The 56535-nt window shown below is 60.1% G+C and carries 54 protein-coding genes (1 of these 54 only partly in view); 31 read left to right on the top strand and 23 right to left on the bottom strand.

What is annotated here, in order from left to right; genetic code table 11:
* Positions 1-252 precede the first annotated feature (252 nt).
* The 4 genes from AAEZ05_RS06665 (at position 253) to AAEZ05_RS06680 (ending at position 5449) form a co-directional block, all read left to right on the top strand.
* Positions 253-1857, top strand: coding sequence for a response regulator (locus AAEZ05_RS06665; RefSeq protein ID WP_350646844.1), 1605 nt, complete (start codon positions 253-255; stop codon positions 1855-1857).
* Positions 1854-2546 (top strand): sensor histidine kinase, encoded by a 693-nt coding sequence (locus AAEZ05_RS06670; protein ID WP_350646845.1) that lies wholly within the window; start codon positions 1854-1856, stop codon positions 2544-2546. The genes AAEZ05_RS06665 and AAEZ05_RS06670 overlap by 4 nt, the downstream gene beginning before the upstream one ends.
* Positions 2547-2745: 199 nt before the next feature.
* Positions 2746-3987, top strand: a complete 1242-nt coding sequence (locus AAEZ05_RS06675) for a glutamine synthetase family protein (protein WP_350646894.1) — start codon at positions 2746-2748, stop codon at positions 3985-3987.
* A gap of 70 nt (positions 3988-4057) precedes the next feature.
* A complete protein-coding gene (locus tag AAEZ05_RS06680) occupies positions 4058-5449 on the top strand; it encodes an MFS transporter (RefSeq protein ID WP_045061811.1) in 1392 nt (463 codons plus the stop codon).
* A gap of 63 nt (positions 5450-5512) precedes the next feature.
* Here the strand turns inward: AAEZ05_RS06680 and AAEZ05_RS06685 are convergent, their stop codons facing one another.
* From AAEZ05_RS06685 to flgA, 4 genes are all read right to left on the bottom strand, one after another.
* Positions 5513-6259 (bottom strand): flagellar brake protein, encoded by a 747-nt coding sequence (locus AAEZ05_RS06685; RefSeq protein WP_045061810.1) that lies wholly within the window; start codon positions 6257-6259, stop codon positions 5513-5515.
* A gap of 92 nt (positions 6260-6351) precedes the next feature.
* Complete coding sequence (locus AAEZ05_RS06690) at positions 6352-6819, bottom strand: flagella synthesis protein FlgN (RefSeq protein ID WP_045061809.1); 468 nt, start codon at positions 6817-6819, stop codon at positions 6352-6354.
* A gap of 48 nt (positions 6820-6867) precedes the next feature.
* On the bottom strand, positions 6868-7194 hold the full coding sequence (gene flgM, locus AAEZ05_RS06695) for a flagellar biosynthesis anti-sigma factor FlgM (RefSeq protein WP_045061808.1): 327 nt from the start codon (positions 7192-7194) through the stop codon (positions 6868-6870).
* 177 nt (positions 7195-7371) lie between these two features.
* Positions 7372-8133 (bottom strand): flagellar basal body P-ring formation chaperone FlgA, encoded by a 762-nt coding sequence (flgA, locus tag AAEZ05_RS06700; RefSeq protein WP_045061807.1) that lies wholly within the window; start codon positions 8131-8133, stop codon positions 7372-7374.
* Positions 8134-8217: 84 nt separating this feature from the next.
* On the opposite strand from flgA, the gene AAEZ05_RS06705 reads away from it, so the two are divergent.
* The 7 genes from AAEZ05_RS06705 (at position 8218) to flgE (ending at position 13382) form a co-directional block, all read left to right on the top strand.
* Positions 8218-9150, top strand: a complete 933-nt coding sequence (locus AAEZ05_RS06705; RefSeq protein WP_045061806.1) for a chemotaxis protein CheV — start codon at positions 8218-8220, stop codon at positions 9148-9150.
* A gap of 46 nt (positions 9151-9196) precedes the next feature.
* A complete protein-coding gene (gene cheR, locus AAEZ05_RS06710) occupies positions 9197-10024 on the top strand; it encodes a protein-glutamate O-methyltransferase CheR (protein WP_045061805.1) in 828 nt (275 codons plus the stop codon).
* Positions 10025-10074: 50 nt separating this feature from the next.
* Complete coding sequence (locus AAEZ05_RS06715) at positions 10075-10263, top strand: hypothetical protein (protein WP_205893451.1); 189 nt, start codon at positions 10075-10077, stop codon at positions 10261-10263.
* A gap of 169 nt (positions 10264-10432) precedes the next feature.
* Entirely contained in the window at positions 10433-10840 is a 408-nt protein-coding gene (gene flgB, locus AAEZ05_RS06720; protein ID WP_045061804.1) for a flagellar basal body rod protein FlgB, read from the top strand.
* Between the two features lie 3 nt (positions 10841-10843).
* Positions 10844-11287, top strand: coding sequence for a flagellar basal body rod protein FlgC (gene flgC, locus AAEZ05_RS06725; protein ID WP_045061803.1), 444 nt, complete (start codon positions 10844-10846; stop codon positions 11285-11287).
* Between the two features lie 15 nt (positions 11288-11302).
* A complete protein-coding gene (gene flgD / locus AAEZ05_RS06730; RefSeq protein WP_045061802.1) occupies positions 11303-12028 on the top strand; it encodes a flagellar hook assembly protein FlgD in 726 nt (241 codons plus the stop codon).
* A gap of 31 nt (positions 12029-12059) precedes the next feature.
* On the top strand, positions 12060-13382 hold the full coding sequence (gene flgE, locus AAEZ05_RS06735; protein WP_045061801.1) for a flagellar hook protein FlgE: 1323 nt from the start codon (positions 12060-12062) through the stop codon (positions 13380-13382).
* A 265-nt stretch (positions 13383-13647) separates the two neighbouring features.
* On the opposite strand, the gene AAEZ05_RS06740 is transcribed toward flgE, so the two are convergent.
* Positions 13648-16542 carry a ribonucleoside-diphosphate reductase subunit alpha gene (locus tag AAEZ05_RS06740; RefSeq protein ID WP_205893452.1) on the bottom strand — a complete coding sequence of 965 codons (2895 nt, stop codon included), beginning with the start codon at positions 16540-16542 and terminating at the stop codon, positions 13648-13650.
* 142 nt (positions 16543-16684) lie between these two features.
* Here AAEZ05_RS06740 and AAEZ05_RS06745 point away from each other — a divergent pair, with 142 nt between their 5' ends.
* The 3 genes from AAEZ05_RS06745 (at position 16685) to AAEZ05_RS06755 (ending at position 19599) form a co-directional block, all read left to right on the top strand.
* On the top strand, positions 16685-16948 hold the full coding sequence (locus AAEZ05_RS06745) for a hypothetical protein (RefSeq protein WP_045061799.1): 264 nt from the start codon (positions 16685-16687) through the stop codon (positions 16946-16948).
* Positions 16949-17278: 330 nt separating this feature from the next.
* Positions 17279-17992, top strand: coding sequence for a response regulator (locus AAEZ05_RS06750; protein WP_045061798.1), 714 nt, complete (start codon positions 17279-17281; stop codon positions 17990-17992).
* The gene (locus AAEZ05_RS06755) at positions 17989-19599 is read left to right on the top strand and encodes an ATP-binding protein (protein WP_045061797.1); all 1611 of its coding nucleotides are present in this window, start codon (positions 17989-17991) and stop codon (positions 19597-19599) included. The genes AAEZ05_RS06750 and AAEZ05_RS06755 overlap by 4 nt, the downstream gene beginning before the upstream one ends.
* Positions 19600-19654: 55 nt before the next feature.
* Here the strand turns inward: AAEZ05_RS06755 and AAEZ05_RS06760 are convergent, their stop codons facing one another.
* Both AAEZ05_RS06760 and AAEZ05_RS06765 read right to left on the bottom strand, forming a co-directional pair.
* On the bottom strand, positions 19655-20380 hold the full coding sequence (locus tag AAEZ05_RS06760) for a 4'-phosphopantetheinyl transferase family protein (RefSeq protein WP_201777876.1): 726 nt from the start codon (positions 20378-20380) through the stop codon (positions 19655-19657).
* 108 nt (positions 20381-20488) lie between these two features.
* Positions 20489-21280, bottom strand: coding sequence for a dienelactone hydrolase family protein (locus AAEZ05_RS06765; protein WP_350646846.1), 792 nt, complete (start codon positions 21278-21280; stop codon positions 20489-20491).
* Between the two features lie 148 nt (positions 21281-21428).
* Between AAEZ05_RS06765 and AAEZ05_RS06770 the strand changes: the two genes are divergently transcribed.
* The 3 genes from AAEZ05_RS06770 to AAEZ05_RS06780 all read left to right on the top strand — a co-directional run bounded on the left by AAEZ05_RS06770 (position 21429) and on the right by AAEZ05_RS06780 (position 24169).
* Complete coding sequence (locus tag AAEZ05_RS06770; protein WP_045061794.1) at positions 21429-22025, top strand: membrane protein; 597 nt, start codon at positions 21429-21431, stop codon at positions 22023-22025.
* Positions 22026-22148: 123 nt separating this feature from the next.
* Entirely contained in the window at positions 22149-22826 is a 678-nt protein-coding gene (locus AAEZ05_RS06775) for a response regulator transcription factor (protein ID WP_045061793.1), read from the top strand.
* Positions 22823-24169 carry an ATP-binding protein gene (locus tag AAEZ05_RS06780; RefSeq protein WP_045061792.1) on the top strand — a complete coding sequence of 449 codons (1347 nt, stop codon included), beginning with the start codon at positions 22823-22825 and terminating at the stop codon, positions 24167-24169. The genes AAEZ05_RS06775 and AAEZ05_RS06780 overlap by 4 nt, the downstream gene beginning before the upstream one ends.
* 5 nt (positions 24170-24174) lie before the next feature.
* On the opposite strand, the gene AAEZ05_RS06785 is transcribed toward AAEZ05_RS06780, so the two are convergent.
* Positions 24175-25173 (bottom strand): AraC family transcriptional regulator, encoded by a 999-nt coding sequence (locus tag AAEZ05_RS06785; protein ID WP_045061791.1) that lies wholly within the window; start codon positions 25171-25173, stop codon positions 24175-24177.
* A 339-nt stretch (positions 25174-25512) separates the two neighbouring features.
* Here AAEZ05_RS06785 and AAEZ05_RS06790 point away from each other — a divergent pair, with 339 nt between their 5' ends.
* On the top strand, positions 25513-26847 hold the full coding sequence (locus tag AAEZ05_RS06790; RefSeq protein WP_045061790.1) for a dicarboxylate/amino acid:cation symporter: 1335 nt from the start codon (positions 25513-25515) through the stop codon (positions 26845-26847).
* A gap of 142 nt (positions 26848-26989) precedes the next feature.
* Complete coding sequence (locus tag AAEZ05_RS06795) at positions 26990-28171, top strand: CaiB/BaiF CoA transferase family protein (RefSeq protein WP_045061789.1); 1182 nt, start codon at positions 26990-26992, stop codon at positions 28169-28171.
* Between the two features lie 175 nt (positions 28172-28346).
* Here AAEZ05_RS06795 and AAEZ05_RS06800 read toward each other — a convergent pair whose 3' ends face one another.
* Both AAEZ05_RS06800 and AAEZ05_RS06805 read right to left on the bottom strand, forming a co-directional pair.
* Positions 28347-28841, bottom strand: coding sequence for a SprT family zinc-dependent metalloprotease (locus AAEZ05_RS06800; protein ID WP_045061788.1), 495 nt, complete (start codon positions 28839-28841; stop codon positions 28347-28349).
* A 149-nt stretch (positions 28842-28990) separates the two neighbouring features.
* Positions 28991-29593, bottom strand: a complete 603-nt coding sequence (locus AAEZ05_RS06805) for a Yip1 family protein (RefSeq protein ID WP_045061787.1) — start codon at positions 29591-29593, stop codon at positions 28991-28993.
* Positions 29594-29863: 270 nt separating this feature from the next.
* Between AAEZ05_RS06805 and ttcA the strand changes: the two genes are divergently transcribed.
* Both ttcA and AAEZ05_RS06815 read left to right on the top strand, forming a co-directional pair.
* Positions 29864-30688 carry a tRNA 2-thiocytidine(32) synthetase TtcA gene (gene ttcA, locus AAEZ05_RS06810; RefSeq protein ID WP_045061786.1) on the top strand — a complete coding sequence of 275 codons (825 nt, stop codon included), beginning with the start codon at positions 29864-29866 and terminating at the stop codon, positions 30686-30688.
* Positions 30689-30729: 41 nt separating this feature from the next.
* Positions 30730-31404 carry a DNA-3-methyladenine glycosylase I gene (locus AAEZ05_RS06815; protein WP_045061785.1) on the top strand — a complete coding sequence of 225 codons (675 nt, stop codon included), beginning with the start codon at positions 30730-30732 and terminating at the stop codon, positions 31402-31404.
* 99 nt (positions 31405-31503) lie between these two features.
* Here the strand turns inward: AAEZ05_RS06815 and AAEZ05_RS06820 are convergent, their stop codons facing one another.
* Genes AAEZ05_RS06820 through arsC form a run of 3 tightly spaced genes read right to left on the bottom strand, consistent with a single transcriptional unit; the run spans position 31504 to position 32877 of the window.
* Positions 31504-31929: a DUF2069 domain-containing protein gene (locus tag AAEZ05_RS06820; RefSeq protein WP_045061784.1), complete on the bottom strand. Its 426-nt coding sequence runs from the start codon at positions 31927-31929 to the stop codon at positions 31504-31506.
* Position 31930: 1 nt separating this feature from the next.
* A complete protein-coding gene (wrbA, locus tag AAEZ05_RS06825; protein WP_045061783.1) occupies positions 31931-32527 on the bottom strand; it encodes an NAD(P)H:quinone oxidoreductase in 597 nt (198 codons plus the stop codon).
* A complete protein-coding gene (arsC, locus tag AAEZ05_RS06830; RefSeq protein WP_045061782.1) occupies positions 32524-32877 on the bottom strand; it encodes an arsenate reductase (glutaredoxin) in 354 nt (117 codons plus the stop codon). The genes wrbA and arsC overlap by 4 nt, the downstream gene beginning before the upstream one ends.
* A 114-nt stretch (positions 32878-32991) precedes the next feature.
* Here arsC and AAEZ05_RS06835 point away from each other — a divergent pair, with 114 nt between their 5' ends.
* Positions 32992-33459: a TlpA disulfide reductase family protein gene (locus AAEZ05_RS06835; protein ID WP_045061781.1), complete on the top strand. Its 468-nt coding sequence runs from the start codon at positions 32992-32994 to the stop codon at positions 33457-33459.
* 80 nt (positions 33460-33539) lie between these two features.
* On the opposite strand, the gene AAEZ05_RS06840 is transcribed toward AAEZ05_RS06835, so the two are convergent.
* The 4 genes from AAEZ05_RS06840 to AAEZ05_RS06855 form a co-directional block, all read right to left on the bottom strand.
* Positions 33540-33944 carry an META domain-containing protein gene (locus tag AAEZ05_RS06840; RefSeq protein ID WP_350646847.1) on the bottom strand — a complete coding sequence of 135 codons (405 nt, stop codon included), beginning with the start codon at positions 33942-33944 and terminating at the stop codon, positions 33540-33542.
* Positions 33944-34378, bottom strand: coding sequence for a hypothetical protein (locus AAEZ05_RS06845; RefSeq protein ID WP_045061779.1), 435 nt, complete (start codon positions 34376-34378; stop codon positions 33944-33946). The genes AAEZ05_RS06840 and AAEZ05_RS06845 overlap by 1 nt, the downstream gene beginning before the upstream one ends.
* Positions 34379-34455: 77 nt before the next feature.
* Positions 34456-35448, bottom strand: a complete 993-nt coding sequence (locus tag AAEZ05_RS06850; protein ID WP_045061778.1) for a 2-hydroxyacid dehydrogenase — start codon at positions 35446-35448, stop codon at positions 34456-34458.
* Between the two features lie 27 nt (positions 35449-35475).
* Positions 35476-38229, bottom strand: coding sequence for a response regulator (locus AAEZ05_RS06855; RefSeq protein WP_045061777.1), 2754 nt, complete (start codon positions 38227-38229; stop codon positions 35476-35478).
* 216 nt (positions 38230-38445) lie between these two features.
* Between AAEZ05_RS06855 and AAEZ05_RS06860 the strand changes: the two genes are divergently transcribed.
* The 8 genes from AAEZ05_RS06860 (at position 38446) to AAEZ05_RS06895 (ending at position 48081) form a co-directional block, all read left to right on the top strand.
* Positions 38446-39168, top strand: coding sequence for a response regulator transcription factor (locus tag AAEZ05_RS06860; RefSeq protein ID WP_205893462.1), 723 nt, complete (start codon positions 38446-38448; stop codon positions 39166-39168).
* Positions 39155-40591, top strand: a complete 1437-nt coding sequence (locus AAEZ05_RS06865) for a sensor histidine kinase (protein ID WP_045061775.1) — start codon at positions 39155-39157, stop codon at positions 40589-40591. The genes AAEZ05_RS06860 and AAEZ05_RS06865 overlap by 14 nt, the downstream gene beginning before the upstream one ends.
* Positions 40592-40781: 190 nt before the next feature.
* Positions 40782-41804, top strand: a complete 1023-nt coding sequence (locus tag AAEZ05_RS06870; protein WP_045061774.1) for a PDDEXK nuclease domain-containing protein — start codon at positions 40782-40784, stop codon at positions 41802-41804.
* Positions 41805-41912: 108 nt separating this feature from the next.
* Positions 41913-42815, top strand: coding sequence for a cysteine synthase CysM (cysM, locus tag AAEZ05_RS06875; protein ID WP_045061773.1), 903 nt, complete (start codon positions 41913-41915; stop codon positions 42813-42815).
* Positions 42815-44215 (top strand): 23S rRNA (uracil(1939)-C(5))-methyltransferase RlmD, encoded by a 1401-nt coding sequence (gene rlmD / locus AAEZ05_RS06880; RefSeq protein WP_350600232.1) that lies wholly within the window; start codon positions 42815-42817, stop codon positions 44213-44215. Before cysM ends, rlmD begins: the two co-directional genes overlap by 1 nt.
* A gap of 74 nt (positions 44216-44289) precedes the next feature.
* Positions 44290-46533 carry a GTP diphosphokinase gene (gene relA / locus AAEZ05_RS06885; RefSeq protein WP_045061771.1) on the top strand — a complete coding sequence of 748 codons (2244 nt, stop codon included), beginning with the start codon at positions 44290-44292 and terminating at the stop codon, positions 46531-46533.
* A gap of 143 nt (positions 46534-46676) precedes the next feature.
* Entirely contained in the window at positions 46677-47510 is an 834-nt protein-coding gene (gene mazG / locus AAEZ05_RS06890) for a nucleoside triphosphate pyrophosphohydrolase (protein WP_045061770.1), read from the top strand.
* Between the two features lie 28 nt (positions 47511-47538).
* Positions 47539-48081: a DUF2058 domain-containing protein gene (locus AAEZ05_RS06895; protein WP_045061769.1), complete on the top strand. Its 543-nt coding sequence runs from the start codon at positions 47539-47541 to the stop codon at positions 48079-48081.
* An 83-nt stretch (positions 48082-48164) separates the two neighbouring features.
* Here the strand turns inward: AAEZ05_RS06895 and AAEZ05_RS06900 are convergent, their stop codons facing one another.
* From AAEZ05_RS06900 to AAEZ05_RS06925, 6 genes are all read right to left on the bottom strand, one after another.
* A complete protein-coding gene (locus tag AAEZ05_RS06900) occupies positions 48165-48353 on the bottom strand; it encodes a hypothetical protein (RefSeq protein ID WP_045061768.1) in 189 nt (62 codons plus the stop codon).
* A 374-nt stretch (positions 48354-48727) separates the two neighbouring features.
* The gene (fabB, locus tag AAEZ05_RS06905) at positions 48728-49948 is read right to left on the bottom strand and encodes a beta-ketoacyl-ACP synthase I (RefSeq protein ID WP_045061767.1); all 1221 of its coding nucleotides are present in this window, start codon (positions 49946-49948) and stop codon (positions 48728-48730) included.
* A gap of 11 nt (positions 49949-49959) precedes the next feature.
* Positions 49960-50475, bottom strand: coding sequence for a 3-hydroxyacyl-[acyl-carrier-protein] dehydratase FabA (gene fabA / locus AAEZ05_RS06910; protein ID WP_010211704.1), 516 nt, complete (start codon positions 50473-50475; stop codon positions 49960-49962).
* A 248-nt stretch (positions 50476-50723) separates the two neighbouring features.
* On the bottom strand, positions 50724-52625 hold the full coding sequence (locus AAEZ05_RS06915) for an ATP-binding protein (RefSeq protein ID WP_350646848.1): 1902 nt from the start codon (positions 52623-52625) through the stop codon (positions 50724-50726).
* Positions 52622-53554, bottom strand: a complete 933-nt coding sequence (locus AAEZ05_RS06920; RefSeq protein WP_350646849.1) for an ABC transporter substrate-binding protein — start codon at positions 53552-53554, stop codon at positions 52622-52624. The genes AAEZ05_RS06915 and AAEZ05_RS06920 overlap by 4 nt, the downstream gene beginning before the upstream one ends.
* A 1-nt stretch (position 53555) precedes the next feature.
* Complete coding sequence (locus AAEZ05_RS06925) at positions 53556-55679, bottom strand: TonB-dependent receptor plug domain-containing protein (RefSeq protein ID WP_350646850.1); 2124 nt, start codon at positions 55677-55679, stop codon at positions 53556-53558.
* A gap of 195 nt (positions 55680-55874) precedes the next feature.
* Here AAEZ05_RS06925 and AAEZ05_RS06930 point away from each other — a divergent pair, with 195 nt between their 5' ends.
* Positions 55875-56535: the 5' portion of an NAD(P)H-dependent glycerol-3-phosphate dehydrogenase gene (locus tag AAEZ05_RS06930; RefSeq protein ID WP_045061763.1), read on the top strand. The gene runs 365 nt beyond the window's last position; only the first 661 of its 1026 coding nucleotides appear in the window; the start codon lies at positions 55875-55877; its stop codon lies off the right edge, out of view.

Here is a 56535-nt window from a genome sequence, read left to right on the forward strand (position 1 = left end):
TGAGAGTAGGTCATCGTCAAGATTAAATTCCGAAACCCCTATCTGCGTATGCAGGTAGGGGTTTTGTTTTTGTCCGCAGGAAAATACCCTCAGCTATTGGCCCGACGACCGACATTGGCGGGTCATTCGGGGGTGGATTGCACTGCTTGTTTTTTACCTCTCGCTACGCATCCCTGCGCTCAAGAGATGATGACTTCTGGCCGATAACCCAGACGGCCAATGTCATTTTCTAAAACTGCCTGGAAATCCTCGATGCTGTCGTATCACCAAAAGCGGTTCCTGATCGTCGATGATTTCTCGGACTTTCGCAGTGCTGTCAGGTCGATGCTCCGGGAGTTGGGGATCAAGGACGTGGATACCGCGGATACCGGCGAGCAAGCGTTGCGCATGTGTTCGCAGAAGTCCTACGATTTCATCCTGCAGGACTTCCACCTGGGTGACGGCAAGAAGAATGGGCAACAGGTGCTCGAAGACTTGATGGTCGAGAAGTTGATCAGTCATGAGAGTGTGTTCGTGATGGTCACTGCCGAGACCAGCCAGGCGATGGTGTTGAGTGCCCTGGAGCACGAGCCTGATGCGTACCTGACCAAGCCGTTCAACCGGTCCGGCCTGGCCCAGCGCCTGGAGCGCCTGGTGCAACGCAAAACCCTGCTCAAGCCGATCCTGCAGGCCCTTGATCGCGGCAAGCCGCTGGAGGTGCTCAATGCCTGTATTGCCCTGTGCAAGCAGGACATTCGCTACTCTCCCCTGTGCCTGCGCTACAGAGCCGATGCACTGCGCGACCTGAACCAGAACGAGGCGCTGGAGCGTCTGTACGACAGCATCATTGCCGACCGACCGTTGCCCTGGGCGTTCGCCGGTCTGGGCAAGCTGTTGTTCAAGCGCGGCCAGATCACCCAGGCCAAGGGCGTGTACGAGAAGGCCCTGAAAGTGTTTCCAATGATGCCCGCGCTCTACGACGGCATGGCCGATGTGCTGGCGGCCGAAGGAGACACTCGCGGCGCCCAGCGGGTGCTGGAAGATGCGATCCGCCTCTCGCCCCTGGCGGTTCGCAGGCAGGCGCAGTTGGGCAAACTGGCGATGACCAACGAGGATTTCGAGACGGCTTCCAAGGCCTATCGCCAGGCGGTGGCGCAAGGTGCCCAGTCTCGCTTCAAGGACGCCGAGAGCAATCTCGGCCTGGCCCATGCCTTGATCAGCAAGGGTAGCGAGAAAGGCCTGGATACCCGCACCCGCCTGGAAATCAACACCACGCTGAGTGCCGTGGCGAAGGACAACCCGTCCGACCCCGGCTTGCAGATCCGTGCGCGCCTGATGAAGGCCACCAGCTTGTTGCTCAACGATGCCGAGACGGCCGAGAAGCTCACCGAGCAGGCGATGCAGCGGCTCGATGGCATGGAGCAGTTCATGAGCGCCGAGGCGGCGCTGCTGGTGGCCAAGCAGTTGCAGATGCTCGGACAGCCCGATGCAGGCGCCAGCATGTTGAAGAACTGTGCGGAAATCTACGGCGACGATCCGGCGGTGATGAAGGGCATCGCCAAATTGACCGATGACCCGGCCATTCTCAATTCCGGCAACCTGGCCGCCGACCTCAACCGTCAGGGCGTGCGGGTGTACAAGACCGGCAACCTGGTGGAAGCCCGTGCGGTGTTCCGCAAAGCCCTGGGGCTGCAGCCGAAGAACATCAGTATCGCACTGAATATGGCGCAGTCACTGCTGCATGGCACCGATACCAGCCTGCCTTCGGCCGAACTCACCGAGTGCCGGACCTGCCTGAAAATGGTTGGCCTGATGCCCGATTCCGATCCGCGCTTCCCGCGCTACCAGAAACTGAAAACCAAGGCGTTCGGCGCATGAACCACAACGACCCGGCACTGGACTTTTCCACGGTAATCGCTTCCACCGTGCACGACATGAAGAACTCCCTGGCGATGCTGATGCAGGCGCACAGCCAATGGCTGGGGCGCTTGCCGGCCCCCGCGCGGCAGGCGCCGGAGCAGGGTGTGATCGAATTCGAGTTCGCCCACCTCAATAGCATGCTGGTGCAACTGTTGGGGCTTTACAAAATAGGCATCAACCAGCTGCCGTTGCAGCCGGCCTATCATGAGCTGGACGATTTCATTGAGGCGCAACTGGCCTTTCATCAGGAGGTGTTCGCCAGTCGCGGCATCATGGCCACCTTTGAAGTGGACCCGTTGAGCCCCCTGGGTTTCTTCGACCGCGAACTGATCGCCTCGGTACTGGGAAACTGCATCAACAATGCCATCCGTTACGCTCGCCAGGCGGTGCTGATCAGTGTGAGTGATACGGCTGGGCAACTGGTGATCACGGTCAATGACGATGGCGAGGGGTACTCGCCGCAGATGATTGAACACCAGGCCAATTATGTTCAGGGCATCAACCACACCACCGGCAGTACCGGCCTGGGCCTGTATTTTGCCGCGCGGATTGCTGCACTGCACCAGCGTAATGGCGTGGAAGGGCGCACCGAGATCGGCAACGGCGGCCCGTTGGGCGGCGGTTTGTTCAGCCTCTATCTGCCCTGAGGTAATTTTTGCCTGGCGCTGCTTGATATTCCGAACACGCGGAGCCTATTTTGTACGGGTTGCCCTTCGTGGCTCGCACAACAACAAGGATTGCGTCATGACAACCGATGGCCAGCGCTCACTCGCACAGCGACTGACGGGCATTGATGAAATCGAATGTGTCACGCCGGATTTGAACGGCGTTCCCCGTGGCAAGGTGATGACCGCAGAGGGATTCCTCGAAGGTCGACGCCTGCAGCTGGCGCGGGGGGTGATGCTGCAATGCATCATGGGCGGTTATCCGCCGGCGCGTTTCTACGGCAGTGATGACGGCGACCTGGCGCTGGTGCCGGATCCGGCACAGATCCATCGCCTGCCTTGGAGCAAGCATCCGCGAGCGCTGGCCATTTGTGATGCCGATGAACTCAGTGGCGAAAGCTCGAGCCTGTCGACCCGGGGCCAGCTCAAGGCGGTCATCGCTCGTTATGCCGCCTTGGGCCTGGCGCCGGTGGTGGCAACCGAGCTGGAATTTTTCGTGTTCGCGCCCAACCCTGATCCGACGCTGGGGTTTGAGCCACCGGCCGGCCTGGACGGACGTCGCGAGGACGGACAGTGTGCGTTCAGCATCAGCTCCAACAACGGCCTGCGCCCGTTCTTCAGCGAGGTCTACGAATGCATGGCCGCGCTTGGCCTGCCGCGCGATACATTCATGCACGAGATGGGTGTGAGCCAGTTCGAGATCAATCTGCTGCATGGCGATCCTTTGCTGCTGGCCGACCAGACGTTCCTGTTCAAGCACCTGCTCAAGGAAGTCGCGCTCAAGCATGGCCTGATCGTGGTGTGCATGGCCAAGCCGCTGGCGCACACCCCTGGCAGTTCGATGCATATTCATCAAAGCATCGTCGAGATCGGCAGTGGCAAAAATGTGTTCAGTGACGAGGCGGGCGAGCCGACGGCGATGTTCCGTCATTTCATTGCGGGGCAGCAGGCGGGCATGGCGGATTTCACGGCGTTGTTTGCGCCTAATGTGAATTCCTACCAGCGCTTGTGCCATCCGTTTGCGTCGCCGAACAATGCCTGCTGGTCCCATGACAATCGCTCGGCAGGCTTGCGCATTCCCGCCAGTTCACCGGTCGCCCGTCGGGTCGAGAATCGCTTGCCGGGGGCGGATGCCAACCCGTACCTGGCCATCGCCGCGAGCCTGGCCGCCGGGCTGCATGGCATTGAAAACCAGCTGGAACCGAGCGAGCCGATCCAGGGTGAATTCCAGGTGCCGGATAATCTTTCGTTGCCCTGTACCTTACATGCCGCTCTCGAGCGTCTGAAACGTAGTCAATTGGCGAAGGAACTGTTTGGCACTGAGTTCATCGAAGGCTACGTCGCTTCGAAGACCCTTGAGTTGACCAGCTTCTTCGACGAAATTACGCCCTGGGAGCGTCGTGTCCTGGCCGCCCAGGCCTGACGAATCAGCGCCATCGGGCTATCTTTTCGGATAGCCCGACACTTACTGCAAGGAGCCGCTCGGAACGCCGATGCGCCAAATCTGGAAATCCTTTCGAGCGCTTTATTTCGCCTCGCTGATGATGTTGATCGGCTCAGGCTTGTTGAGTACTTATCTGGGCCTGCGCCTGGCCGCCGACAATGTCGACAGCCTGTGGGTGGGTGCCTTGATGGCGGCCAACTATTTCGGCCTGGTGCTGGGTGGCAAGATCGGCCACCGGCTGATCGCCCGGGTCGGGCATATCAGGGCCTATGCGACCTGTGCCGGTATCGTCGGTGCTGCGGTGCTCGGTCATGGATTGATCGACTGGCTGCCCGCCTGGCTGTTCCTGCGGGTGATTGTCGGCCTGGGCATGATGTGCCAGTACATGGTCATCGAAAGCTGGCTCAATGAGCAGGCCGAAGCCAAGCAGCGTGGCCTGGTGTTCAGCGGCTACATGATTGCCTCGTACCTGGGATTGGTGCTGGGTCAGTTGATTCTGGTCATGCACCCGGCGCTGGGCCTGGAGTTGTTGATGCTGGTCGCCCTGTGCTTCGCCCTGTGCCTGGTGCCGGTGGCCCTGACCCGGCGGATTCACCCCGCCCCCCTGCATCCGGCGCCCATGGAGCCGCGATTCTTTATCAAGCGGGTGCCGCAGTCACTCAGCACGGTGCTGGGCGCGGGCCTGATCGTCGGTTCGTTCTACGGCCTGGCGCCGCTGTATGCCTCGCAGCAAGGGCTGTCCACCGAGCAGGTCGGTCTGTTCATGGGTAGCTGCATTTTTGCCGGCCTGCTGGTGCAGTGGCCGCTGGGCTGGCTGTCCGATCGCTATGACCGGGCGCTGTTGATCCGCTGCTTTGCGTTCAGCCTGGCGGTGGCCGCGTTGCCGTTGGCGATCCTCAAGCAAGTGCCGCTGGAGGTGCTGTTCATCGCCGGGTTCTTCTGCTCGCTGGTGCAGTTCTGCCTGTATCCATTGGCCGTGGCCTTCTCCAATGACCACGTCGAAGGTGATCGCCGGGTCTCCCTGACCGCGATGCTGCTGGTGACCTATGGCGTGGGTGCGAGTATCGGGCCTTTGGTGGCAGGGGTCTTGATGAAGCTGTTCGGCAGCCAGATGCTGTATGCGTTCTTCAGCTTCTTCGCGCTGGTGCTGGTGTGGCGAATCCGCCCGAAAGCGGTGACCAACCTGCACCAGGTCGACGACGCGCCGCTGCATCACGTGGCGATGCCGGACAGCATGTCGAGTTCGCCATTGGTAGCGGCGCTCGATCCGCGGGTGGATGAGCAGGTGGTGCAGGATCAGATGCAGAATCCGGTTGCGCCTGAGCCTGAGCCTGAGGTGGGACCAGAGCTGGAACCAGAGCCGAAATCTGAAACGGATGAACCCTCGGGCGACGACCCGGATGAGGGGCGTGAACAGAGCTTTACCGAAGCGCGTCCTTAAGTTCGGCGCATAAAAAAACGGGCAGTCACCGCAAGGGACTGCCCGTTTTTATTGGCGCCTGTATCAGAGGTCGTCTTTATCGAATCGGCGGGCTTCGCGCTGCAGCTGATAGACAAAGCGCTCGACCTGGCGCTGCACCAGGCCGCTCATGTTGTGAAAGCGCACGCCGGCGAAGGTGGTGGAAATTTTCTCTTCGAAATGCAGGTAACGCAGTTCAACCGGGGCAGTCATTTTGCCGAACGGCAGGGCAGCCATGAAACGGTCGTAGACCTGGCCCAGTTGCAGGTTGCCGCCGATGTCGCCGTCGAAACGCAATTTGCAGCCGGTGGCGGAGATGTCGAGCAACTTGCCCTTGATCGGCGCCTTGAGTTTTTCACCGTCCAGGTCCACGTCCACCAGTTGCGCCAGCTTCAATGCCGCGCGGAAGGCGTTGCGGCGCTGGTGGTATACCACTTCGTCCGGCAGGGGGCCGTGATAGCAGCGGCTGCCACTGGTTTCGTCGATGGTCAGCGCGCCGTTGCTTTCCCAGGCGATTCGCACGCCGTCGTGAAAGCCTTCGACCTTGAACGGCTCGCCTGCCAGCAGGAAACGTTCGCCGTCACGGGGGATCATTTCGTCCAGGGCCATGGTGCCGTTGTCACGGTCAATCCCCACCAGATAACTCTGGAAGCGTTGGGCGCGCTCGTGAAACGTGATGATCAGCGGGTCGTGGCTGTCTTGCAGCTGACGAAGGGTGCCGGAGATCTCAAGGGGCGTGGTGAGCACCTTGGGTGGCTGCGGAGCATCATCCGCGCTTGAGGCATTGAACACGGTTCATCAATCTCCAGACAAAATTTGACAGCTGCTTGCCGGCATTTTGCCAGCATGTTTCTCGTCTTGATAGTGCGGGCTCGATGTCAGGTTCAGGCCTGACTGAGGGGACCCCGTTTCGCCAGGGTGGAGGTTGAACCGCGCGCGTCGTAAAGCGCGGGTGTGTCGCCGCCATGAAGGATTTTCAGCTGGGTGGCCGTGGCGGCCTGTTGCATCATGATGGACCGGCCATTGTGCACGTTGGCGTCCTGGCACTGGGCCAGGAGATCGGTCAGCACATCACTTTGCGACAACAGGCGGTCGCCAACGCTTGACTGGCTGGCCAGTTGCTCCAGCCCCTGTCGATTGAGCGGCAGGTTGAGGCTGGCAAGGATTTCGCTGCGCTTGCGGCCATGCTGTTCCAGCAAAATGATCAGTGCCTGCTTGCGCGCCAGAATATCCTCGAGCAGACGCATGTCGCGACCATGCAAGGCGAGGGACTCGGTTTGCAGTAGCTCGAACAATTGTTGCGCTGGTGCAAAGTCGTCGATGATCAGTTGTAGTAATTGGGTATCGTGCATGGCTAGCCTTGGGTTTTAAGCGTCCAAAAGCCTGGCGCAGACCGGAGCCTAGCGCTGGTGTTCGAAGTTGATCAGTTTGCTGGCTACGCTTTTGCTGTCGACTTTATAGCTGCCATCGGCAATCGCTGCTTTCAACTCGGCCACGCGGGCTTTGTCGACTTCAGGCTGATCGCGCAGCTTGTCAGTGACCTTCTGCAACTGCTGGGCCTCATTACTGAAATGTACCGATTCTCCGCTTTTCACGGTAGTGGCTTCCGGTGCCGGGGTATTCAGCGGCGCAGCCTTGGCATTTTCAGCCGCTTCCTTGCTGGCACTGGTACGTGTACTGCCCTTTAGTGGCAGAGCGCTGTTCGATGAGTTGAAATCGATGACCATGATAAAAAACCTCTGGGTATTTGGACGCTTGCCATGTTTTCGGCCATACCCGAGAAAACTTTAGGCCCATTTATCAATGAGCTTGCGCGCGTCAGCGCTGGCCCCTGCACGCCCTAGTTTAGGGAACAGTCGCAGGGTGCGCCATCTCTTCAAGCGGCTGCTTGCCAGGCCCGGCCTCTACATGGCGACTTCCACCTGGCCGGGCGCGATCACTTGCGCCTTGATGACTCGCTGGGAATTGAGGTTTTTCACGCGGATCTGATCGCGCAACCCGCCATTGGACAGCGCCTCGCCGGGCATGCGTACGCTGAGCGTGCCGCTGCGGGCGGTGATCACCACCTGGTCACCCTTGCTGATGACTTCCGCCTGTTCGATGTTCACCAGGGTGACCAGCTGATCGGCGACCATTGGTCGGGTCAACTTCTGTCCGATCGCCTGGTCCAGGGACGTCAGGTAGCCCTGGCTGATCAGGCTGATGTCGCGCTCGCGCAACATGACGTCTTCAGGTTCGATCACCCCGAGGCGTCGCAGCGGCCGAGTGGCGGTGACGACTTCGCGAAACAGGCGGACCTGCGCCGGCACGAAAACCGTCCACGGAGAGGCGCCTTCGCAACGAACTTTGACCGTGACACGCCCCAAGGGCCTGGCCGGGCTTTCAAGGCTGGCTGTCAATTCCCTGTCGCACATCGGCATGCGAAGGCGCGGGTCGAGTTGGTTGACTTCGATTTCATATCGACCCTCGGTCTGACTGGTCGCCAAATAGTCTTCTACGGTGAATTCAAGAAAACCCTGGGTCACGCCGATAAGCATGTCAGGCAAGGTAACCGAGTCGGCAAGGGCAGGGCTGCCAGCGTTAAACAGGCAGGCAGCCGCCGTCGCGCACAGCAATGTGTGCAAATGTGCGGTCAGGCGTCGGAAAAATGTCGGTTCTGTGCTCATAAGAGTTAAAAAGCAAGCGCCGTGCCGTTTAGCAATGAATGTGCGTCGCAACACACTTAAGCGTTGGTGTTAGGGGGTCTGGGCATGGCTGGTGTAATGGATTCGGTAAACCAGCGCACGCAACTGGTAGGGCAGAATCGCCTGGAGCTGTTGTTGTTCCGTCTCGACGGCCAGCAGCTCTATGGGATCAACGTATTCAAGGTTCGTGAGGTGCTGCAATGCCCCAAGCTGACCGTGATGCCCAAATCCAATCCTGTCGTGTGCGGTGTAGCGAGTATTCGGGGGGCAACCATTCCGATTCTCGATTTGGCGATGGCGACCGGTGCCGGTCGGTTGCTGGATCAAAGCAATCCCTTCGTGATCATCACGGAGTACAACACCAAGACCCAGGGGTTCCTGGTGCGCTCGGTGGAGCGAATCGTCAACATGAACTGGGAGGAGATCCATCCGCCACCCAAGGGCACCGGCCGCGATCATTACCTGACGGCTGTGACCCGGGTCGACAATCAGTTGGTCGAAATCATCGACGTGGAGAAAGTGCTGGCGGAAGTGGCACCCACGCCGGAAGCGATTTCCGTTGGTGTGGTGGACGTCGAGACCCAGCACAAGGCCCTGTCTTTGCGGGTGCTGACGGTTGATGACTCGTCCGTGGCACGCAAGCAGGTATCGCGTTGTCTACAGACGGTCGGTGTGGAAGTCGTGGCGTTGAACGACGGTCGGCAGGCCCTGGATTACCTGCGCAAGCTGGTGGACGAAGGGAAGAAGCCGGAAGAAGAGTTTCTGATGATGATTTCCGACATCGAGATGCCGGAAATGGACGGCTATACCCTGACCGCCGAGATCCGCAGCGACCCACGCATGCAAAAGCTTCATATCATCCTGCATACTTCGTTGTCGGGTGTGTTCAATCAGGCGATGGTCAAGAAAGTCGGTGCCGATGACTTCCTGGCCAAATTCCGTCCTGATGACCTGGCATCCCGGGTAGTCGACCGGATCAAAGCAGCAGATATCAGCTAGGGGCCTTTTGCTCCAGGCGATCAATACGAGTTAAGAGGCGGCACCATTGTCTACGGGTAATTTGGATTTCGAACAGTTCCGGGTATTCCTGGAAAAAGCCTGTGGCATTTTGCTCGGTGAAAACAAGCAATACCTGGTGTCCAGCCGCCTCAACAAACTGATGGAGCAGCAAGGCATCAAGTCCCTGGGGGAGCTGGTCCAGCGCATCCAGACCCAACCGCGCAGTGGTCTGCGCGAGATGGTGGTCGATGCCATGACGACCAACGAAACCTTGTGGTTTCGTGACACTTATCCGTTTGAAGTGCTGAAGAACAAGGTGCTGCCGGAAGCGATCAAGGCCGCTCCTGGTCAGCGCCTGCGGATCTGGTCGGCTGCCTGTTCGTCGGGGCAGGAACCGTACTCGTTGTCGATGTCGATCGATGAGTTCGAGCGGGTCAACCTGGGTCAGTTGAAGATGGGGGTGCAGATCGTTGCCACCGACCTTTCCGGCACCATGCTGACCAACTGCAAGACGGGCGAATACGACAGCCTGGCCATCGGTCGCGGCCTGTCGCCGGAACGTTTGCAGCGCTATTTCGACCCGAAAGGGCCGGGGCGCTGGGCCATCAAGGCGCCGATCAAAAGCCGCGTGGAGTTTCGCTCGTTCAACCTGCTGGACAGCTACGCGGCGCTGGGCAAGTTCGACATCGTGTTCTGTCGCAATGTGCTGATCTACTTTTCCGCTGAGGTGAAGAAGGACATTCTGCTGCGGATCCACAGTACGTTGAAACCGGGTGGGTATTTGTTCCTGGGCGCTTCCGAGGCACTCAATGGTTTGCCGGATCACTACCAGATGGTTCAGTGCAGCCCGGGGATTATTTACCAGGCGAAGTGATGCAAAGCGGCAGGCATAAAAAAGGGAGTCCCCAAGGACTCCCTTTTTTTATGCCTGCCGCTTTGCATCACGTAGGAGCTGCCGAAGGCTGCGATCTTTTGATCCTGTTTTTAGAGCGAGATCAAAAGACCGCTTTGCATCCCGTAGGAGCTGCCGAAGGCTGCGATCTTTTGATCCTGTTTTTTCAGATCAAGATCAAAAGATCGCAGCCTTCGGCAGCTCCTACAGGAGATGTCTAACTGGAACAAGCGGCAGAAAAGCGGCAGGCAGCGGAAACCCGTTGCCGCTTTTCTGTCGTTGCCACAGGGGCCCGTGCCCGCAAAGCCCCGGTTTACGGGGTTTTTTCAATTGGCACGCAGCTTGCTATGTCCATCCTACGAAAATCCGGTCACCCGAAGGTTTCCCGACATGAGCATCAGCTTCGATAAAGCGCTCGGTATCCACGAACAGGCGTTGAACTTCCGCGCCCAGCGTGCCGAAGTCCTGGCCAACAACATCGCCAACGCCGACACCCCGAACTACAAGGCGCGGGACCTGGACTTCTCCAAAGTGCTCGCCGAGCAGAGCGAGAAAACCAAGGGCGGCGGATTTGCGCTGAACATGACCAACAGCCGGCATATCGAGGCCCAAGGCCTGGGCAGCGGCGACGAGTCGCTGTTGTACCGCACGCCGATGCAGCCATCGATTGACCAGAACACCGTGGACGCCCAGCTCGAACAGTCGAACTACGCGCAGAACTCGGTCAACTTCCAGGCCAGTTTCACCCTGCTCAATAGCAAATTCAAAGGGCTGATTTCAGCCTTGCGAGGAGAATAAATCATGTCCCTGTCCAGTGTTTTCAACATTGCCGGTAGCGGCATGAGTGCCCAGACCACTCGCCTGAACACCGTCGCCAGTAACATCGCCAACGCCGAGACCGTGTCGTCCAGCCTGGACCAGACCTACCGCGCACGGCACCCGGTATTCGCCACCATGTTCCAGGGTGCGCAGAGCGGCGGCAGCGATTCATTGTTCCAGAACCAGGACGGGGCCGGTCAGGGCGTGCAGGTGCTGGGCGTGGTCGAGGACCAGAGCAATCTGGAAGCCCGCTACGAACCCAACCATCCGTCTGCTGACGCCAAGGGCTACGTCTACTACCCGAACGTCAACGTGGTGGAGGAAATGGCCGACATGATTTCCGCGAGTCGTTCGTTCCAGACCAACGCCGAAATGATGAACACCGCCAAAACCATGATGCAGAAGGTCCTGACGCTCGGTCAGTGATAAGGGGCAACTCAGATGAGTGTTACCGATACGACAAGCAGCTTGAGCCTCAACGACATACTGGCCAACTCCTCCGTCAAGAACACCTCCACCACCAGTGATGGCCTGGCTTCGGCCACCGGCAGTGCCGCCGGCAAGAAGGCCCTGGGCAAAGATGCGTTCCTGCAATTGCTGGTCACCCAGCTGAAGAACCAGAACCCGCTCGAGCCTCAGGACAACGGCGAGTTCGTCGCTCAGTTGGCGCAGTTTAGCAGCCTGGAAGGCATCACTACGCTTAACGACACCGTGAGTGGCATTGCCGGCAACTACAACTCGTCCCAGGCGCTGCAGGCCTCGTCGCTGGTGGGTCGTTCGGTGATTGCCCCGGGCGACAAGGCCGTGGTTGATACCTCCAAGAGCATGACGGGCACCGTGGCCATTCCGACGTCCGTGCCGGCCGCCACGCTGAAGATTACCGATAAGGACGGCACGGTCGTGCGCACCATCGACATGGGCAGCCAGGTAGCCGGCAACGCGAGCTTCATCTGGGACGGCAAGGACAACGCCGGCAAGACGGTCGAATCGGGTACTTACACTTTTGCAGCATCAGCCACCATCGACAGTCAGGCGGTTTCCCTGGTCACCAACCTGCCGGCCACCGTCAACAGCGTGACCATCAGCCAGACCGGTGGCGAGTTGATGCTCAACCTGGCGGGCCTGGGCAGCATCGCCCTGTCCAAAGTACAAACTATTGGTATGTAAAGCCGACTAACCCGGCATAAAGGAGTGAACCATGTCTTTCAATATCGGCCTTAGCGGTCTCTTTGCAGCCAACAAACAACTGGACGTCACCGGCAACAACATCGCCAACGTCGCGACCACAGGTTTCAAGTCGTCCCGTGCGGAATTCGAAGATGTCTACTCGGCGAGCAAGCTGGGTTCCGGAAGCAAGACCGTAGGCAGCGGTGTACGCCTGGCCAACGTGTCGCAGCAATTCACCCAGGGTGATATCACCAACACCGGCAACGTGCTGGACATGGGCATCAACGGCTCCGGTTTCTTCGTGTTGAACGACAGCGGTTCGCTGTCCTACACCCGCGCCGGCACGTTCAAGGTCGACAGCGAAGGCTACGTTACCAACACCGACGGCACTGCGCGCCTGCAGGGCTATGGCGTGGATGCCAATGGCAAGATCCAGAACGGTATGTTGACTGATCTGCGCATCGACACGTCCAACCTGGCGCCGAAGACCACCGACGCGATCTCGTCCACGATCAACCTGAACTCCACGGACAAGGTGATCGACCAAACGATTGCCACGAACAAGTTCGACCCGACCAAGGCCGAAACCTACAGCAAGAAATTCAACACGCCGATTTACGACAGCCAGGGCAATTCCCACGTCATGGAGCAATTCATGGTCAAGACCGGTCCGAACACGTGGGACAACTACACCCTGATCGATGGCCGCAACATGGACGGCAGCCTGTCCACTCCGCAGCCCTCGACGCTGAGTTTCGACTCTGCCGGCAAGCTGACCCAAATCAGCACGCCCGTGACTCCGCCGACCACACCGCCAACCTCGACCCTCGGCAATGATCTGAAGGTGACCAACTGGGTGCCGGGCACCGTCACCGACGGCGTCTGGACGGCCAACGGCGCAGCCGCCAACCCTGATGGCATGACTATCGCCATGGGCAATACCACGCAGTACAACGCCGACACTGCGCGTTCAATTCCAGTGCAGAACGGTTATGCCACCGGCCAGATCACCAACCTGACCATCGACGGCAGCGGCGTATTGCTGGCCAACTTCAGCAACTACCAGACCAAGCCGATCGGTCAGATTTCTCTGGCGAGCTTCACCAACGAACAAGGCTTGCAAGCGGTAGGTGGCACCAGCTGGAAAGAGACCTACTCGTCGGGTATCGCGGGCTACGATTCGCCGGACACCGGCAGTCTGGGCACGATCCGCTCCAACTCGCTGGAAGAGTCCAACGTCAACGTGACCAACGAGCTGGTCGACCTGATCAAGGCGCAGAGCAACTATCAGGCGAACGCGAAGACCATCTCGACCCAGAGCACTTTGATGCAGACCATTATTCAGATGACTTGATGGTGCAGTGCTGGACAGGAGCCCCTCTCTATAGAGGGGCTTTTTTGTTGTGGGTGGCAGGTGTGGGTCAAGGGATCGCAGCCTCGTTGCACTCGACAGCTCCTACAGAGTTTCTGCGTGAATCGCATTTCAATGTAGGAGCTGCCGAGTGCAACGAGGCTGCGATCTTTTAAGCATTTACACGAGGCAAAAGAAAACCCCCGGCAATCCAGAGGACTGATCGGGGGTTCTCAGGTAAGCGCTTTTCAGCGCTTACGGGCTCAGCTTATTGGCAAGCTTCGCAATCCGGCTCGTCGATGGCGCAAGCCTTCGGCACTGGAGCAGGGCCGGCTGGCGCTGCCAGGACCGAATCGTCACCGTGGTTGCCGCCGCTGGAAACAGCGTTCAGCTTGCCGGTGTTGATGGTCGACTTCTCAGTGCTGGTGGCGGCCAGGGCACGGAGGTAGTAAGTGGTTTTCAGACCACGGTACCAGGCCATGCGGTAGGTGACGTCCAGCTTCTTGCCCGAAGCGCCGGCGATGTACAGGTTCAGCGACTGAGCCTGGTCGATCCACTTCTGACGACGGCTGGCGGCGTCAACGATCCACTTGGTGTCCACTTCGAAGGCAGTCGCATAGAGCTCTTTGAGTTCTTGCGGGATGCGCTCGATCTGCTGTACCGAACCGTCGTAGTACTTCAGGTCGTTGATCATGACCGCGTCCCACAGACCGCGAGCCTTCAGGTCCCGAACCAGGTACGGGTTGATCACGGTGAATTCGCCCGACAGGTTCGATTTCACGTAGAGGTTCTGGTAGGTCGGTTCGATCGACTGCGAAACGCCAGTGATGTTGGCGATGGTCGCGGTCGGTGCGATGGCCATGATGTTGGAGTTACGAATGCCTTTCTGTACACGGGCGCGAACCGGTGCCCAGTCCAGGGATTCGTTCAGGTCCACGTCGATGTACTTCTGGCCACGTTGCTCGATCAGGATCTGTTGCGAATCCAGCGGCAGGATGCCCTTGGACCACAGCGAACCCTGGAACGTCTCGTAGGCGCCGCGCTCGTCTGCCAGGTCGCAGGAAGCCTGGATCGCGTAGTAGCTGACCGCTTCCATCGACTTGTCGGCGAACTCGACGGCCGAGTCGGAACCGTAAGGAATGTGCTGCAGGTACAGCGCATCCTGGAAGCCCATGATGCCCAGGCCGACCGGACGGTGCTTGAAGTTGGAGTTCTTCGCTTGTGGCACCGAGTAGTAGTTGATGTCGATAACGTTATCGAGCATGCGTACGGCGGTGTTCACGGTACGTTCCAGCTTGGCGGTGTCCAGCTTGCCGTTGACGATGTGGTTCGGCAGGTTGATCGAGCCCAGGTTGCAAACGGCGATCTCGTCCTTGTTGGTGTTCAAGGTGATCTCGGTGCACAGGTTCGAGCTGTGGACCACGCCCACGTGCTGCTGCGGGCTGCGCAGGTTGCACGGGTCCTTGAAGGTCAGCCATGGGTGACCGGTTTCGAACAGCATGGACAGCATTTTGCGCCACAGGTCTTTGGCCTGGATGGTCTTGAACAGCTTGACCTTGCCTGGGTACTCGGTGAGGGCTTCGTAGTACTCGTAACGCTCTTCGAAGGCCTTGCCGGTCAGGTCGTGCAGGTCCGGCACTTCGGATGGCGAGAACAGGGTCCATTTGCCGTCATCGAAGACACGCTTCATGAACAGGTCAGGGATCCAGTTGGCAGTGTTCATGTCGTGGGTACGACGGCGATCATCACCGGTGTTCTTGCGCAGCTCGATGAACTCTTCGATGTCCATGTGCCAGGTTTCCAGGTAGGCACATACAGCGCCTTTGCGCTTGCCACCCTGGTTAACGGCAACGGCGGTATCGTTCACCACTTTCAGGAACGGCACAACGCCCTGGGACTTGCCGTTGGTGCCCTTGATGTACGAACCCAAGGCACGCACCGGGGTCCAGTCGTTGCCCAGGCCACCGGCAAATTTGGACAACATGGCGTTGTCGTGGATCGCGTGGTAGATGCCCGACAGGTCGTCCGGAACGGTGGTCAGGTAGCAGCTGGACAGCTGTGGACGCAGGGTACCGGCGTTGAACAGCGTCGGGGTCGACGACATGTAGTCGAAGGACGACAGCAGGTTGTAGAACTCGATCGCACGATCTTCCTTGTTCTTCTCTTCGATCGCCAGGCCCATGGCCACGCGCATGAAGAAGATCTGCGGCAGCTCGAAGCGGATACCGTCCTTGTGGATGAAGTAACGGTCGTACAGGGTCTGCAGGCCCAGGTACGTGAACTGCTGGTCGCGCTCGTGGTTGATCGCCTTGCCCAGCTTTTCCAGGTCGAAAGTGGCCAGGATCGGGTTCAGCAATTCAAATTCAATACCCTTGGTGATGTACGCAGGCAGGGCCTGCGCATACAGGTCGACCATTTCATGGTGGGTCGCGCTGTCGGCGACGCCCAGGAAGCCCAGGCCTTCGGCACGCAGGGTGTCCATCAGCAGGCGCGCGGTGACGAACGAGTAGTTTGGCTCACGCTCGACCAGAGTACGGGCGGTCATTACCAGGGCGGTGTTGACGTCGGTCAGGGCCACGCCGTCGTACAGGTTCTTCAGGGTTTCGCGCTGGATCAGGTCGCCGTCGACTTCTTCCAGGCCTTCGCACGCTTCGGTGACGATGGTGTTCAGGCGGCCCATGTCCAGAGGCGCAAAGGTGCCATCGGCGCGGGTGATGCGGATCGACGGGTGAGCGTTGACCGATTGTTCGGCAGGGGCGTGGGCAGCGCGCTCTTTCGAACGACCGTCGCGGTAGATCACGTAGTCGCGAGCCACTTTCTGCTCGCCGGCACGCATCAGGGCCAGTTCGACCTGGTCCTGGATTTCTTCGATGTGGATGGTGCCGCCCGATGGCATGCGACGCTTGAAGGTTGCAGTGACCTGTTCGGTCAGGCGCGCAACGGTGTCATGGATTCGCGACGAAGCGGCAGCGGTGCCGCCTTCAACTGCGAGAAACGCTTTGGTGATCGCGACGGTGATCTTGTCGTCGGTGTAAGGAACGACAGTGCCGTTACGCTTGATCACGCGCAGCTGGCCAGGCGCGGTCGCGGACAGATCCGAAGTCGAATCAGCGGCCTGCGGCAAGGAGCCCTGCGGGTTCTCGCGAGTTGTGTCGGTTTGCATGGGGGGTTGTCTCCACATTCTCTATGTTTGTTTGGGCACCATCACGGTGCCCACCGTTCTGTCCTGAAGCACTACAACCGGCGAGCCGCCGGGCATACAACTTCGGGACAGATCAGGAAGGGGCTATTGGGGCGCCGCTTCCATGCCGAAGTCTTGGGTCCAGGCCTTGAACCTGGATCCGCATTCCATTTGGGTGACAGTTGACGACTGCAACACCCGTACCGCTTTTGCCGATTTCGGCCCAAAAACAGTAGCCATCCGCTTGCACGGTCTGGTCTTTCATAAATACGTAAAAATCAACCAGACAGAGGCGATTAAAGCGCTTGAATTTGATATCCGGTTTGTGTTTGGTTTTTTCTGCAAAACCCTACATGTAGGGTTTTTTTTCTGTCGGGCTACAAGATAGTGCGTTTTGGAGGGTGTTGCAACGTACTACCTGTGGATAAACCTGTGCGTATATTGTGCGTGAAACCTGGAACGCGCCCGTAGCCCGCGACCCTGCTGGATCAGACCGTTTGTCACGGTTTTTTGCCGGTCGAAAACAGCCGGGTGGTTTTTTAAGGGCGCGAACCCTACCACAAAAAATGGTCATATCCGAACGCATTTGCCAGCTTGTGTTCTCGGTGGCCGCCGTTTATACAATCGGCCTGTACACACGCATTATTTTCCTCCCTATTCATTACAAAAAGACGGGGGGAGCCTTCCTTTATGAGCGTTTCGGCAAGCAGAGGTCACCGTGGAGCAAGAAGCCTGGCAGGTATTGATTGTGGAGGACGATCAGCGTCTGGCCGAACTGACCCGCGATTACCTGGAAGCCAACGGCCTGCGCGTTTCGATCGAGGGCGATGGCGCCCTGGCCGCAGCGCGGATCCTCAAGGAACAGCCTGACCTGGTGATTCTCGACTTGATGCTTCCCGGCGAGGACGGCTTGAGCATCTGTCGCAAGGTCCGCGACCGCTACGACGGGCCGATCCTGATGCTGACCGCCCGCACCGACGACACCGATCAGATTCTGGGCCTCGATCTGGGGGCTGATGACTATGTGTGCAAACCGGTCCGTCCGCGGCTGCTGTTGGCGCGTATCCAGGCGTTGTTGCGCCGCAGCGAAGGGCCGGAAGTGGCCCCGGAAAAACAACGCCGCCTGCAATTCGGTCCGCTGGTGGTGGACAACGCATTGCGCGAAGCCTGGCTGCGTGATGTCAGCATCGAACTGACCAGCGCCGAATTCGATCTGCTGTGGCTGCTGGTGGACAACGCCGGGCGCATTCTGTCCCGGGAAGAGATCTTCACCGCACTGCGCGGCATCGGCTATGACGGCCAGGACCGCTCCATCGACGTGCGCATCTCGCGTATCCGCCCGAAAATCGGCGACGACCCGGACCACCCGCGATTGATCAAAACCATCCGTAGCAAGGGTTATCTGTTCGTTCCGGAAGCCTGCACCCTGTGAACTCGATCTTCCTGCGAATCTACGGCGGGATGTGCGCAGCACTGATCCTGGTAGCGGTACTCGGCGTGCTCGCCCTGCACCTGCTTAACGAGGTGCGCAGCGAGCAATACCGTGAACGCCTGGCCCATGGCACATTCTCGCTGATGGCTGACAACCTGCAACCGATGAACCAGACCGAGCGCCACCGGGCGCTGCTGGTCTGGGAGCGGCTGCTGGGCATTCCACTCACGCTGAAGACGTTTGCCCAGACCGACCTCGATCTAACCCAGCGTACCCGCGTGCTCCGCGGCCAGGCGCTGGTGGAACAGACCGGGCCGCACGCAGCGAGGGTTTACAGGCTGGTCAGTGACAAGGAACAGTTGATGCTGACCGGGGAGGTGCAGCAGATCAGCGAGCAATTGGCCCGGGCGACCATTTACCTGCTGGCTGACGAACTGGTGCGCGTTCCGGTGGCCGAGCAGCCCAGGCGCCTGGCCGAGCTCAAGGAAGACAAGGGCTTTGGCTTCGACTTGCGTCTGGTCACTGTTGATCAGGCGGACATGGACGAAGACCAGAGTCGGCGGGTGTCCGAGGGCGACACGGTGATGGCGCTGGGCAAGGAGGGCGATTCGATCCGGGTGTTTGCCGGCATGGTCGGTACCCCGTGGGTGCTGGAGATCGGTCCGCTGTACCAGATGAACCCTTACCCTGCACAGTGGCTGGTCCTGATCGCGGCCCTCGGCTTGAGCCTGATCGGGCTGATTGTCTACCTGCTGGTGCGCCAGCTGGAGCGCCGCTTACGCGGGCTGGAAGCCGCCGCCACCCGCATCGCCAAGGGCAGCCTGGAAACCCGGGTGCCAGCCCGCGGTGCGGACTCGGTAGGGCGCCTGGCGTCGGCCTTCAATGGCATGGCCGAACACTTGCAGCAGTTGCTGGCGATTCAGCGTGAACTGGTGCGCGCGGTGTCCCACGAGTTACGCACGCCAGTGGCGCGCCTGCGCTTTGGCCTGGAGATGATCGGCTCGGCCACGACGCCTCAAGCGCTGCACAAGTATTGCGAGGGCATGGACCACGACATCGAGGACCTCGATAAGCTGGTGGACGAAATGCTTACCTACGCGCGCCTCGAGCAGGGTTCCCCGGCCTTGAATTTTCAGCGGATCGATCTGGATGCACTGGTCAGCCAGGTCATCGAGGAGCTGGCGCCACTGCGGGCCGGTGTCACGGTGCAACGAGGTCTGTGCCTGTCTGCCGCCGATTGTGATGACGCCTGGGTCGAGGCCGAACCGCGTTACCTGCACCGGGCGTTGCAGAACCTGGTGAGCAACGCCATGCGTCACGCAACGACCAGGGTGACTGTCAGCTATCAGGTGGGGCAACAGCGCTGCCGGATCGATGTCGAGGACGACGGGCCCGGCGTGCCAGAGGTGGCCTGGGAACGAATTTTCACCCCGTTTTTACGCCTGGACGACAGTCGCACCCGGGCCTCGGGTGGGCATGGGTTGGGGTTGTCGATCGTCCGGAGGATCATTCATTGGCACGATGGCCGTGCGCTGATCGGCAAGAGCAAGAGCCTGGGCGGCGCCTGTTTCAGTCTGAGCTGGCCGAGACATCAGGAAAAGCGTTGAGCCCCCTGTGGGAGCGGGCTGGCTTGCGATGGGGTCCTCTCGAGCACTGAAACCATCAGGCCTGGATACTGACCAGGCTCAACAACTGCCCGTCCATCACCGCAAACTGCGCTTGCAGCTCGGCCCCGTTACGCCATTCGCTGGACAGGTCCGTGAGTAATCGCAATTTCACCTCCCCGGCTTCGTCCCACTCGAGCACTTCGGCATGCTCGAAGTAAAAACGCTGCTGCACGATCGGATACAAGGCCTTGAACAGGCTTTCCTTTACCGAGAACGTCAGCGTCACCAGCATCGCCAGCTGCTCGCGCCGACCGGCCGCCATGCGCTTTAATTCAGGTGCCGTCAGTATTTCCCCGGCCAGCCGTTCGGCTCGCTCCGGGTTCAGGATATTTTCCAAGTCCATGCCCAGGCCGCGCCAGTGGGCTTTTTTCGCGACGATCGCTGCTGCACGCCCGGTGCTGTGGGTGATCGAACCACTGATGTGCGCCGGCCAGACCGGCGCCCGGTCTTCACCTATCGCCGGGCTGAAATCCAGCCCCTCCAGTTGCTGCAACGCCGCCCGGGCACACACCCGCCCGGCGAGAAACTCCGCCTGGCGTTTGGCGACCGAGCGCTGGATGCTGGCAGGCACGGCGATGGCACTGCGTGCAAAGTCATCGTTGGTCAGCAGCGTACTGTCGAAGTGAGTGCTGAGCAGGACAGTTTCGGGCAGCGCAAACGGCAGTGGCCAATGAGCGTCGAGTGGCGTGCAGCAGGCGGGCAGGGCGGGGGAATGGTTCATGTCAGGCATTTTGCCGGGTTGCCTCCTGGCTGGGTAGAGTCGAAGAGCTTTTGGCTGCTCCGGGTGACAAGGACGCTGCCTCGCCACCCAGACGTTCTCACCTTTCAGTCAGGAAAAGATTGTCTTGAGAAAGGCCTGCATGTCCGCCCAGGATTTTTCATCGGCAGCCTTGTTGTAACCGATATCCGGCCCGCCATGCTCCCCGTGACCGAGGCGGTCGGCATCCGGATTGCTGAAGCCGTGCTTGGCGCCTTCCAGGCTGACGAAGCGGTAGTCCGCGCCGGCCTTGTCCATTTCCGTCTTGAATGCCGCGACGTTGTCGGCAGTGACCATGCTGTCCAATGCCCCGTGCTCCACCAGGATTTTCGCCTTCACGGTTCCGGGTGACGCCGGCGTCTGGGTTACCAGCGCACCATGGAAGCTCACCACACCCGCTAACGGCACGCCCTGGCGTGCGGCGTTGAGCACCACCGCCCCACCGAAGCAGTAACCGATGGCCGCGAGTTTTTGTGGGTCGGTCTGCGGTTGTTGTTTCAACAGGTCAAGCCCGGCCTGAAAGCGCCCACTCGCCGTCGAGCTGTCCTTGAGAGCGGCCTGCATGAAGGCCATGGCGTCTTTGGGGTGCTCGGTGTTCTTGCCATCGCCATACATGTCGATGGCCAGGGCGCTGTATCCCAGGCCTGCCAGATCGCGGGCGCGGCGTTTGGCGTAGTCGTTGAGTCCCCACCATTCATGCACCACCACAACCCCCGGGCGCGGGCCCTTGATCGAGTCGTCGTAGGCGTAATAACCGATGAGCCGGGTGCCGTCGGCGCTTTGGTAGAGGATTTCCCGGGTCTGGATGGCCGCCTGGCTGAGTCCGCTCAAGGCGATTAATACGAGGGCAAGAAACGCGCGCATGGTTGGATCTCCCGCAAGTCAGTCATCGAAAAAGGTCGGTTCTGTCTGGTTCAGCCCAGGTTCAGAAGGTGTTCAGGGTGAGTTCAGGGCGAGCTGAGTAATCTTCTCCCATACCCAACAAGCACATGACAACACAAGGAAACACCTAATGACTGGATTCAAAAAATTGCTGCTGGCTATCACCGTTATGGGCGCGAGTACCGCTGCCATGGCCAATGACAACTTCGTCAGCTTTACTCTTGGACAGACCAGCGACAAGATCAAAAAGTCCCATGCCATGAACAGCAACTTCAACCACCCGAGCGCCGCCGCGATCGACAAAAGCACTACTTTTGGTGTTCGCGTCGGTCAGCAAAACAGCCAAGGTCGCTACTACGCCACATACGACAACGTGTCGGACATGAACCACGACGGCCTGAACCTGCGCCAGGAAAACCTCTTGGGTAGCTATGATGTGTTCTACCCGGTGGGCGGTAGCACCAAGCTGTTTGGCGGTGCCACCGCCGGTTTGGCCAAATTGTCGCAGGAAACACGAGGCTTCAGCCGCGACAGCAATATTGGCTATGCCATCGGAGGGCAGTTGGGGATCTTGCAACAGGTTTCTCAAAAAACCTCGTTGGAACTGGGTTACCGTTATCTACGTAGCAATGCCAGCACCGAATTGAGCCGTGGCGGTAGCAAGAAGGGCTCGGTGGATTTGACCAGCAGCGCCCAGACGTATCTGGCGGCGAACTACGCTTTCTAAGCGGTACATCGCGAAAGGTTTGCGCCGTATCAACCTGAACAGGGGGATGCGGCGTCGCCGTGTTAACCATAGAGGTGCGCTGTCGTGCCTCGGCAGATGTTGATGTGTGCCTGGGAGGGCGTTATGAAATTGCTGGTCGTAGAAGATGAAGCGCTGTTGCGCCATCACCTGCAAACCCGCCTCACGGACAGTGGTCATGTGGTGCAGTCCGTGGCCAATGCGGAAGAGGCCCTCTACCAGGCCGAGCAATTCAACCATGATCTCGCGGTGATCGACTTGGGGCTGCCAGGCATGGGCGGGCTCGACCTTATTCGCCAGTTGCGTTCGCAGGGCAAGGTCTTTCCCATCCTGATTCTGACCGCCCGCGGTAATTGGCAGGATAAAGTCGAAGGCCTTGCCGCTGGCGCCGACGATTACGTGGTCAAGCCGTTTCAGTTCGAGGAGCTGGACGCCCGGCTCAATGCCCTGTTGCGCCGCTCCAGTGGCTTTACCCAGTCAACGATCGTGGCTGGGCCGTTGCTGCTCGACCTCAATCGCAAGCAGGCCTGCCTGGATGATCAACCGTTGGCACTGACCGCCTATGAGTACCGCATCCTGGAGTATTTGATGCGCCACCATCAGCAGGTGGTACCCAAGGACCGCTTGATGGAGCAACTCTACCCTGATGATGACGAGCGCGATCCGAACGTCATTGAAGTCTTGGTGGGACGCCTGCGCCGCAAGCTCGAGGGGCCTGGCGGATTTAAACCGATCGATACCGTCCGTGGCCTCGGCTACCTGTTTACCGAGCGCTGCACTTGATTCGTTCGCTACGTGTGCGCTTGATGCTCGCTGCCACGATCCTGGCAGTGTTGTTCATGCTGGCGTTACTGCCGGCGATGCAGGGCGCTTTCAGTCTGGCATTGCAAGACTCCATCGAACAGCGCCTGGCGTCGGACGTCACCACGTTGATCTCTGCCGCCCGTGTTGAAGACAACCGACTGAAGATGCCGGAGCAACTGCCTGACGAGCGGTTCAACCTGACTGACGGCCGGCTGCTGGGTTACATCTACGATCGCGATGGTCACCTGGTCTGGCGCTCGAACGGTACCCAGGAGGAACACATCAATTACACGCCCCGTTACGACGGGCGCGGCAACGAGTTCGCCAGAATTCGCGAAGCCAATGGCCAGGAGTTTTTCGTCTACGACGTCGAGGTCAAGTTGCTCGGCGGCCAGAGCGCGGCGTTCAGTATCGTCGCTTTGCAGCCGGTACGTGAGTACGAGTTCACCCTCGACGGGCTGCGGGAAAATCTCTACCTGGGCTTCGGCGCTGCACTGCTGGTGCTGCTGGCGTTGCTGTGGATCGGCCTGACCTGGGGCTTGCGCGCGTTGCGCCGGCTGAGCCAGGAACTGGACGAAATCGAAGGCGGAACCCGTGAAAGCCTGAGTGAGCAACATCCCCGTGAACTGCTGCGTCTGACCGGCTCCCTCAACCGTTTGCTGCACGGTGAACGTGAGCAACGCAGTCGCTACCGTGATTCCCTCGATGACCTGGCCCATAGCCTGAAAACGCCCCTGACTGTTCTTCAGGGAGTCAGCGAAGACATGGCGCAGCGTCCTGAAAATCGCGAACAGGCCTGGGTGCTGCAAACCCAGATTGAGCGCATGAGCCAGCAGATCAGCTACCAGTTACAACGGGCCAGCCTGCGCAAGAGTGGTCTGGTACGCCATCAGGTGCTCTTGCGCCCGGTATTGCAAAGCCTGTGTGACACGTTGGACAAGGTGTATCGCGACAAGCGTGTGCAGGTGTCCTTTGACCTGCCAGAGCCTTGCTATGTGCCAATAGAACAGGGGGCGCTGCTGGAAATGTTGGGCAACCTGCTGGAGAACGCCTATCGCCTGTGCCTGGGTAAGGTGCGAGTCAGTATGCGCGACACCGCAGAGGGCATCGAATTGTGCGTCGAGGATGACGGTCCCGGTGTGCCTTCGGACCAGCGTGCGCGAATTCTGCGGCGTGGCGAGCGTCTGGATCGTCAGCATCCGGGGCAGGGGATCGGCCTGGCCGTGGTCAAGGACATCATCGAAAGCTACAGCGCGAAGCTGACCCTCGACGACTCGCCCATGGGTGGGGCGGCGTTCCGGATTCATTTTCCGGTGCTCTAGAGTGCTCAGTTTTCCTGCGCCCGATAGGCTCCCGGCGTCAATCCGGTCCATTTCTTGAACGCCCGGTGGAACGCCGAGGGCTCGGAGAATCCCAGTTGTTCGGCGATCTGTTGCAACGACAGGTCTGAGCGGCTCAGGTGGTAAATCGCGATGTCCCGGCGCAGTTGATCCTTCAACCCCTGAAAACTTGTACCTTCCTCGCGCAAATGCCTGCGCAGGGTCTGCGGGCTGATGTTCAGGTGCGCGGCCACTGCTTCCAGGTCAGGCCAGCGCGAACTGTCCCGACTGAGCAGTCGTCTCAGCCGGCTGCTCAAGCTGTTGCCATCGTCGGGGCGTGCCAGCAGGTCGGCAGGCGAGCGCTGCAGAAAGTGCTTGAGGGTGCGCTCGTCCTGCAACAGCGGCCTATCCAGGTAACGGCTGTGGAACACCAGGCTGCTCTGCCTGGCGGCAAATTCGAGGGGGCAGGAGAACAGCAGGTCATATTCGGCGCCGTGTTCGGGACGCGCATAGCTGAATGTCGCCTGTTCCAGCAGGATGCGCTGGCCAATCAGCCAGCTACCCAGTCGATGCCAGACCATCAGCTGGCTTTCGGTGAGGAAGTGGTCCGGATCACGGAACTGCGAATCGTCCAGGCTGAGGCGGATCATTTCGCCCTCGCGGCTGATGGTCAGGCGCGGGCCGTCGGGGAATAGGCTATAAAACAATAAGCCGCGATGCAGGGCCTTATCCAGATTACGGCAGTGGATCAGGGCGTGACACATCATCGCGAAGCTGCCGGGCCGACTGACTGTTGGCCCGAAACCGAGAAATTCGTCATCCAGCGCTGCCCATAGTCCCTGGAGCAGTCGGGTAAATTGCTCTGGAGCAATCCGCGCACGGGGCTCCTCAAGCAGCTCGGGACTAATGCCCAGTTGCTGGAGCAGGCCTGAATAATCGTACCCGCTTCGGCGAGCACCACCGAGGGCGGCGCGGGCGAAGTGGCTGGCGATGGTGCGTTCGCGCATAGAGTGAAAGTCCGTCCGTTGAACGGCGGATAGTAGACACGAGACTGGCGTCTCAACAAGGCGGATATCCGCCAATTTACCGGACGTCATCGGGCTGATGGGCGGAAATCCGCCACTTGCGCCCGGCGCCCCGGGGATGCTGAAAAACTTGCAAGGCTTGATGTCCAACGGCTTGCAGGCAGTTTTATAAAGGTGGCACGGGCCTTGCGATGTAACGGGTAGATGTCTGCCATCGCGCAGCTCGAAAAAACAAATCCCTCCAGTGCAGGAGGGTTCGCAATTCAGGTGTCAGGGACAACAGATGGATGTTGTTCGCGGGCACTCTTGAGGAACTTTGCAATGACGACTCGTCAGCCACTGTACAAATCCCTGTATTTCCAGGTGATCGTTGCCATCGCCATCGGCATCCTGCTCGGTCACTTCTATCCGCAGACCGGCGTAGCCCTCAAGCCGCTGGGTGACGGGTTCATCAAACTGATCAAAATGATCATTGCCCCCATCATCTTCTGCACCGTCGTCAGCGGTATTGCTGGCATGCAGAACATGAAGTCGGTCGGCAAGACTGGCGGTTACGCGCTGCTCTATTTCGAAATCGTTTCGACCATCGCCCTGCTGGTTGGCCTGGTGGTGGTGAACATCGTGCAGCCAGGCAACGGCATGCACATTGATGTGAGCACTCTGGATGCGTCCAAAGTCGCCCAGTATGTGGCGGCTGGTGCTGATCAAAGCGTCGTTGGCTTCCTGCTGAATGTGATCCCTTCCACCATCGTGGGTGCGTTCGCCACTGGCGACATCCTGCAAGTGCTGATGTTCTCGGTGATCTTCGGTTTCGCCCTGCATCGCCTGGGTGCCTACGGCAAGCCGCTGCTGGACTTCATTGATCGCTTTGCCCATGTCATGTTCAACATCATCAACATGATCATGAAGCTTGCGCCCATCGGTGCCTTCGGTGCGATGGCATTCACCATCGGTGCCTACGGCGTTGGCTCGCTGGTGCAGCTGGGTCAACTGATGGCCTGCTTCTACATCACCTGCCTGCTGTTCATCCTGATCGTATTGGGCGGTATCGCCCGCGCCCACGGCTTCAGCGTGCTGAAAGTGATTCGCTACATCCGTGAAGAACTGCTGATCGTGCTGGGTACTTCTTCTTCGGAATCGGTACTGCCGCGCATGCTGATCAAGATGGAACGTCTGGGCGCTAAGAAATCCGTGGTAGGTCTGGTGATCCCGACCGGCTACTCGTTCAACCTCGACGGTACAGCCATCTACCTGACCATGGCTGCGGTGTTCATTGCCCAGGCAACCGATACCCACATGGACATCACTCACCAGATCACCCTGCTGGTGGTGTTGCTGCTGTCCTCCAAAGGGGCTGCCGGCGTGACCGGGAGCGGTTTCATTGTGCTGGCCGCGACCTTGTCCGCCGTTGGCCACCTGCCAGTTGCCGGCCTGGCGCTGATCCTTGGTATCGACCGCTTCATGTCTGAAGCCCGAGCCCTGACCAACCTGGTGGGCAACGCCGTTGCGACCCTGGTCGTGGCCAAGTGGGTCAAGGAACTGGACGTCGATGTCATGCAAGCCGAACTGGCTTCCGGCGGTCGTGGTATTGCCGAAGAGCGTGAAGAGGACGACCTGGGCGTAGCCGAAGGTCCGACCCCAAGCAACGTCAAATAAGACTGCTGTTTTGACAAAACCCGCTTCGGCGGGTTTTTCATGGTTGGGATTTGAGCGCAACGGTCACTGCGACTGATGCATCCGGTAATTGCTGCAATGCCATCGTCTGCCTAGGCTTGGGGGAACGCATTGGAGGTTACTCATGTTCGGGCCACTGGCTTCACTGAAGATCCTGGATTTTTCGACGCTGTTACCCGGGCCGTTCGCCTCGCTGTTGCTGGCGGACATGGGGGCGCACGTGTTGCGCATCGAGTCGCCGACTCGCATGGACCTGCTCCGGGTGTTGCCACCCCACGACCAGGGTGTGTCGGCGAGCCATGCTTATCTCAATCGCAACAAGCGCAGCCTGGCGCTGGACCTCAAGCAGCCTGAAGCCCTGGAAGTCATCAGGCAGTTGCTGCACGACCACGACATCCTGCTCGAGCAGTTTCGCCCTGGGGTCATGGAGCGCTTGGGCCTGGGTTATGAAGCCCTCAAGGCAATCAACCCCAGGCTGATTTATGTATCGATCACTGGTTACGGCCAGACCGGCCCCTACAAGGATCGCGCCGGCCACGACATCAATTACCTGGCGCTGGCGGGGCTGGCCAGCCATACCGGCCGGGCCGACAGTGGGCCATTGCCACTGGGCATGCAGGTGGCCGACATCGCGGGAGGCTCGCTGCATGGTGTGATCGGCCTGCTGGCTGCGGTGATTGCGCGCCAGCAGACGGGCCTGGGGCAATACCTGGATGTCAGCATGACCGATTGCGCGTTCACCCTGAATGCCATGTCTGGTGCGGGTTTCCTGGCCTGTGGTGAGGAGCCTGCGCGGGAAAACCAGGTACTCAATGGTGGCAGTTTCTACGATTACTACAGGTCTCGCGACGGGCGCTGGTTGTCGGTGGGGAGCCTGGAGCCTGCGTTCATGAAGCAGTTGTGTACGGCGTTGGGCCTGGAAGACATGGCTAAACTGGCGCTGTCACCACAACCGGAGCATCAGAAAAAGCTCAAGGACGCGTTGAGGATTGAATTCGAGAAACACGACTTTGCCGAATTGAGCGCGCTGTTTGCCGAGCTCGATGCATGCGTCGAGCCGGTATTGAGCCTGGGTGAGGCGGTGCGGCATCCGCAACTGCAAGCGCGCCAGGTGGTTACGCAGGTGCCCCGCGGAGATGGCACGACCCAGGCGCAGATCGCCTGTGCGCTGAAGTTCTCTGAAGGCTTGCCGGAGCCCAGGCATATCGGTGCGCAGCTGGGGGCACATACGGATGAGGTGTTGCGGGAGTTGGGGTTCAGCGCCGAGCGGATCCTGGACTTACGGCGTGCCAAGGTGGTTCTGTAGCGGCCTTGAGCACGGCATCGCGAGCAAGCTTTGCTCCCACAGGCAAAGCCTTCACTCATCCATTGCCCTGTGAAAGCAAGTTTGCTTCCACAGGATAGCCTTCACTTAGCCATTGCCCTGTGGAAGCAAAGCTTGCTCACGATGGGGCCGGCACTGTCACTGCAAAAAAAAGGTACTACTCGACCCGCATCTCCCCACTGAACACCAAGGTGTTGCGGCACCGGCGGCACAGATACCGGCGGCCCTGCCTCACCAGGCCGTGACGCTGGGCAGAAAACGGGAAGTCACTGTCGGCGCACGGGCATTTGTAGATATAGCGGGTGACACTGCGTCGTTTGACGTCATAGGTGTGGCAGCGGTTGGGCGGCAGTTCGTAAACCCCGCGCATGATCAGCTGCCACTCTTCGCCATGGGGCTGGATGCGGTCGCCGAACAGTTGATGGGCAATCAGGTGCGCCACTTCGTGAGCCACGGTCTGCTTGAGGAAATCGTCGGTATTTTCCCGATACAGCTGCGGGTTGAAGCGCAGCAGGTTCTCGTGCAAATGCGCGACACCGGCTTTCTGCCCGCGCAGCTTGAGGCTCACCACAGGGCGTTTGAATGAACGTTTAAAGAAGGATTCAGCGAGTTGGTAGCAATCTTCGACGCGGGTATTGAGTTGCTCGGGCATGCTTGATGGGTCTCCAGAGACGTCGAGTATGCCGCAACCCCGGGTGGTTGCGAATCGTCCGGGCGCCGAATGGTCGTGGCCGATCAAATCCCGGACATTAAGAGGCCGCCTTACGGCGGCCTGTATTGGCAGATATTTTTTATAAGAAGTCAGTTGGTATAGACGGGCCCCACGCCCAGTCCCCAAACAATCACCGTGAACGCCATGATGGCCACGAGCACCACCAACCCTACGGCCAGTACAGAACTCGAAAACAGGAAACCTTCGTCCGATGGAATGTTCATGAAGGTCGGCAGGCCGACATACAACAGGTACACGGTGTAGCAAATGGCTGCGGTGCCGACGACCATTCCCAGCCACATGTGCGGATACAGCGCCGCCAGGCCGCCAATGAACAGCGGCGTTGCGGTATAGGTCGCGAAGGCAACACAGCGGGCCAGGCTCGGGTTGGCATCATAGGTGCGAGCCATCCAGTGCACGAACGCGCCCATCACGGCCACGCCGCCAAGCATCGCCAGGTAAGACATGATGGTCATCCACAGCGCGCTTTCCTGGGTCAGCATCACGGGTGCCCGGTTGCCGATGACCCAACCCACCTGGGTGGTGCCAATAAACGCCGACACGGCCGGAATCGCCGCGAGAATCAGGGTGTGTGTGAGATACATGTGGCTGATGCTTTCCTCCTGGTCGCCACGGATCTCTTTCCATTCTTGGTCAGGGTGGGTGAAGAGCCCCACTACGTGATGGATCATGCCAGTCACTCCTCTTGTTTTTACCATCGCCCCCCGGTGGAGCGCCTACGGGCCAAGGTGGCCAAGTAAGGGATAGGTCTGGATAGTCATGCGACCTTATGTCGCAGTATAGGAAGGACTTAACCGTAGAGGTGATAGGGCTTAGAGCAAATTGCGCTGTAAATGCCCGACTTAATCGCGATGGGTTTGTGTGTTGGCCGGGGTATTACGCCGAGATCGGCTTTTTGCGTAAAATGCTCGCCTTTCGTCACACCTCACGGATTTCGCGTCATGGGCACTCTTACCGTCAACCAGAACAAACTGCAGAAGCGCCTTCGCCGCCAGGCGGGTGAAGCTGTCGCCGATTTCAACATGATCGAAGATGGCGATAAGGTGATGGTGTGCCTGTCCGGCGGCAAGGACAGTTACACCATGCTCGATGTGCTGCTGCATTTGCAGAAGGTGGCTCCGATCAGGTTCAACATCGTCGCCGTGAACATGGACCAGAAGCAGCCGGGTTTCCCCGAGCATGTCCTGCCGGCCTACTTGAAGGAGTTGGGCGTCGAGTATCACATCGTCGAGAAAGACACTTATTCGGTGGTCAAGGAACTGATCCCGGAAGGCAAGACCACTTGCTCGCTGTGCTCGCGCTTGCGCCGTGGCACGCTGTACACCTTTGCCGATGAAATTGGCGCGACCAAGATGGCCCTCGGTCATCACCGCGACGACATTGTCGAAACGTTTTTCCTGAACATGTTCTTCAATGGCTCGCTCAAGGCCATGCCGCCAAAATTGCGCGCCGATGATGGCCGCAACGTGGTGATTCGCCCGCTGGCGTATTGCAACGAAAAGGACATCCAGGCTTATTCGGACTTCAAGCAATTCCCGATCATTCCGTGCAACCTCTGTGGTTCTCAGGAGAACCTGCAGCGTCAGGTGGTCAAGGACATGCTGCTGGAGTGGGAGCGCAAGACCCCGGGACGCACCGAGAGCATTTTCCGCAGCTTGCAGAATGTGATCCCGTCACAGCTGGCCGATCGCACCTTGTTCGACTTCACCAGTCTCAAGATCGATGAAGCCGCCGCGTCGCGGTTCGTCAACGTTGTCAACCTCTGATCAAAACACCGGTTTTACTTTTTTAATCCTCAGGAGAGGGCATGCGCGATTACAAGTGGCTACACGAATACTGCCTGAACCGCTTCGGTTCGGCAGCTGAACTGGAAGCCCATCTGCCCGTTCCCAAGTCACCTGCGCAGTTGCGCAAGATCAGTGATGATCGTTACCTGTCCACCATGGCCTTGCGCGTTTTCCGCGCCGGGCTCAAGCACAGTCTGGTGGACGCCAAATGGCCGGTCTTCGAGGAAGTGTTCTTCAGGTTCGACCCGGAAAAAGTCGTGCTGATGAGTGCCGAACATCTGGAGCGCCTGATGCAGGATGCGCGGATCATCCGGCATTTGGGCAAACTCAAGAGCGTGCCGCGCAACGCGCAGTTCATCCTCGATGTCGCCCACGAGCAGGGCAGTTTCGGGGCGATGATTGCCGATTGGCCGGTGACCGATATCGTCGGGCTGTGGACCTTCCTGAAAAAGCGTGGCCATCAGTTGGGCGGGCTGTCGGCGCCGAGATTCCTGCGGATGGTCGGCAAGGACACGTTCGTGCCGAGCTATGACGTGGTGGCGGGATTGAATGCGCAAAAGATCGTCGACAAGGTCCCGACCAGCCAGCGCGACCTGGCCCTGGTGCAGGATGTGTTCAACCAGTGGCATGAGCAGAGTGGCGGGCGGGCGATGAGCCAGATTTCGATGATGCTGGCATATACCGTGAATCATTGAGAGCGAGTTGAACCCTTCGCGAGCAAGCCCGCTCCCGCCGGGGATTGGGGTTGTGCACAAATCCCCTGTGGGAACGGGCTTGCCCGCGAAGGCGATCTATCAGGCGACGGAGATGTCACCTTCACCCGCCAACTTGCGATTGAGCTGAAACCGCCACCGCACATACATCAGTGCCGAGCAGAACACCGCCACGCTCGCGCCCATCTCCAACAGGCCAAACAATTGCCGGTTCGGGTCATAGGCCGCCAGTGCGCCCTTGATGAAATACAGGTTCACCACAAAACACATCCACGAATGCCCGCGGGCGCTGCCCAGGATCATCCCTGGTGCCAGCAGCAACAGCGGCACCAGCTCGATCAGCAGGATTACCCACGGTCGCGCGCCATGCAGGTCGGCGATCAGCAGGTAATAAACGCACAGCAAGCCCACCAGCCCCAGATAGCACAGCAGGCTGATCACTCGCATGGCCCGAACCCGCGGTTCGAGCCATTCAATGGACGGCAATACCTTCGGCTTTTTCGCCACGTCAGTTCCCCAGCTTTTGCGCAGTCTTTGCCAGCCGCAGGCCCAACGCCCGGCACAGCGCCACTTCGTGTTCATTCAGGCCGCTTTTGCCATCTGCCCCGGCGTGGTGACTGGCACCATAGGGCGTACCGCCTCCGCGGGTTTCCAGCAGGGCCGATTCGCTGTACGGCAGGCCGGTGATCAACATGCCGTGGTGCAGCAACGGCAGCATCATCGAGAGCAGCGTGGTTTCCTGGCCGCCATGAAGGCTCGCGGTGGAAGTGAATACACCGGCCGGCTTGCCGACCAAAGCGCCGGTCAGCCACAGGTTGCTGGTGCCGTCGAGAAAATACTTGAGTGGCGCGGCCATGTTGCCAAAGCGAGTCGGGCTGCCAAGCGCCAGGCCTGCGCAGTTTTTCAGGTCGTCGAGGCTCGCATACAGCGCACCTTCTGCCGGAATATCTGGCGATACGGCCTCGCATTCGGTGGAGATCGCCGGGACAGTTCGCAAGCGAGCCTCCATCCCGGACTGCTCAACGCCACGGGCGATCTGCCGGGCCATTTCATTGGTCGAGCCACTGCGGCTGTAATACAGCACCAGAATGTACGGCGCGCTCACGGCAGCAACTCCAGCACGTTCTCCGGTGGCCGGCCGATCACGGCTTTGTCGCCTACCTCAAGAATCGGCCGCTCCATCAGCTTCGGGTGCGCGGCGATGGCTGCGATCAATTGTGCTTCGCTGAGGCTGGCGTCGGCCAGGTTGAGGGTCTTGTATTCGTCCTCGCCGGAGCGCAGCAGTTGCCGGGCGCCGATGCCGAGTTTTTTCAGCAGGCTCTGGATTTGCGCGGCGTCCAGCGGCGTTTCCAGGTAGCGCACTACCTCAGGTGTCAGGCCGCGGGCCTGGAGCAGTTCGAGCGCACCGCGGGATTTCGAGCAGCGCGGGTTGTGATAAAGCGTCAGATCGGTCATGTGCGGGTCGCATCTTGCGTAAGGTGGCGGCTATTCTAACTGTGCGGCGCGTATTCCAGAACCTCGGGAGGCAATGGGTCGCGGCAGTATTCTTTTTTTGACAAGGATCACGACATGAACAGACGACTGGCAGCGACACTGGTGATCATCGGCACATTATTGCTGGGGGGGTGTGGCAACGATTACGGGGTCGACCAGAACGGCCGGAAAGTGGCTGCCGAGCGTCTGGACAAACAATGGCTGGTGCTCAACTACTGGGCCGAGTGGTGCGGGCCGTGCCGCACCGAGATTCCAGAACTCAATGCCCTGGCCGAGCAGCTCAAGGACAAAAACATCGGCGTGTTCGGGGTCAACTTCGATAACGTGCAGGGCGAAGAACTGAAAAGCGCCAGTGAGAAGCTGGGCATCGGCTTCACGGTGCTGGCACAGGATCCTGCAGAGCTGTTCGAGGTGCCGCGTAGCGAGGCGTTGCCGGTGACCTACATCATCGACGACAAGGGCAAGGTGCGTGAGCAATTGATGGGTGAGCAGACAGCGGCGGGGCTGCTGGCGAAGCTGGAGGCGTTGCAGGCCAGGAATTAAGGGGGCTCAGGAATAGATCGCAGCCTTCGGCAGCTCCTACGGTGTTCAGCGGTCTCCGAAGGCTGCGATCTTTTCAGGATTTAACCCTCTTCAAGCCACCAGCGCATCGGCTTGCCTTCAGCCGGCCAGAAGCGCACCTGGTCGATCGGTGACACATCCCAGCGCTGCACGTGCTCCAGGGCCTGGAGAAAACGTTTCTCCTGCTCCATCAACGCCGGCGCGCAGAGTTTGCGGGTGCTGCCGACCTTGCCGAAGCTCAGCTTGTCGCCTTCCAGGGTGTAGGGCGCGAACCAGTGGTTGCAGCCGCCATTGCCATAGGCACGACCGTCGTCACCCAGGGTGATTGTCAGGTGACTGTAGTCCATCAAAGGACGTTCGCCGATCCACTCCAGAATGTAGCTGCGGTTCTGTTGCAGTTGCACCGGTTGAGCGGCGCAGCCCAGCAGGCTGGCGCCAACCAATGCGGTCAGGGCAAGGCGTTTCATCACGCAGGCTCCTGGCATTTCGGGCACAGGTGCTTCTGACCGACAGTGCTCCAGCCCAACTCGGCGATCCGCGCAGTGGCAGCTGGCTTTTCAGCCTTGTTGCCCAGCTTGGCGTCGACTGCAAACTCGAAACTCAGCTCTTTGGCACAACTGTCGCAGTTGACTTTCCAGGTGTGGATCGCCAGTTCGCCGAACACCGGGCCACTGGCCACCGCCACCCATTGCCCGGGTGGGTTGATCAGGTGGCGAACCGTTTCCACGGTCAGGCGCATGGCCAGGTCCTTGCTGCCTTTGAGCGTCACGACCAGCACGTCATTGTTGCGAATCGAGCCACCGTTGCCGGTGACCTGATAACGCCCTGGGACCAGGGCGCGGCATTCGGTGAGGGTGTGCTGCGGGTTCATCAGGGTATAGCGGAAATCGTGTTCGACCATGGGTCCTCCAAATATGCGCGGCATGCTAGCACGGACATCCGCTGATCATGGTGTGGGCCTTCGACCTTCGATCCGGTTCAACCGGCATCCACCTGATTTTGCGGGGTTCCGGCCGCCCACGCGGCAATATTCTGCAATGTAGTGGCGGCAATCGCGCCCAATGCTTCGCGCGTCAGGAAGGCCTGGTGCGCGGTAATGATCACGTTCGGAAAGGTCAGCAGCCGCGCCAGCACGTCATCCTGCAACGGCAGGTCGGAGCGGTCCTCGAAAAACAGTTGCGCCTCCTCTTCATAGACATCCAGGCCCAGGTAACCCAGTTGCCCATCCTTGAGTGCGTCAATCAGTGCCGGCGTATCCACCAGGCCACCGCGCCCGGTGTTGATCAGCATGGCGCCGGGTTGCATGTGCGCCAGTGATTCACGGTTGATCAGGTGCTTGCTCTGGTCGTTGAGCGGGCAGTGCAGGCTGATGATCTGCGACTCGGCGAGCAATTGCGGCAGGCTCAGGTAGCGAGCGCCGAGGGCTTCGACCTGCGGGTTGGGGTAGGGGTCATACGCCAGCAACTGGCAGCCAAACCCGTGCATGATTTTCGCCAAAGTCGCACCGATCTGCCCGGTGCCGACAATGCCGACGGTTTTGCCCACCAGATCGAAGCCGGTCAGGCCGTGCAGGCTGAAATCCCCTTCGCGGGTGCGGTTGTAGGCGCGGTGCAGGCGCCGATTGAGCGCCAGGATCAGCGCTACCGCGTGTTCGGCCACGGCATGCGGCGAGTAGGCGGGCACGCGCACGACGGGCAGGTCCAGACGCTTGGCCGCGGCCAGGTCGACGTGGTTGTAGCCGGCCGAGCGCAGCGCGATCAGGCGCGTGCCTCCCGCAGCGAGGCGTTCGAGCACGGGCGCGCTGAGGTCATCATTGATGAAGGCGCAAACCACCTCGTGGTCTTCAGCCAGGGCCACTGTATCGATGCTCAGGCGCGCGGGTTGAAACTGCAGTTCGAGGTCGGCGGGGAGCTCGGCGGCAAGAAAACTGTCGCGGTCGTAGGTCTGGCTGCTGAATAAAAGGGTGCGCATCGGATCCTCCGGTTGATCAGCGTTCGGTCAGGCGTTGATGCGGGCCTGTGCCGCCAGGCGATTGATCGCCCGGTCGAGCTCCTCGAGGGCACTGTAGGCGCGCGGGTCTTGCTGCTTGAGCAGGGTTTCGCTGCGTTGGCAGGCGGCGCGCAATTGCGGCACGCCACAGTAGCGGGTCGCACCATGCAGCCGGTGGACCCGCTCGATCAGCGCGTTGTGGTCGTCGATGTCCCGGGCAAACCGAATGGCTTCGCGGTCGGCTTCCAGGGACGCGAGCAACATGGCCAGCATATCCGCCGCCAGGTCTGCCTTGCCGGCAGCCAGGCGCAAGCCTTCCTCGTGATCGAGCACCTGCAGTTCCGGGGCGCCGCTGTGTCGATCGCCCGCGCGTTCGGGCCCCTGATTGCGCAGGGCCAGGCCACTCCACTTCAACACCACCTGCGCCAGTTGCCGCTCACTGATCGGCTTGGTCAGGTAGTCATCCATGCCGCTTTGCAGCAGGGCGCGTTTTTCGTTGGCCATGGCATGGGCGGTCAGCGCGACGATCGGCAGCGGCGTGCAGTGGCGCTCACTCTCCCATTGGCGAATCGCTTCTGTGCTCTGGCGCCCATCCATCCCGGGCATTTGCACATCCATGAGCACCAAATCGAAGGTCTCGCTCTGTACCGCCTTGATTGCAGCAAAGCCACTTTCCACCGCCAGCACCTTGGCGCCCATGTCTTCGAGCAGGGTTTGCACCAGCAACAGGTTGGCCGGGTTGTCGTCGACACACAGCACTTTGGGCGCCCGACTGGACAACGGCTCGTCCGGCTCGCTGCGGATGTGGCGCGGGTTGACCAGGTCGGACAGCGCCCGTCGCAGTTTGCGGGTGCAGGCCGGTTTGGCCTGGAGCTGACTGTGGGGGTTGGGCACGGACAGGTGGAACAGCGTCTGTTCGGTGGTCGGGCACAGCACCAGCACTTTGCAGCCCAGGTGTTCGAGGTCCCAGATGTGCTGGTTGAGGCGTTCGGGTGGCATGTCTTTGCTGGTAATGCCCAACACAGCGAGGTCGATCGCCTGCTCGGTCTGGTGCACACCGGTCACGCCATTGGCCAGGCTTTCCAGCGTGTTGAAAGGCGTCACCGCAAGACCGCAGTCTTCCAGCTGATGCTGCAGGGCCTGGCGCGCCAGCTCATGGTTCTCCAGCACCGCAACGCGGCGCCCCAGCAGCGGCGGGCCGGGCAGGTCCTCGGCGTCGTCGCGGGTCTTGGGCAGGCTCAGGCTGATCCAGAATTCCGAGCCTTCGCCCGGGGTGCTGTCGACGCCGATCTCGCCGCCCATCTGCTCGATCAGGCGCTTGGAGATCACCAGGCCCAGGCCGGTGCCGCCGGGTTGCCGCGACAGTGAGTTGTCGGCCTGGCTGAAGGCCTGGAACAAGGCGCGTACGTCCTGGCTCGACAGGCCGATGCCGGTGTCCTGAATACTGATGCGCAGTTGCACGCTGTCTTCATGCTCATCTTCGAGCATGGCACGGGCGACGATGGTGCCTTCGCGGGTGAACTTGATTGCATTGCTCACCAGGTTGGTGAGGATCTGCTTGAGTCGCAGCGGATCGCCTACCAGCGACAACGGCGTGTCGCGATAAACCAGGCTGACCAGCTCCAGCTGTTTGGCGTGGGCGGCGGGGGCGAGGATGGTCAGGGTGTCCTGCAACAGGTCGCGCAGGTTGAACGGAATATGGTCGAGCACCAGCTTGCCGGCTTCGATCTTGGAGAAGTCGAGAATCTCGTTGATGATGCCCAGCAGACTGTCGGCGGACTTTTCGATGGTGCCCAGGTAGTCGAGTTGCCGCGGGGTCAATTCGCTTTTTTGCAGCAAGTGCGTGAAACCCAGGATGCCGTTGAGCGGGGTGCGGATTTCATGGCTCATGTTGGCCAGGAACTCGGACTTGATCCGGCTCGCTTCCAGGGCTTCCTTGCGCGCCAGGTCCAGCTCGATGTTCTGGATTTCGATGGTTTCCAGGTTCTGGCGCACGTCTTCGGTGGCCTGGTCGACGCTGTGCTGGAGTTCTTCCTGGGCGTTTTGCAGGGTCCCGGCCATACGGTTGATGCCCGCCGCCAGTTCGTCCAGCTCCTGACTGCCGAGGGGTGGCAGGCGGGTCTCCAGGTGGCCGTCCTTGAGTTGCGCCACGGCCTGCTTGATCTGGCCGATCGGGCGGTTGATGGTACGGCCCATGCGCAAGGCCAGCAGCGCCGCACCGCCCAGGCCCGCGACAATCAGCAGCAGGCTGGCAAACAGGCTGCGATAACCACGCAGCAGCATGCCATTGTGGGACAGTTCGAGTTCAACCCAGCCGAGCAGGCGATCAGCCTCGTCGGGGATCAGGTCGCCGGCCAGGTTGCGGTGCTTGCCGAAGACCGGCAGCAGGTAGCGCGTCGCGTCATTGCCGCTGCGGCGCAGCAGTTGCGAGCCGTCGCCCAGGGGGGCCTGATTGAGCATGGTCGGGCCGGCGTGAGCCAGCGGCGTGCGGTCGGCGGCGAGGAAGGTGACCGCGCGCACGTCCTGCTGCTCCAGCGACTGGGTGGCGATGCGTTCGAGCAGCTCGTTGTTGTGGTGACCCATGGCGGGGGCGACCAGTGGCGCCAGTTGCTCGGCGATCATTTCGCCGCGCTGCATCAGCTGGGTTTGCAGGTCGGACTGCTGCATCCAGATGAAGTAGCCGCCCAGAACCAGTGCCATCAGGCTGGTCGGCAACAGCGTCAGCAGCAATACACGGCCTTTTATTCCCAGTTTCTTGAGCACGCATCTCTCCTGCATCCAGCGATTTAATGACCTGCGCTTACGTCCGGTACGCGCCACGTGCGCAGTGTAGCGATTTGCTCGCGGCCGATCCCCGTAAAAATTGTGCCGGTCATTCGTCGGCCCACTCAGCCTATTGAGGTCCGGGGCGAAGCTTGTGTTGCCCCTGGCGAGGCAATCTTGAATAATCTGTCAACTGAGAATTATTTGCAGATACTCATGACTCCCATCTCTAGCGATCATCCGCGCATACTTTCCATCGAAGACGACCTCGTTCTCGGTGCCTATGTGCACGAGCATCTTGAGCGCAGCGGCTTCCAGGTGACCTGGTGCCAAAACGGCCAGGAGGGGCTGGACCTGGCGCGTGAGCAACGCTTCGACGTAGTGCTGATGGATATTCTGCTGCCAGGCCTGGACGGGCTCAAGGCGCTGACCCAGTTGCGCGAGAGCCATTCGACTCCGGTGCTGCTGATGTCGGCGCTCGGGGCGGAAGCCGATCGCATCAGTGGCTTTCGGCTGGGGGCTGATGATTACCTGCCCAAACCGTTCAGCATGGCGGAGTTGCGGGTGCGTATCGAAGCGATATTGCGGCGGGTGGCGCTGGACCGTCGACCGGCGCCGGTCGCCCCTGCGCCTGCGGCCGACTGCCTGCGGTTCGACGACGGCTGCTTTGACGTCGTCTATCGGGATCGGGCCGCAGGCCTGACTCGCAGCGAGTACCGCCTGCTGGAAACCTTGAACCGCAACGGCGATGAAGTATTGAGCAAGGCCTTCCTTTATCAGCAAGTCCTGCAGCGCGGCTATGCCGCCCACGATCGCAGCCTGGATATGCACATCAGCCAGATTCGCCGCAAACTCAAGGCCATCGACTATTTGGAACGCGAAGTTCGCACGGTCTGGGGCAAAGGCTATGTCTTGAGTGCTGCTGATGAAGTGGTCTGACCTGCCGGGGCGGCATTCGCTGTTCTGGAAACTGGCGTTTTTGCTGGTGGCGTTCTGCTTGCTGATGATCTGGCTGAGCTGGTCCTGGGGCCGCTACATGGAACAGCGCAATCAGTTTCTCTCTGATGAAGCCCGGGGCACCTTGACGCGCTACGCCGCCGAGGCCGAGCGCGCCTGGGAGCAGGGCCAGCAGACCGGCGTCGATAGCTGGTTGCAGGGCATTCGCCAGCGTGAAGCGGGGTGGGTCGGCGTCATCAGTGGGGATCTGCAGTCGTTAAGCAGCCAGGAGCTGACGGACAAAGAGATCCAGCACCTGACCTTTCTGCGCGGCCTCGACTGGCCCATCCACAAGAAAGGCCTGCCGTGGCTGCGAGTACCCTTTCCTGGCGACTCGTCCGCGGGCAGCCTGGTGATCGAGTTGCCGCAACGTTTTGTACCTGGCCAGTATCGGCTGTTTTGGCGGGTCATCACCAATGGCGTGATTCCCGGGCTGTTCACTTTGCTGCTGTGCGTCGGGCTGTATCGCCTGCTGGTGGTACCGCTGAACAACCTGCGTGAACAGGCCAATGCCTGGCGTGCCGACCAGTTGGGCGTGCGCCTGTCGAGCCGCACCACTGATCGACAGGATGAATTGGGAGAGCTGGGCCGCGCCTTCGATCACATGTCCGAGCGGTTGCAGGGCACAGTGGCCCTGCAGCAGCAACTGCTGCGCGATCTGTCCCACGAATTGCGTACGCCCCTGAGCCGCCTGCGGGTGGCCAGCGACAGCGAGCAGGACCTGGCGCAACTGCGCGAGCGTATCGGTCGGGAAGTCGATGGCATGCAGCGGCTGGTCGAGGACACCCTGCAGCTGGCGTGGCTCGACACAGAGCGCGCACCGTTGCCCGATGAAGCGATCCAGATTCAGGCACTGTGGGAGATGCTCACGGAAAATGCCTGCTACGAGAGCTGCTGGCCGAGCGGGCAATTGGTGTGCACCGTGGATGCCTCCTGTTGGGTGCGTGGCAACCTCAACACCCTGGCCCAGGCGGTGGAAAATATCCTGCGCAACGCCATCCGCCATTCGCCCCAAGGAGCAGTGGTGACCCTGGGAGGCCGGCGCGACGGCAACTTCTGGCACCTGTGGCTGGAGGATCAGGGCGGCGGCGTGGCTGAAACCGATCTTGAGCGAATCTTCTCACCCTTCACCCGGCTCGACGGTTCGCGCCCGGGCAACGGCGGATTCGGCCTGGGCCTGAGCATCGCGCGCAATGCCGTGCAGCGCCAGGGCGGAAGTATCTGGGCGCAGAATACCGGGACTGGTTTGCGGCTGAATATGCGACTGGTGGCGGATGAAGGCGCTGTCAGCGCAGCTGTCTTCGCGGGCGAGCCCGCTCCTTGCGCTACTCCCACAGTGCACCCGCGTCGGTCACAAGTCATCTGAACGACGCAAATCGCCGTGTGAGCGGCGGTGCAAAGATTCGACTTGCTCTTAAGAGGCCGTTACTGGCCCCACTGGAATGCCGGAATGCTCCTGTTTTTTTGTAAGATATTTCCCAAAGGATGTCGCTGGCATTTTCCAGCTTCCTTGACGGTTTAAGCTCTCGCCTATAACTGTCCCCATGGAGCCTGGTATGAATGAAAGTACCGTCCCCGGCAACGCCTCCGACGACCGTTTCGATGAAGTGTTGGAGCTGATTAATTCTGCTCGACAACAGTCGATGCGAGCGGTGAACACCTGTCTGATCGAGTTGTATTGGCAGGTCGGTGCGTATATCAGTCGAAAGCAGGAGCAAGCTGAATGGGGCGATGCGGTGATCAGCCAGTTGGCCGAGCATTTGGCTTGGACACAGCCTGGATTGCGTGGATTTACCCGGCCAAATCTGTTCCGCATGCGCCAGTTCTATGAGACATATCGCGATGACGTAATTGTCTCACCGCTGGTGAGACAATTACCCTGGACCCACAACATTGTCATCCTGAGTCAGAGCAAACATCCGGAAGAACGCGAATTTTACCTGCGGATGACCGTCCAGGAAAAATGGTCGAAGCGTGAGCTGGAGCGACAGTTCAAAGCTGCCTTGTTTGAACGAAGCATCACTGAGCCGGCGAAGGTGTCGGCCGCGCTGAGAAAAACTCATCCCTCAGCGTTGGAAATCTTCCGTGACGCATACATGGTTGAGTTTCTCGGCCTGTCGGGCGCCCATGCCGAGACCGATTTGCATCACGGGCTACTGGCTCGCCTTAAGGAATTCCTGATCGAACTCGGCCGCGATTTCTGCTTCGTCGGCTCTGAGTATCCGCTCCAAGTCGGCGGGAGAGATTTCTCGCTTGATCTGTTGTTTTTCCACCGCAGCCTCAACTGTCTTGTGGCGATCGAGCTCAAAGTCGGTCGTTTCGAGCCGGAATATCTTGGTAAGCTGGACTTTTATCTGGAGGCACTGGATCGCCATGAGCGTAAATCCCACGAGAACCCTGCGATAGGTGTCTTGCTTTGTGCCAGCAAGGATGACGAAGTAGTTGAGTACGCGCTTAATCGAAGCCTCTCTCCGGCGCTGATCGCGGAGTACCAGGTCCAGCTGCCCGACAAACAGTTGTTGCAAGCCAAGCTGCATGAGTTTTACGTCTTGAACACGACGCAGTCGTCAGGATGTTGAATTAGCTGCTTATTCCCACAAGCCATAAGCACTGCACTTTGCGTGATATGGCCTTTGCGGGTTTGCCGGTATGATGGGCGCCCCCGCAGTCTGGATTGCGAATACGCCATGACATTGCAGTACCCAACCATCGCCGATTGCGTCGGCAACACCCCGCTGGTTCGTTTGCAGCGCCTGCCTGGCGCCACCAGCAATACTCTTCTGCTCAAGCTGGAAGGGAACAACCCGGCGGGTTCGGTCAAGGACCGTCCTGCGCTGTCGATGATCACCCGTGCAGAATTGCGCGGGCAGATTCAGCCTGGCGACACGCTGATCGAGGCAACTTCGGGTAATACCGGGATCGCGCTGGCGATGGCGGCCGCGATCAAGGGTTACCAGATGATCCTGATCATGCCGGACAACTCCAGTGCCGAACGCAAGGCCGCCATGACCGCCTACGGTGCCGAACTTATTCTGGTAACCCAGGAAGAAGGCATGGAAGGCGCACGTGACCTGGCCCAGCGCATGGAAGCCGAAGGTCGGGGCAAAGTGCTGGACCAGTTCGCCAACGGCGACAATCCTGAAGCGCACTACACCACGACCGGCCCGGAAATCTGGCGCCAGACCCAAGGCACCATTACCCATTTCGTCAGCTCCATGGGCACCACCGGCACCATCATGGGCGTTTCGCGCTATCTCAAAGAGCAGAGCGACAGCGTGCAGATCGTCGGCCTGCAACCGATGGAAGGCTCGGCCATCCCAGGTATCCGCCGCTGGCCGCAGGAATACCTGCCAAAAATCTACCAGGCTGATCGCGTGGACCGCATCGTCGACATGGCGCAAGCCGAAGCCGAGGACGTGACCCGTCGCCTGGCTCGTGAAGAAGGCATTTTCTGCGGCGTGTCCTCGGGCGGTGCGGTGGCAGCGATGCTGCGCCTGTCCAAAGAAGTTGAAAACGCGGTGATCGTTGCGATCATCTGCGACCGTGGCGACCGTTACCTGTCGACCGGCATTTTCGACGCGGCCAACTGATGGCCAAGCACGAGAGAGGCCTGCGCTTCCAGCCGACAGGCGGCAGCAAGGCACCCCAGATCCCGACTGGCAAGAAGCAGCGTCTGACGATCGAGCGCCTGGCCAATGACGGCCGCGGGATCGCATTTTTTGAAGGTCGCACCTGGTTTGTCCTGGGGGCCTTGGCGGGTGAAGAAGTTGAAGCGCGAGTGCTCGGTACTCACGGCAAGGTGGTGGAGGCGCGTACCGAGCGGGTGTTTCAGGCCAGTGAGCTGCGCCGCCCTGCACCTTGCCCACACTTCGGTCGCTGTGGTGGCTGCAGCGTGCAGCACCTGCCCCATGACGAACAGCTTGCACTGAAACAACGCATGCTGGCCGAGCAATTATCCAAGGTCGCCGGTGTCGAACCTCAGGAGTGGGCAGCGCCGTTGAGCGGTCCGGAATTCGGTTACCGGCGTCGCGCCCGAGTGGCGGTGCGTTGGGACATGAAAGCCAGGAAACTCGAAGTCGGTTTCCGTGCTGCTGGCAGTCAGGACATCGTTGCAATCAGCGAATGTCCGGTGCTGGTACAGCCCTTGCAGCCGATCATGACGCGATTGCCGGAAATGTTGCGGCGCTTGAGCAAACCTCAGGCGCTGGGGCATGTTGAACTGTTCAGTGGCTCCTCGCTGGCGGTGCTGCTGCGGCACATGGCGCCGTTGTCCGAGGCGGACCTGACCATTCTCAAGGAGTTCTGCGCTTTCCATGGCGCGCAACTGTGGCTGCAGGGTGAAGGCGAGCCGCAACCGGTGAATGCCGATCAGTCCCTGGGCTATCGCCTGGAGCGCTGGGATCTGGAACTGGCCTACCGACCCGGCGACTTCGTTCAGGTCAATGCCGGCGTCAACGAGGCCATGGTCGCCCAAGCACTGGATTGGCTGAAGCCGCAGCCGGATGAGCGGATACTTGACCTGTTCTGTGGCCTGGGCAACTTTGCCCTGCCATTGGCCAAGGTGGTGCGCGAAGTGGTGGCGGTGGAGGGTGTGCAGACCATGGTCGAGCGTGCAGCCGCCAACGCAGCTTGCAACAATCTGCATAACACTCATTTTTTTCAGGCCGATTTATCCCAGCCTTTGACTGATGCCGAGTGGGCAGTCGAAGGCTTTTGTGCGGTACTCTTGGACCCACCGCGTGACGGTGCCTATGAGGTTGTGCGCAAGCTCAAGGCGCTGGGCGCCGAGCGCCTGGTATATGTGTCGTGCAACCCGGCAACGCTGGCGCGTGACACGGTCGAATTGATCAAGCAGGGCTACCGGTTAAAACGTGCCGGGATTCTCGATATGTTTCCTCAGACGGCACATGTCGAGGCCATGGCGTTATTTGAAGCGAGCCAGGACGGCTCGTCTGGTCCGACTGACCCGCCCGTACAGCGCTCGAATTAGCCCCACGAGCGTACCCGGCAATAAAGGTCAGCGATTTGACGCATTGAATCTGCGTCGTAGGGAAGGTAAGCAAGATGGTACAGGTGAGAGCACACCAGCCGATCAACACCGACGGCAGTATCAATCTCGAGGCTTGGCTCGATCATGCGGTCAGTGTCGATCTGGCACTGGATCGCGAAGCCTTGAAGCAAGCGTGCGAGTTCGCCCGCGCGTCCGAGCAACAGGCCAATGCGGCGAAGAACCTGTGGTCCGAAGGCACTTCGAGTTTTCGCACCGGGCTTGAAATCGCCGAAATTCTCGCCGACCTCAAGCTTGATCAGGACTCGTTGGTGGCTGCGGTGCTGTACCGTGGCGTGCGCGAAGGCCAGATCGAGCTGCCGGCAGTCAGCCAGCGGTTTGGGCCGGTCGTCGCCAAACTCATCGACGGTGTGCTGCGCATGGCGGCGATCAGCGCCAGCCTGAGCCCCCGGCAATCCCTGGTGCTGGGTACCCAGGGCCAGGTGGAAAACCTGCGCAAGATGCTGGTGGCGATGGTCGACGACGTCCGTGTGGCACTGATCAAGCTGGCCGAACGCACCTGCGCGATCCGCGCGGTGAAAACCGCTGACGACGAGAAACGCAACCGGGTGGCCCGCGAGGTGTTCGACATCTACGCGCCGCTGGCTCACCGCCTGGGCATCGGCCATATCAAGTGGGAGCTGGAGGACCTGTCCTTCCGTTACCTGGAGCCGGATCAGTACAAGCAGATTGCCAAGTTGCTGCACGAGCGCCGGCTGGATCGCGAGCGGTTCATCGCCGACGTGATGAACCAGCTGAAGGTCGAGCTGCAGGCAACCGGTGTCGATGCCGACATCAGTGGCCGGGCCAAACACATCTATTCGATCTGGCGCAAGATGCAGCGCAAAGGCCTGGAGTTCAGCCAGATCTACGACGTGCGCGCGGTTCGAGTGCTGGTGCCGGAAATGCGCGATTGCTACACCGCGCTGGGCATCGTCCACACCCTGTGGCGGCACATCCCGAAAGAATTCGACGACTACATCGCCAACCCGAAAGAGAACGGCTACCGCTCGCTGCACACGGCGGTGATCGGCCCCGAGGGCAAGGTGCTGGAAGTGCAGATCCGCACCCACGCCATGCACGAAGAAGCCGAGCTGGGCGTGTGTGCGCACTGGAAGTACAAGGGCACCGACGTCAAGTCCGGTTCCAATCACTACGAAGAGAAAATCTCCTGGCTGCGTCAGGTGCTCGAGTGGCATGAGGAGCTAGGCGATATCGGTGGTCTGGCCGAGCAACTGCGGGTCGACATCGAGCCGGACCGGGTCTACATCTTCACCCCGGACGGTCACGCCATCGACTTGCCCAAAGGCGCGACGCCGCTGGACTTCGCCTACCGCGTGCACACCGAAATCGGCCACAACTGCCGTGGCGCGAAGATCAACGGGCGCATCGTACCGCTCAACTACAGCCTGCAGACCGGCGAACAGGTCGAGATCATTACCAGCAAGCACGGCACGCCGAGCCGCGACTGGCTGAACCCGAACCTGGGTTACGTGACCACTTCGCGGGCGCGGGCGAAAATCGTTCACTGGTTCAAATTGCAGGCGCGCGACCAGAACGTCGCGGCCGGTAAAACCCTGCTCGAACGCGAACTCAATCGCCTCGGTCTGCCAGCGGTGGATTTTGACAAGCTGGCCGACAAGGCCAACATGAAAACCGCCGAGGACATGTACGCTGCCCTGGGTGCCGGCGATTTGCGCCTGGCGCAACTGGTGAACCTGGCGCAGCAACTGGTCGAGCCGGAACGCGGCAACGAGCAGCTGGAACTGATCCCGCGCAAAGCCACCGGCTACAAACCGGGCAAGCGCGGCGACATCCAGATCCAGGGCGTCGGCAACCTGATGACGCAAATGGCCGGTTGCTGCCAGCCGTTGCCGGGGGATGCCATCGTCGGTTACATCACTCAGGGGCGTGGCGTGAGCATTCACCGTCAGGACTGTGCCTCGGTGCTGCAACTGGGCGGGCGCGAGCCGGAGCGCATCATCCAGGTCAGCTGGGGCCCGGTGCCGGTGCTCACCTATCCGGTGGACATTATCATCCGCGCCTACGACCGTTCCGGTCTGCTGCGTGACGTGTCCCAGGTGTTGCTGAACGAGCGGATCAACGTGCTGGCGGTCAATACCCGCTCGAACAAAGAGGACAACACCGCACTGATGTCCCTGACCATCGAGATTCCGGGGCTGGATGCATTGGGTCGGTTGCTGGGGCGGATTTCCCAGTTGCCGAACATCATCGAAACCCGGCGTAACCGTACCCCCTAAGTTGGGGGCTTGACTCTTTACTGTAGGAGCGAGCTTGCTCGCGATGGACGTCAACGATAACGCGTGCTGTCTGGATGAACACGTCGCTCTCAGGTTCATCGCGAGCAAGCTCGCTCCTACAAAGAGCGGATAGAGATTGATTGATGTATTCACTTGAAGATCTGCTGCACCTGATGAACCGCCTGCGCGACCCGCAGTTCGGTTGCCCTTGGGACATCAAGCAAACCTACGCCAGCATCGTCCCGCACACCCTCGAAGAAGCCTACGAAGTGGCCGACGCCATTGAGCGGGGGGATTTCGATCACTTGCAGGGTGAACTGGGGGATTTGCTGTTCCAGGTGGTTTACTACAGCCAGCTGGCGCGGGAAGAAGGGCGCTTCGAATTCGCCGGCGTCATCGATAGCATCACCCGCAAGCTGATTCGCCGTCATCCCCACGTGTTCCCTACTGGCGATCTGTACGCGCCGCTGGATGTTCCGCGCTTGAGCGAGGAACAGGTCAAGCAGCGCTGGGAAGAGATCAAGGCCCAAGAGCGCGCCGAGCAGTGCACGACGCCCCAGCAGCTGTCACTGCTCGATGACGTGCCTGCCGCGTTGCCCGCACTGTCCCGTTCGGCAAAATTGCAGAAGCGCGCAGCGCAGGTCGGTTTCGACTGGCCGGACGCCTTGCCGGTATTGGACAAGGTTCGTGAAGAACTCGATGAAGTGCTCCAGGCCATGGCCGATAACGACCCTGCGGCGGTGGCCGATGAGGTTGGCGACCTGCTGTTTTCCGTGGTTAATCTGGCGCGCCACCTCAAGGTCGATCCGGAAACCGCACTGCGCGGCGCCAACGGCAAATTCGAACGACGCTTCCGATTCATCGAACAGGCATTGCGCGACACCCACCGTCCCATGGAAGATTGCACCCTCGAAGAGTTGGACGCCTTGTGGGGCGAAGCCAAACGCCAGGAAAAGAATATGCCCAACTGCGGTTGAGCAGTTGCCTAAGTGAGTACTAAGCACCATGAGCATTTCCCTTCGCGACCAGTTGCTCAAAGCAGGGCTGGTCAACCAGAAGCAGGCCAAACAGGTCGGCAAAGAAAAGCAGAAGCAGCAGCGTCTGGTCCATAAAGGTCAGGCCGAGCAGGATGATACCCAGCAGCGCCTGGCCCAGGAGGCGCAGGCCGAAAAGGTCAAGCGTGACCAGGAGCTCAATCGTCAGCAGCAAGAGAAAGTAGAGGCCAAGGCCCGTGCCGCACAGGTCAAGCAACTGATCGAAGCCTCGCGCCTGCCGAAGTTGACGACCGAGGACTACTACAACTTCGTCGACGACAAGAAGGTCAAGCGGATCTGCGTCAATACGCTGATGCGCAACAAGCTCAGCAGCGGTTCGCTGGCGATCGTGCACCACGGCGGCGGCTATGAAGTCATACCGCGTGAGGCAGCCCTGAAGATCCAGGAGCGGGATCCGCAACGTATCGTCTACATGAATGTGCAGACCGAAGAAGTCGCTGCCGAAGACGATCCATACGCGGCCTATCAGATCCCTGACGACTTGATGTGGTAAGCCGTTAGAGCGCCCAACGACGACAAACCCCGCTCATGGCGGGGTTTGTCGTTTTCAATGCTGTAGTGACTCAGGCGCAGCGCCTAGGCGGAACGAAGTTCGCGTTGCTGCTCCAGTGTTTCCAGTTCGGCTTTGTAGTTGTGCGCGTCGGTCTCTGAGTGGAACATGCCGACCAGCAGGTCTTGCTGATGCACATCCCAGATCCGGATGCCGGCGGCTACACCTTCATGGGACATGTGTGAATCGTCGCGTTCAGTTACTTTCACAGTCATCTGCTTGCTCCAATTTCAGTTACCTGCACCAAGGCATGTGCAGGTCTCTGTTATAAGTTTTGATAGCAGGCTAAGTAAACAGGCCATTTGGGTAACAGTTTTTCATGAAAATCGAGAAAGCCCTGCAGCCCTTTAAATCCGCGACATTCGGTCGCAGGGCGTTTGGTTTCATGACAAAAGCTTCATGTTCAAAGAGGATTTTGACCCACGATAGCCCGTAGGAGCTGGCGAAGCCTGCGATCTTTTGATCCTGATTTTTCACATCAGAAGATCGCAGGTTTCGCCAGCGCCTGCAGGAAATGGCGGCGCCCAAACCAAAAAAAACGCCCCGAACCAGTCGGGGCGTTTTTTGTGTAGCGCAGCGGCAGGGCGTATTACTTGCCCGACCAGCGCTTCAGTACCAGAGTGGCATTGGTGCCACCGAAACCGAAGCTGTTGCTCATCACGGTATTGATGGTGGCGTCTTCGCGAGTCTTGGTCAGGATCGGCATGTCTGCCACTTCCGGGTCCAGTTCGTCGATGTTGGCCGAGCCCGCCATGAAGTTACCTTCCATCATCAGCATGCAGTAGATCGCTTCGTGAACGCCGGCGGCGCCCAGGGAGTGACCCGACAGGCTCTTGGTGGAGCTGATGGCCGGGGCCTTGTCGCCGAACACTTCACGTACACCTTTCATCTCCATGACGTCGCCGACTGGAGTCGACGTGCCGTGGGTGTTCAGGTAGTCGATCGGGGCGTCAACGGTGGACATGGCCATCTGCATGCAGCGGATGGCGCCTTCGCCGCTCGGAGCGACCATGTCGTAGCCGTCGGAGGTCGCGCCGTAGCCGACGATTTCCGCGTAGATCTTCGCGCCGCGCGCCAGGGCGTGCTCGAGCTCTTCGACCACGACCATGCCGCCACCGCCGGCAATGACAAAACCGTCACGCTTGGCGTCGTAGGCACGGGAAGCTTTTTCCGGGGTTTCGTTGTACTGGCTGGACAGTGCGCCCATGGCGTCGAACAGGAACGACTGGCTCCAGTGCTCCTCTTCACCGCCGCCGGCGAACACGATGTCCTGCTTGCCCATCTGGATCTGTTCCATGGCGGTACCGATGCAATGAGCACTGGTAGCACAGGCAGAAGCGATGGAGTAGTTCAGGCCCTTGATCTTGAACGGGGTGGCCAGGCAAGCGGAAACGGTGCTGCTCATGGTCCGCGTGACACGGTACGGGCCTACGCGCTTCACGCCTTTCTCGCGCAGAATGTCCAGCGCTTCCATCTGGTTCAGCGTGGAGGCGCCACCGGAACCGGCGATCAGGCCGGTACGCGGGTTTGAGACCTGCTCATCGGTCAGACCGGAGTCGGCGATGGCGTCTTTCATGGCCAGGTAGGCGTAAGCCGCCGCGTGGCCAACGAAGCGATAGATCTTGCGATCGATCAGTTCTTCGAGAGGAAGGTCAATGGAGCCGGAAACCTGGCTACGCAGACCCATTTCGGCATATTCCGGGTTGAACCGGATGCCCGGGCGACTTGCACGCAGGTTAGCGGAGACGGTCTCTTTGTCATTGCCCAGGCACGAAACGATGCCCAGACCAGTGATAACGACGCGGCGCATGCGGATAACCCTTAGAAGTTGTCAGTGGATGTAAATACGCCGACCCGAAGGCCTTCGGCGGTGTAGATCTCGCGGCCGTCGACGCTGACCGAACCATCGGCGATGGCCAGGTTCAGCTTGCCTTTGAGCACACGCTTGATCTGAATGTTATACGTAACTTTCTTCGCGGTCGGCAGGACCTGACCAAAGAACTTCACTTCGCCCGAACCCAGTGCGCGACCGCGACCTGGCAGGCCTTGCCAGCCAAGGAAGAAGCCGACCAGTTGCCACATGGCGTCGAGGCCCAGGCAGCCTGGCATCACCGGATCACCTTCGAAGTGACAGGCGAAGAACCACAGGTCCGGAGTGATATCCAGCTCGGCGACCAATTCACCTTTGCCGTACTTGCCACCCTCTTCGCTGATATGGGTGATTCGATCAACCATCAGCATGTTGGGGGCGGGCAGTTGCGCGTTACCTGGGCCGAACAGCTCACCGCGACTGCAGCGCAGCAGGTCTTCCCGAGTAAAGGCGTTTTGTTTGGTCATGCGAGCTCCTCAATAATCCGATGCGGCAGGTGGGGCGAATCTTCCCGGCCGATCGAAGCGTTTAATGCCTCGAGTCAGCAGCCTACTCATAGACTATTGCGTTGTGGTGAAAGTCACAGCACCAAGGACATGAAAGTACACTTGTGCACTGAAATTATTTTTCAAGCCCCTTTTCGGGCCTGTTCGGGTGCCTAAGACTGCCGCACTTTCGCCTTTCACGCCAGTCGCAGATGGTCAAAAGGCCTGTACTACTGCACCCAACGTTGCAGAATTTGCTGTAGGTCATTGCGTTTGAAGGGCTTGGCCAGGTAATCGTTCATTCCCGCCGTTAAACACGCTTCGCGATCGCCCTGCAGGGCGTTGGCGGTCAGGGCGATGATCGGCACGTTGTCGCAGCCGGGCAGTTTGCGGATTTCCCGGGTGGCCTCGTAGCCGTCCATGACCGGCAGGCGGCAGTCCATCAGGATGGCCTCGAACATCAGGCTTTCGGCGCTGCGTACCGCATGTGCACCATCAACGGCGACGCTGACAGTAAAGCCCAGACTGCGCAACATTGCTTCGATGACGGTCTGGTTGACCGGATTGTCCTCCACCAGCAGCACGTTGCGTCCCATGCCACCCCCCAGGTCCGCCGGCAGGCGCTGCGTGATGACAGGCAGCTTCTGCTTATACAGCGCCAGGGGAATTTCCAGGGTGAACACCGAGCCCAGGCCTTCTTCGCTCCTGGCGCGCAAGGTGCCGCCCATGCGTTCGGCCAGGGTTCGGGCAATCGGCAGGCCCAGCCCGGTGCCGCCGTAGCGCCGGGAAATGGAGCTGTCGGCCTGCTGGAATGCGTTGAACATCAACTCCAGGCTTTCGGCCGAAATACCGATGCCGCTGTCGCGCACGGTGCAGGTCAACCACAACAGCTCATGATCGAGCGATTGCCATTGCGCTTCGATGCTGACGCGACCGTGCTCGGTAAATTTCAGCGCATTGCCGACCAGGTTCACCAGAATCTGCCGGATGCGCGTCGGGTCGCCTTGAACCTGCAGCGGCCTCATGTCTTCGGGGATCAGCAGCGCCAACTCAAGTCCACGCTGCGTCGCGCTGTGCTGGAACGTCTGGGCGCAACTGCTGATCAGGTCCGCGAGGTTGAACGGGATGTGCTCAAGCTCCAGCGCGGAACGCTCGATTCGCGAAAAGTCGAGGATGTCGTTGATCACCTTGAGCAGGTGTTCGGTGGACTCCGAAGCAAGTGCTGCATACTCGACCTGTTCGTCGGTCATCTCGGTGGTTTCGAGCAACTGCAGCATGCCCAGCACGCCATTCATCGGGGTGCGCAGTTCGTGGCTCATCATCGCCAGGAAGTCGGATTTGGCGTTGTTGGCCTTCTCCGCTTCTTCGCGTGTCTGGATCAGCTGCTCCATCGCCTGGTGCTGTTCGCGGCTGGCTTGTTCGAGGCCGCTGGCGAGGTTGTTGATGTGCTGAGACAGTGCGCCCAGCTCGGTATCATCGACAATCGGCAGGGGCGTCTTGTAGTCACCTTCCTGGATGGCCTTGACCGCGTTGCCGATGTCGCGAATCGGTTGCGACAGGCTGCCCGCCAGGCGCCTGGCGATCAGGAACGTAAACAGTAGCGCAAACAATGCCAGGATCGCGGCCTTGAGCAGGATTTCCTGCTGGCGCTGATTGAATGCGTCGTTCGACAGGCCGACGATTACCCGCCCAAGGTAGTCCTCGGTGGGGGCGATGCTGGCAACTCGGCTGTTCTGGAAGAAATCGTTGTTGAGCGCGATCCGTTGCAGGCGCACGGGGGCCTGGAACACTTCGACCTGCTGTGAACGGTTATGGGTTTCGGAAGGTTGCTCGACATACACCAGGATGCGGTTGGCGCTGTCCTGGACTTCAAGGAAACGCACATTGGGCGTGGCCAGGGTGGCCTTGAGCAGGCCTTCGAGCACCTCGTTGTTACCGGAAATGACGCCATACTCAGCGGCGGGCGCCAGTTGGTTGGCAATCAGCTGACCGGTGTGATTGAGCTCCTGGCGCAAGTCCTGGATGCGCACGAAGGTAAAAAAGCTGATCAACAGCAGCGTCAGCAACAGGGCAGGGCCGAGGCTGATCAGTTGCGTGCGGGTGTTGATGTCCCAACGACGATGGAAGGTCACGGGCGGCTTACTCCTTCGGCCAACTGTGTTGCGACAGATGCTTCATTGATCTGTTCAATACCTAATGAACGAGCAACCTGCGGGTTGCTCAGGACTTTGAACCGATCGGGATAGTGCGTGCGTGGCCAGGTGGCTGGCGAGCGGTCGAGCAACCGGTCGAGCACGGCCAGCCAGTCGTTCTGGTCGCTGTAGGTGCTGGCGAGGCTGCCCGCCTTGACGAAGGCGGCGTTGGGGCCGACCAGCGCCATTTGCCGTGAATAGCTGCTAATGAGCAGGTTTTTGACGGTTTTGGGGTTGTACAGGTCCGGATCGTCCAGGCCCAGCAACACGTCGCTGTTTTTCAACAGGCTTTGCAGGGGGCGGCTGTCGTTGATGTCGTCCCAGTGCTCGGCGACGATCTCCATGCGCAGGGGGGCCGCAGCCTGGCGCAGTTCCTTGATCAGGAACTCACTGTGCTGGTCGTAGAGCACGCCGATCCGTTTTGCCTGGGGCAACAGAATGCGGATCAGGCGCAATTGGCGTTCAAGTGGCGGATCGCTCCACAGCAGGCTCAGGTGCTGGGGGAGGGCGGAGCCCAGGCGCTGTCGTGCCTGCAGACGACTGATGCGCAACACCAGTGTGGGCGGGCCTTGGGCATTCTGCAGGCGCCAGTCGAGACTTGGCGGGTCGAGCAGTATCAGTCGGGTGTCGCGTGGCAGTTTTCCCGGCGCAGGCAGATTGGCCAGTGCTTCAAAACGGACCCGGTCGCCCGGCCGCCGCTCGCTCAGTGCCGCGGCGAAGGAGCGCATGCCGGGACTGTCGTCGGCGCCGGTGAGCAGAATGTCGGCGGCATTTGCCGTCAGCAGGTTCAGCAGGCCGCCAATGGCCAGGCACAAACCGGCCAACAGGCGGCCGATGGTCGGCGTCTTCCCTGACAAACGACCTGGCATTCTAAAACTCCAGCTGCGCGCTGAAGTACATCACCTGGCGCTGGTCGTACTGGTTGTCGATAAAGGTGGTGGGTTGATGGTCCAGGCGCTGCTGCAGCACGCCGGCCAGTTCCAGGCTGGCTTTACCCAGCTGAATGCGCTTGGCAATACGTGTGTCGACCCGTTCGAAGCGGTAGCCGTTCAGCGCATCGTCGCCGTAGTAGAACAGGGCGCTGTTCCAGCCGTGCCCCCAGTCTCTCAGCCAGCCGGCCGAGCCACTGTTGCGCGCGGTCTGCAGTTCATCTTCCGGATTGCTCGCGTGAGCATCGACGTAGGCATAGGTCAGGCGTAGGCGGTCGGTGCGGTTGATGCTCCAGTCCATTTGCGTTTCGGCCCCGGTAAAGCGGGCCTGGTTGGCGTTACTGGCAATGTACTGATTGTTGCGCAAAGGTTCGCTGATCATCCCGCTGATTTCGTCGTGGAACACTTTTACGTCCAGCGCCAGCCCCAGCTCGATGAAGTAGCCGTTGTAGCCGAGCTCCCGGGAGCGCATGTGTTCCTGCTCGAGGTCACCGGGGCCTCGGGTCCTGACGAAATAGCGCGCACTGGATTGTCCGTATGCGCTGGGGCGCAGGTTGGTTACCCGGTAGCTCCAGTCGACGTTGTTCTCGAACATGTCCGGCGAACGGATCGCTTCGGAGTACACGGCCCGCAGGCCATGGCGCGGGTTGATCAGGTAGTTGACGGCCAGTCGCGGGGTCAGGGAGCTGCCGATCAACCGTGTGTCTTCGAACATGGCGCCGCCCTGCAGCAACCAGTGCTCGGTGGCGCGCCACTCCAGTTGGCCGAACGCGCGCCAGGTAGTGTCATTCAGGGTGCCATTGAAGTAGGTTTCGGAATCTGCCCGGTCGTAACGATAGTTCAGGCCGCTGACCAGGCGCAGGCCGTCGGACAGGCTCAGGGTGTCCTGCAATTCCAGGTCGAAGCGTGATTCCCGGGTACTCTGGTCGATATCGCCGCACAGGGTCTGGCGGGCGCCGTTGTTCCATTGCCCCAGCACCTGATTGCCCAGCTCCCGTTCCGCAGCCGGGCCCGGCGGCGCACCGGTGGTGGTGAAGCGTGCAATATTGCGCGCCAGCGCTTCGGTGTAGTTGGGGTTGAGCTGCCACAGCCGGGTCAGTTCCGGGCTGAATGACACTTCGGCATCGCAGGCACGCCATGTCTGCTGGCGGTCCCAGTGCTGGGCGGTGCCCTGGATATAAAGGCTGTGATCGGGATCGACGTCGAGGTTCCAGCGCAGTGAGCCTGCGTAGGTCTTGGCAACTACGTCGGAATTGTTCCCAGCGTCAGTAATCCCCGAGAACACCGGCCTGTAGGTGTAAGGCCGTTGGTTGCTGCCGTCCTTGGCGTTGAGCTGCCAGTCAATGCTCTGTCGTTCATCGAGTGTCTGGCTCACGGCGAGGTTGATGCGGTTGAGGCGACGGCTGTCGCGGTAGTCGGCGCCGTTGCGGTCAGAGTCAAAGCCGTCGTCTTGCAGGCCGGACAGCGACAGGCGCAGATCGCCGGAATCCCAGCCCAAGCCCTGGCTGGCGTAGTAATCATTGATGTCACGCTGACCGCGGATAATTTTCATCCGGGAGCCATGGCTGTCGGCGGGGCGGCGGGTAATGATATTGACCACCGCCATCAAGGCATTTGCGCCGTAGCTGACGGTGTTCGGACCGCGGAATACCTCGATGCGCTCGATGTCGTCCATGGGCACCGGAATATCGCTCCAGTCCACTGTGGACAAGCCGGCTCGATAAACCGAGCGACCATCGATCAGCACCTGCATGCGCCGTGCTTCGCTGGCGCTGGTGCCGTGATAATTCACCGCTGCCTGGTTGCCGCTGATGTTGCCGACCATCATCCCCGGCACCAGGCGCAGCAGTTCGCTGATGTCCCGGGCGCCGCTGGCCGTGATCAGTTGGCTGTCGATCACCGTCATGCTGCCCGGTACCGCCGCCGGCGACTGCTTCAGCCGAGTCGCCGTCAGGACTTGCGGCAAGGGTTCGCCGTCGAGGAACAGGTCGTCTGCCAGCAATGGCGAGCTGAAAACCAGCGCCAGAACCAGCGGCGAGCGCGATGACGTGGAACCAAATGACACAACACATCCCTGATCGTGGTGAATGGGCGCGCATGTTAACCGAGCCGGTCGACTTTTCCATGGAGGATGCCGGCATTTCCGAGGATTTGTTGCGAGTGTCCCGGTTCGCGAGGCTAATTGACGTGAGGGCTGGCCGCGACCGGGACGCTCCGTATAATGCCGGCATCGCCATTGGTATGGATTAACGGATTGCATATGACTGAACAGCGCCCAATCGCGGTCCTGGGAGGCGGAAGTTTTGGTACCGCCGTGGCCAATCTCCTGGCTGAAAACGGGCATCAGGTCCGACAGTGGATGCGAGATCCGGAGCAGGCCGAGGCCATCCGGGTCAATCGTGAGAACCCGCGTTACCTCAAGGGCATCAAGATTTTGCCAGCGGTGGAGCCGGTCACCGACCTGCAGGCCACGCTGGACGCCTGCGACCTGTGTTTCGTCGCGCTGCCCTCCAGCGCGTTGCGCGCGGTGCTGATGCCGCATGCCGAACGTTTGAGCGGCAAGTTGCTGGTGAGCCTGACCAAAGGCATCGAAGCCCACACCTTCAAGTTGATGAGCCAGATCCTTGAGGAAATCGCCCCGCAGGCCCGCATTGGCGTGATCTCCGGGCCGAACCTCGCCCGGGAGATTGCCGAGCATGCGCTGACCGCCACAGTGGTGGCCAGTGAAGACGAAGAGCTGTGCCAGCGCGTGCAGGCGGCGTTGCATGGCCGCACGTTCCGCGTTTATGCCAGTGCCGACCGCTACGGCGTGGAATTGGGCGGGGCGTTGAAAAACGTCTACGCGATCATCGCTGGCATGGCGGTCGCGCTGGGCATGGGTGAAAACACCAAGAGCATGCTCATCACCCGGGCACTGGCGG

The organism is Pseudomonas sp. HY13-MNA-CIBAN-0226 (assembly GCF_040310305.1).
GTDB lineage: Bacteria > Pseudomonadota > Gammaproteobacteria > Pseudomonadales > Pseudomonadaceae > Aquipseudomonas > Aquipseudomonas gregormendelii.

Coding starts and splice junctions, on each gene's coding strand:
- AAEZ05_RS06850 (WP_045061778.1), bottom strand. CDS start 35,448: ATGCGCACCCTTTTATTCAGCAGCCAGACCTACGACCGCGACAGTTTT.
- AAEZ05_RS06870 (WP_045061774.1), top strand. CDS start 40,782: ATGAATGAAAGTACCGTCCCCGGCAACGCCTCCGACGACCGTTTCGAT.
- AAEZ05_RS06920 (WP_350646849.1), bottom strand. CDS start 53,554: ATGCCAGGTCGTTTGTCAGGGAAGACGCCGACCATCGGCCGCCTGTTG.
- AAEZ05_RS06670 (WP_350646845.1), top strand. CDS start 1,854: ATGAACCACAACGACCCGGCACTGGACTTTTCCACGGTAATCGCTTCC.
- AAEZ05_RS06765 (WP_350646846.1), bottom strand. CDS start 21,280: ATGCGCGCGTTTCTTGCCCTCGTATTAATCGCCTTGAGCGGACTCAGC.
- AAEZ05_RS06800 (WP_045061788.1), bottom strand. CDS start 28,841: ATGCCCGAGCAACTCAATACCCGCGTCGAAGATTGCTACCAACTCGCT.
- AAEZ05_RS06770 (WP_045061794.1), top strand. CDS start 21,429: ATGACTGGATTCAAAAAATTGCTGCTGGCTATCACCGTTATGGGCGCG.
- AAEZ05_RS06895 (WP_045061769.1), top strand. CDS start 47,539: ATGAGCATTTCCCTTCGCGACCAGTTGCTCAAAGCAGGGCTGGTCAAC.
- AAEZ05_RS06815 (WP_045061785.1), top strand. CDS start 30,730: ATGCGCGATTACAAGTGGCTACACGAATACTGCCTGAACCGCTTCGGT.
- AAEZ05_RS06805 (WP_045061787.1), bottom strand. CDS start 29,593: ATGATCCATCACGTAGTGGGGCTCTTCACCCACCCTGACCAAGAATGG.
- flgC (WP_045061803.1), top strand. CDS start 10,844: ATGTCCCTGTCCAGTGTTTTCAACATTGCCGGTAGCGGCATGAGTGCC.
- flgM (WP_045061808.1), bottom strand. CDS start 7,194: ATGGTCATCGATTTCAACTCATCGAACAGCGCTCTGCCACTAAAGGGC.
- AAEZ05_RS06680 (WP_045061811.1), top strand. CDS start 4,058: ATGCGCCAAATCTGGAAATCCTTTCGAGCGCTTTATTTCGCCTCGCTG.
- ttcA (WP_045061786.1), top strand. CDS start 29,864: ATGGGCACTCTTACCGTCAACCAGAACAAACTGCAGAAGCGCCTTCGC.
- fabB (WP_045061767.1), bottom strand. CDS start 49,948: ATGCGCCGCGTCGTTATCACTGGTCTGGGCATCGTTTCGTGCCTGGGC.
- mazG (WP_045061770.1), top strand. CDS start 46,677: ATGTATTCACTTGAAGATCTGCTGCACCTGATGAACCGCCTGCGCGAC.
- AAEZ05_RS06795 (WP_045061789.1), top strand. CDS start 26,990: ATGTTCGGGCCACTGGCTTCACTGAAGATCCTGGATTTTTCGACGCTG.
- flgB (WP_045061804.1), top strand. CDS start 10,433: ATGAGCATCAGCTTCGATAAAGCGCTCGGTATCCACGAACAGGCGTTG.
- fabA (WP_010211704.1), bottom strand. CDS start 50,475: ATGACCAAACAAAACGCCTTTACTCGGGAAGACCTGCTGCGCTGCAGT.
- flgA (WP_045061807.1), bottom strand. CDS start 8,133: ATGAGCACAGAACCGACATTTTTCCGACGCCTGACCGCACATTTGCAC.
- AAEZ05_RS06900 (WP_045061768.1), bottom strand. CDS start 48,353: ATGACTGTGAAAGTAACTGAACGCGACGATTCACACATGTCCCATGAA.
- AAEZ05_RS06835 (WP_045061781.1), top strand. CDS start 32,992: ATGAACAGACGACTGGCAGCGACACTGGTGATCATCGGCACATTATTG.
- AAEZ05_RS06865 (WP_045061775.1), top strand. CDS start 39,155: ATGAAGTGGTCTGACCTGCCGGGGCGGCATTCGCTGTTCTGGAAACTG.
- arsC (WP_045061782.1), bottom strand. CDS start 32,877: ATGACCGATCTGACGCTTTATCACAACCCGCGCTGCTCGAAATCCCGC.
- AAEZ05_RS06775 (WP_045061793.1), top strand. CDS start 22,149: ATGAAATTGCTGGTCGTAGAAGATGAAGCGCTGTTGCGCCATCACCTG.
- AAEZ05_RS06715 (WP_205893451.1), top strand. CDS start 10,075: ATGCCTGCCGCTTTGCATCACGTAGGAGCTGCCGAAGGCTGCGATCTT.
- AAEZ05_RS06690 (WP_045061809.1), bottom strand. CDS start 6,819: ATGCACGATACCCAATTACTACAACTGATCATCGACGACTTTGCACCA.
- rlmD (WP_350600232.1), top strand. CDS start 42,815: ATGGCCAAGCACGAGAGAGGCCTGCGCTTCCAGCCGACAGGCGGCAGC.
- AAEZ05_RS06675 (WP_350646894.1), top strand. CDS start 2,746: ATGACCGCAGAGGGATTCCTCGAAGGTCGACGCCTGCAGCTGGCGCGG.
- AAEZ05_RS06740 (WP_205893452.1), bottom strand. CDS start 16,542: ATGCAAACCGACACAACTCGCGAGAACCCGCAGGGCTCCTTGCCGCAG.
- AAEZ05_RS06665 (WP_350646844.1), top strand. CDS start 253: ATGCTGTCGTATCACCAAAAGCGGTTCCTGATCGTCGATGATTTCTCG.
- AAEZ05_RS06790 (WP_045061790.1), top strand. CDS start 25,513: ATGACGACTCGTCAGCCACTGTACAAATCCCTGTATTTCCAGGTGATC.
- AAEZ05_RS06745 (WP_045061799.1), top strand. CDS start 16,685: ATGCCGAAGTCTTGGGTCCAGGCCTTGAACCTGGATCCGCATTCCATT.
- relA (WP_045061771.1), top strand. CDS start 44,290: ATGGTACAGGTGAGAGCACACCAGCCGATCAACACCGACGGCAGTATC.
- AAEZ05_RS06860 (WP_205893462.1), top strand. CDS start 38,446: ATGACTCCCATCTCTAGCGATCATCCGCGCATACTTTCCATCGAAGAC.
- AAEZ05_RS06705 (WP_045061806.1), top strand. CDS start 8,218: ATGGCTGGTGTAATGGATTCGGTAAACCAGCGCACGCAACTGGTAGGG.
- flgD (WP_045061802.1), top strand. CDS start 11,303: ATGAGTGTTACCGATACGACAAGCAGCTTGAGCCTCAACGACATACTG.
- AAEZ05_RS06760 (WP_201777876.1), bottom strand. CDS start 20,380: ATGAACCATTCCCCCGCCCTGCCCGCCTGCTGCACGCCACTCGACGCT.
- AAEZ05_RS06845 (WP_045061779.1), bottom strand. CDS start 34,378: ATGGTCGAACACGATTTCCGCTATACCCTGATGAACCCGCAGCACACC.
- flgE (WP_045061801.1), top strand. CDS start 12,060: ATGTCTTTCAATATCGGCCTTAGCGGTCTCTTTGCAGCCAACAAACAA.
- cysM (WP_045061773.1), top strand. CDS start 41,913: ATGACATTGCAGTACCCAACCATCGCCGATTGCGTCGGCAACACCCCG.
- AAEZ05_RS06785 (WP_045061791.1), bottom strand. CDS start 25,173: ATGCGCGAACGCACCATCGCCAGCCACTTCGCCCGCGCCGCCCTCGGT.
- AAEZ05_RS06840 (WP_350646847.1), bottom strand. CDS start 33,944: ATGAAACGCCTTGCCCTGACCGCATTGGTTGGCGCCAGCCTGCTGGGC.